At 68.5% G+C, this 55,924-nt stretch carries 53 protein-coding genes and 1 pseudogene (2 of these 54 cut by a window edge); 35 read left to right on the forward strand and 19 right to left on the reverse strand.

The window, feature by feature from the left end; all coding sequences use genetic code 11:
* Nucleotides 1-265, forward strand: partial view of a ribonuclease T gene (gene rnt, locus EKG36_RS02900; protein WP_126480862.1) — the final stretch only. It extends 401 nt beyond the left edge of the window; 265 of the gene's 666 nt are visible here — the last part of the coding sequence; its start codon lies off the left edge, out of view; its stop codon occupies nt 263-265.
* A 74-nt stretch (nt 266-339) separates the two neighbouring features.
* Here the strand turns inward: rnt and EKG36_RS02905 are convergent, their stop codons facing one another.
* Nucleotides 340-690 carry a Grx4 family monothiol glutaredoxin gene (locus tag EKG36_RS02905; protein ID WP_126480864.1) on the reverse strand — a complete coding sequence of 117 codons (351 nt, stop codon included), beginning with the start codon at nt 688-690 and terminating at the stop codon, nt 340-342.
* A 160-nt stretch (nt 691-850) separates the two neighbouring features.
* Between EKG36_RS02905 and argF the strand changes: the two genes are divergently transcribed.
* The 7 genes from argF to EKG36_RS02940 all read left to right on the forward strand — a co-directional run bounded on the left by argF (nt 851) and on the right by EKG36_RS02940 (nt 7,558).
* The gene (gene argF / locus EKG36_RS02910) at nt 851-1,771 is read left to right on the forward strand and encodes an ornithine carbamoyltransferase (RefSeq protein WP_126480866.1); all 921 of its coding nucleotides are present in this window, start codon (nt 851-853) and stop codon (nt 1,769-1,771) included.
* 158 nt (nt 1,772-1,929) lie between these two features.
* Complete coding sequence (locus tag EKG36_RS02915; RefSeq protein WP_126480868.1) at nt 1,930-2,238, forward strand: hypothetical protein; 309 nt, start codon at nt 1,930-1,932, stop codon at nt 2,236-2,238.
* Nucleotides 2,239-2,634: 396 nt separating this feature from the next.
* A complete protein-coding gene (locus tag EKG36_RS02920) occupies nt 2,635-3,543 on the forward strand; it encodes a beta-keto acid cleavage family enzyme (protein ID WP_126480870.1) in 909 nt (302 codons plus the stop codon).
* A complete protein-coding gene (locus EKG36_RS02925; protein WP_126480872.1) occupies nt 3,540-4,496 on the forward strand; it encodes an L-carnitine dehydrogenase in 957 nt (318 codons plus the stop codon). Before EKG36_RS02920 ends, EKG36_RS02925 begins: the two co-directional genes overlap by 4 nt.
* Nucleotides 4,496-4,960, forward strand: coding sequence for a thioesterase family protein (locus EKG36_RS02930; RefSeq protein WP_126480874.1), 465 nt, complete (start codon nt 4,496-4,498; stop codon nt 4,958-4,960). The genes EKG36_RS02925 and EKG36_RS02930 overlap by 1 nt, the downstream gene beginning before the upstream one ends.
* A 136-nt stretch (nt 4,961-5,096) precedes the next feature.
* Nucleotides 5,097-6,743: a BCCT family transporter gene (locus EKG36_RS02935; protein WP_185827463.1), complete on the forward strand. Its 1,647-nt coding sequence runs from the start codon at nt 5,097-5,099 to the stop codon at nt 6,741-6,743.
* Nucleotides 6,740-7,558: an alpha/beta hydrolase fold domain-containing protein gene (locus EKG36_RS02940; RefSeq protein ID WP_126480876.1), complete on the forward strand. Its 819-nt coding sequence runs from the start codon at nt 6,740-6,742 to the stop codon at nt 7,556-7,558. Before EKG36_RS02935 ends, EKG36_RS02940 begins: the two co-directional genes overlap by 4 nt.
* Nucleotides 7,559-7,668: 110 nt before the next feature.
* Here EKG36_RS02940 and EKG36_RS20430 read toward each other — a convergent pair whose 3' ends face one another.
* Nucleotides 7,669-8,745, reverse strand: a complete 1,077-nt coding sequence (locus tag EKG36_RS20430; protein WP_185827474.1) for a hypothetical protein — start codon at nt 8,743-8,745, stop codon at nt 7,669-7,671.
* A 152-nt stretch (nt 8,746-8,897) separates the two neighbouring features.
* On the opposite strand from EKG36_RS20430, the gene EKG36_RS02950 reads away from it, so the two are divergent.
* The gene (locus EKG36_RS02950; RefSeq protein WP_126480878.1) at nt 8,898-9,572 is read left to right on the forward strand and encodes a Fe2+-dependent dioxygenase; all 675 of its coding nucleotides are present in this window, start codon (nt 8,898-8,900) and stop codon (nt 9,570-9,572) included.
* A 150-nt stretch (nt 9,573-9,722) separates the two neighbouring features.
* On the opposite strand, the gene EKG36_RS02955 is transcribed toward EKG36_RS02950, so the two are convergent.
* Nucleotides 9,723-10,685 carry a GlxA family transcriptional regulator gene (locus EKG36_RS02955; RefSeq protein ID WP_126480880.1) on the reverse strand — a complete coding sequence of 321 codons (963 nt, stop codon included), beginning with the start codon at nt 10,683-10,685 and terminating at the stop codon, nt 9,723-9,725.
* Between the two features lie 74 nt (nt 10,686-10,759).
* Nucleotides 10,760-11,701, reverse strand: coding sequence for an ABC transporter substrate-binding protein (locus tag EKG36_RS02960; RefSeq protein WP_126480882.1), 942 nt, complete (start codon nt 11,699-11,701; stop codon nt 10,760-10,762).
* Nucleotides 11,702-11,872: 171 nt separating this feature from the next.
* Here EKG36_RS02960 and EKG36_RS02965 point away from each other — a divergent pair, with 171 nt between their 5' ends.
* Nucleotides 11,873-12,826: a GlxA family transcriptional regulator gene (locus EKG36_RS02965; RefSeq protein WP_126480884.1), complete on the forward strand. Its 954-nt coding sequence runs from the start codon at nt 11,873-11,875 to the stop codon at nt 12,824-12,826.
* On the opposite strand, the gene EKG36_RS02970 is transcribed toward EKG36_RS02965, so the two are convergent.
* The gene (locus EKG36_RS02970) at nt 12,795-13,799 is read right to left on the reverse strand and encodes a GlxA family transcriptional regulator (protein ID WP_126480886.1); all 1,005 of its coding nucleotides are present in this window, start codon (nt 13,797-13,799) and stop codon (nt 12,795-12,797) included. The genes EKG36_RS02965 and EKG36_RS02970 overlap by 32 nt on opposite strands.
* Nucleotides 13,800-13,881: 82 nt before the next feature.
* Between EKG36_RS02970 and EKG36_RS02975 the strand changes: the two genes are divergently transcribed.
* The 4 genes from EKG36_RS02975 to EKG36_RS02990 all read left to right on the forward strand — a co-directional run bounded on the left by EKG36_RS02975 (nt 13,882) and on the right by EKG36_RS02990 (nt 19,739).
* Nucleotides 13,882-16,362: a CoA transferase gene (locus EKG36_RS02975; RefSeq protein ID WP_126480888.1), complete on the forward strand. Its 2,481-nt coding sequence runs from the start codon at nt 13,882-13,884 to the stop codon at nt 16,360-16,362.
* A gap of 323 nt (nt 16,363-16,685) precedes the next feature.
* The gene (locus tag EKG36_RS02980) at nt 16,686-17,060 is read left to right on the forward strand and encodes a Rieske (2Fe-2S) protein (RefSeq protein WP_126480891.1); all 375 of its coding nucleotides are present in this window, start codon (nt 16,686-16,688) and stop codon (nt 17,058-17,060) included.
* Nucleotides 17,061-17,166: 106 nt separating this feature from the next.
* Nucleotides 17,167-18,393 carry a TauD/TfdA family dioxygenase gene (locus tag EKG36_RS02985; protein WP_126480893.1) on the forward strand — a complete coding sequence of 409 codons (1,227 nt, stop codon included), beginning with the start codon at nt 17,167-17,169 and terminating at the stop codon, nt 18,391-18,393.
* Nucleotides 18,394-18,416: 23 nt separating this feature from the next.
* Nucleotides 18,417-19,739, forward strand: coding sequence for an MFS transporter (locus EKG36_RS02990; RefSeq protein ID WP_185827464.1), 1,323 nt, complete (start codon nt 18,417-18,419; stop codon nt 19,737-19,739).
* A gap of 9 nt (nt 19,740-19,748) precedes the next feature.
* Here EKG36_RS02990 and EKG36_RS02995 read toward each other — a convergent pair whose 3' ends face one another.
* Entirely contained in the window at nt 19,749-20,753 is a 1,005-nt protein-coding gene (locus EKG36_RS02995) for a GlxA family transcriptional regulator (protein WP_126480895.1), read from the reverse strand.
* Nucleotides 20,754-20,891: 138 nt separating this feature from the next.
* Here EKG36_RS02995 and tmpA point away from each other — a divergent pair, with 138 nt between their 5' ends.
* From tmpA to EKG36_RS03045, 10 genes are all read left to right on the forward strand, one after another.
* Entirely contained in the window at nt 20,892-22,022 is a 1,131-nt protein-coding gene (gene tmpA, locus EKG36_RS03000; protein ID WP_126480897.1) for a 2-trimethylaminoethylphosphonate dioxygenase, read from the forward strand.
* Nucleotides 22,019-22,606 carry an HD domain-containing protein gene (locus EKG36_RS03005; protein WP_126480899.1) on the forward strand — a complete coding sequence of 196 codons (588 nt, stop codon included), beginning with the start codon at nt 22,019-22,021 and terminating at the stop codon, nt 22,604-22,606. The genes tmpA and EKG36_RS03005 overlap by 4 nt, the downstream gene beginning before the upstream one ends.
* Entirely contained in the window at nt 22,603-24,198 is a 1,596-nt protein-coding gene (locus tag EKG36_RS03010; protein WP_126480901.1) for a 5-guanidino-2-oxopentanoate decarboxylase, read from the forward strand. The genes EKG36_RS03005 and EKG36_RS03010 overlap by 4 nt, the downstream gene beginning before the upstream one ends.
* Before the next feature lie 93 nt (nt 24,199-24,291).
* Nucleotides 24,292-25,227, forward strand: coding sequence for a glycine betaine ABC transporter substrate-binding protein (locus tag EKG36_RS03015; RefSeq protein WP_126480903.1), 936 nt, complete (start codon nt 24,292-24,294; stop codon nt 25,225-25,227).
* A 107-nt stretch (nt 25,228-25,334) separates the two neighbouring features.
* Nucleotides 25,335-26,519, forward strand: a complete 1,185-nt coding sequence (locus EKG36_RS03020) for a pyridoxal phosphate-dependent aminotransferase (RefSeq protein WP_126480905.1) — start codon at nt 25,335-25,337, stop codon at nt 26,517-26,519.
* A gap of 7 nt (nt 26,520-26,526) precedes the next feature.
* On the forward strand, nt 26,527-27,330 hold the full coding sequence (locus EKG36_RS03025; RefSeq protein ID WP_126480907.1) for an ABC transporter ATP-binding protein: 804 nt from the start codon (nt 26,527-26,529) through the stop codon (nt 27,328-27,330).
* 49 nt (nt 27,331-27,379) lie between these two features.
* Nucleotides 27,380-28,147 carry a transporter substrate-binding domain-containing protein gene (locus EKG36_RS03030; RefSeq protein ID WP_126480909.1) on the forward strand — a complete coding sequence of 256 codons (768 nt, stop codon included), beginning with the start codon at nt 27,380-27,382 and terminating at the stop codon, nt 28,145-28,147.
* A gap of 79 nt (nt 28,148-28,226) precedes the next feature.
* Nucleotides 28,227-28,940, forward strand: coding sequence for an ABC transporter permease (locus EKG36_RS03035; RefSeq protein ID WP_126480911.1), 714 nt, complete (start codon nt 28,227-28,229; stop codon nt 28,938-28,940).
* A 1-nt stretch (nt 28,941) separates the two neighbouring features.
* On the forward strand, nt 28,942-29,694 hold the full coding sequence (locus tag EKG36_RS03040; RefSeq protein ID WP_126480913.1) for an ABC transporter permease: 753 nt from the start codon (nt 28,942-28,944) through the stop codon (nt 29,692-29,694).
* Nucleotides 29,682-31,124, forward strand: a complete 1,443-nt coding sequence (locus EKG36_RS03045; protein ID WP_126480915.1) for an aldehyde dehydrogenase family protein — start codon at nt 29,682-29,684, stop codon at nt 31,122-31,124. Before EKG36_RS03040 ends, EKG36_RS03045 begins: the two co-directional genes overlap by 13 nt.
* A gap of 42 nt (nt 31,125-31,166) precedes the next feature.
* Here EKG36_RS03045 and merR read toward each other — a convergent pair whose 3' ends face one another.
* Nucleotides 31,167-31,595 (reverse strand): mercury resistance transcriptional regulator MerR, encoded by a 429-nt coding sequence (merR, locus tag EKG36_RS03050; RefSeq protein ID WP_126480917.1) that lies wholly within the window; start codon nt 31,593-31,595, stop codon nt 31,167-31,169.
* A gap of 74 nt (nt 31,596-31,669) precedes the next feature.
* On the opposite strand from merR, the gene merT reads away from it, so the two are divergent.
* Genes merT through EKG36_RS03085 form a run of 7 tightly spaced genes read left to right on the forward strand, consistent with a single transcriptional unit; the run spans nt 31,670 to nt 36,179 of the window.
* Nucleotides 31,670-32,020 carry a mercuric ion transporter MerT gene (gene merT, locus EKG36_RS03055; protein ID WP_126480919.1) on the forward strand — a complete coding sequence of 117 codons (351 nt, stop codon included), beginning with the start codon at nt 31,670-31,672 and terminating at the stop codon, nt 32,018-32,020.
* Nucleotides 32,021-32,034: 14 nt separating this feature from the next.
* Nucleotides 32,035-32,313, forward strand: coding sequence for a mercury resistance system periplasmic binding protein MerP (merP, locus tag EKG36_RS03060; protein ID WP_126480921.1), 279 nt, complete (start codon nt 32,035-32,037; stop codon nt 32,311-32,313).
* Between the two features lie 2 nt (nt 32,314-32,315).
* Nucleotides 32,316-32,543 carry a mercury resistance system transport protein MerF gene (gene merF / locus EKG36_RS03065; protein ID WP_126480923.1) on the forward strand — a complete coding sequence of 76 codons (228 nt, stop codon included), beginning with the start codon at nt 32,316-32,318 and terminating at the stop codon, nt 32,541-32,543.
* Between the two features lie 4 nt (nt 32,544-32,547).
* Nucleotides 32,548-33,951, forward strand: coding sequence for a mercury(II) reductase (gene merA / locus EKG36_RS03070; protein WP_126480925.1), 1,404 nt, complete (start codon nt 32,548-32,550; stop codon nt 33,949-33,951).
* A 33-nt stretch (nt 33,952-33,984) separates the two neighbouring features.
* Nucleotides 33,985-34,296 carry a heavy-metal-associated domain-containing protein gene (locus EKG36_RS03075; RefSeq protein WP_221766034.1) on the forward strand — a complete coding sequence of 104 codons (312 nt, stop codon included), beginning with the start codon at nt 33,985-33,987 and terminating at the stop codon, nt 34,294-34,296.
* A 12-nt stretch (nt 34,297-34,308) separates the two neighbouring features.
* Nucleotides 34,309-35,193, forward strand: a complete 885-nt coding sequence (locus EKG36_RS03080) for a transporter (RefSeq protein WP_126480927.1) — start codon at nt 34,309-34,311, stop codon at nt 35,191-35,193.
* An 11-nt stretch (nt 35,194-35,204) separates the two neighbouring features.
* Nucleotides 35,205-36,179 carry an NHL repeat-containing protein gene (locus tag EKG36_RS03085; RefSeq protein ID WP_126480929.1) on the forward strand — a complete coding sequence of 325 codons (975 nt, stop codon included), beginning with the start codon at nt 35,205-35,207 and terminating at the stop codon, nt 36,177-36,179.
* A gap of 11 nt (nt 36,180-36,190) precedes the next feature.
* On the opposite strand, the gene EKG36_RS03090 is transcribed toward EKG36_RS03085, so the two are convergent.
* The 6 genes and pseudogenes from EKG36_RS03090 to EKG36_RS03110 all read right to left on the reverse strand — a co-directional run bounded on the left by EKG36_RS03090 (nt 36,191) and on the right by EKG36_RS03110 (nt 42,360).
* Entirely contained in the window at nt 36,191-36,553 is a 363-nt protein-coding gene (locus tag EKG36_RS03090) for a cupin domain-containing protein (protein ID WP_126480931.1), read from the reverse strand.
* 285 nt (nt 36,554-36,838) lie between these two features.
* On the reverse strand, nt 36,839-38,158 hold the full coding sequence (locus tag EKG36_RS03095; RefSeq protein ID WP_246007417.1) for an NAD(P)/FAD-dependent oxidoreductase: 1,320 nt from the start codon (nt 38,156-38,158) through the stop codon (nt 36,839-36,841).
* A 101-nt stretch (nt 38,159-38,259) separates the two neighbouring features.
* Complete coding sequence (locus EKG36_RS03100) at nt 38,260-39,522, reverse strand: FAD-dependent oxidoreductase (RefSeq protein ID WP_246007426.1); 1,263 nt, start codon at nt 39,520-39,522, stop codon at nt 38,260-38,262.
* Nucleotides 39,511-39,672 (reverse strand): annotated as a pseudogene (locus EKG36_RS20675) (rubredoxin); the annotation flags it as partial. The gene EKG36_RS03100 and the pseudogene EKG36_RS20675, both read right to left, overlap by 12 nt.
* An 11-nt stretch (nt 39,673-39,683) precedes the next feature.
* Entirely contained in the window at nt 39,684-41,126 is a 1,443-nt protein-coding gene (locus EKG36_RS03105; RefSeq protein ID WP_126480935.1) for an aldehyde dehydrogenase family protein, read from the reverse strand.
* 43 nt (nt 41,127-41,169) lie between these two features.
* Nucleotides 41,170-42,360, reverse strand: coding sequence for an aromatic ring-hydroxylating oxygenase subunit alpha (locus tag EKG36_RS03110; protein WP_126480937.1), 1,191 nt, complete (start codon nt 42,358-42,360; stop codon nt 41,170-41,172).
* Between the two features lie 355 nt (nt 42,361-42,715).
* Here EKG36_RS03110 and EKG36_RS03115 point away from each other — a divergent pair, with 355 nt between their 5' ends.
* Both EKG36_RS03115 and EKG36_RS03120 read left to right on the forward strand, forming a co-directional pair.
* Nucleotides 42,716-44,407 (forward strand): BCCT family transporter, encoded by a 1,692-nt coding sequence (locus tag EKG36_RS03115; RefSeq protein ID WP_126480939.1) that lies wholly within the window; start codon nt 42,716-42,718, stop codon nt 44,405-44,407.
* A gap of 157 nt (nt 44,408-44,564) precedes the next feature.
* Nucleotides 44,565-45,209, forward strand: a complete 645-nt coding sequence (locus EKG36_RS03120) for a TetR/AcrR family transcriptional regulator (RefSeq protein ID WP_126480941.1) — start codon at nt 44,565-44,567, stop codon at nt 45,207-45,209.
* 60 nt (nt 45,210-45,269) lie between these two features.
* Here the strand turns inward: EKG36_RS03120 and EKG36_RS03125 are convergent, their stop codons facing one another.
* Nucleotides 45,270-46,061, reverse strand: coding sequence for a pyrroline-5-carboxylate reductase family protein (locus EKG36_RS03125; protein ID WP_126480942.1), 792 nt, complete (start codon nt 46,059-46,061; stop codon nt 45,270-45,272).
* A gap of 144 nt (nt 46,062-46,205) precedes the next feature.
* Between EKG36_RS03125 and EKG36_RS03130 the strand changes: the two genes are divergently transcribed.
* A complete protein-coding gene (locus tag EKG36_RS03130) occupies nt 46,206-48,242 on the forward strand; it encodes an NADH:flavin oxidoreductase (RefSeq protein WP_126480944.1) in 2,037 nt (678 codons plus the stop codon).
* A gap of 129 nt (nt 48,243-48,371) precedes the next feature.
* Here EKG36_RS03130 and EKG36_RS03135 read toward each other — a convergent pair whose 3' ends face one another.
* From EKG36_RS03135 to EKG36_RS03155, 5 genes are all read right to left on the reverse strand, one after another.
* Nucleotides 48,372-49,298: a LysR substrate-binding domain-containing protein gene (locus EKG36_RS03135; protein ID WP_126480946.1), complete on the reverse strand. Its 927-nt coding sequence runs from the start codon at nt 49,296-49,298 to the stop codon at nt 48,372-48,374.
* Between the two features lie 254 nt (nt 49,299-49,552).
* A complete protein-coding gene (locus EKG36_RS03140; protein WP_126480948.1) occupies nt 49,553-51,985 on the reverse strand; it encodes a sensor domain-containing diguanylate cyclase in 2,433 nt (810 codons plus the stop codon).
* 417 nt (nt 51,986-52,402) lie between these two features.
* Nucleotides 52,403-53,386 carry an acrylyl-CoA reductase (NADPH) gene (acuI, locus tag EKG36_RS03145; protein WP_126480949.1) on the reverse strand — a complete coding sequence of 328 codons (984 nt, stop codon included), beginning with the start codon at nt 53,384-53,386 and terminating at the stop codon, nt 52,403-52,405.
* Between the two features lie 54 nt (nt 53,387-53,440).
* Nucleotides 53,441-54,073 carry an acrylate utilization transcriptional regulator AcuR gene (acuR, locus tag EKG36_RS03150; RefSeq protein WP_126480951.1) on the reverse strand — a complete coding sequence of 211 codons (633 nt, stop codon included), beginning with the start codon at nt 54,071-54,073 and terminating at the stop codon, nt 53,441-53,443.
* Between the two features lie 245 nt (nt 54,074-54,318).
* Nucleotides 54,319-55,236, reverse strand: coding sequence for a LysR family transcriptional regulator (locus EKG36_RS03155; protein WP_126480953.1), 918 nt, complete (start codon nt 55,234-55,236; stop codon nt 54,319-54,321).
* Nucleotides 55,237-55,392: 156 nt separating this feature from the next.
* Here EKG36_RS03155 and EKG36_RS03160 point away from each other — a divergent pair, with 156 nt between their 5' ends.
* On the forward strand, nt 55,393-55,924 hold the 5' portion of the coding sequence (locus EKG36_RS03160; protein ID WP_126480955.1) for a type 1 glutamine amidotransferase domain-containing protein. The gene runs 155 nt beyond the window's last position; the window shows 532 of its 687 coding nt (coding positions 1-532); the start codon lies at nt 55,393-55,395; its stop codon lies beyond the right edge, outside the window.

The raw sequence follows: 55,924 nt of genomic DNA on the forward strand, positions 1-55,924 counted from the left end.
GGTGGAACGCTGCGGCATCAAGCGCAACCCCTTCCATCCCTTCTCGAGCTTCGACACCGCCTCGCTCGCCGGCCTGGTCTACGGCCAGACCGTGCTGGCCCGGGCCTGCCGGGCCGCAGGCATCGAGTTCGACAACACCGCGGCCCACTCGGCCCGCTACGACACCGAGCGCACCGCCGAGCTGTTCTGTGCCATGGTCAACCGCTACAAGGACCTGGGCGGCTGGCGACTGGCACAGCACGAGCAGGGCCTGGAAGAGGACTGAGCTCTCCTACCCTCCTCGCAACGACAACGCCCGCGACACAGGTCGCGGGCGTTGTCGTCAGGGCGGTCGAGGCCTCAGGCGTCGCCGTCACCCTCGCTGGCCTGGGCGCGGGCGGCGGCATCCTTGATCAGCGGCTCCAGCTCGCCGCTCTGGTACATCTCGACGACGATGTCGCAGCCACCGACCAGCTCGCCCTCGACCCACAGCTGCGGGAAGGTCGGCCAGTTGGCCACCTTGGGCAGCTCGGCGCGGATGTCCGGGTTGTCCAGCACGTTGACGAAGGCGAAGCGCTCGCCGCAGGCCATCAGGGCCTGCACGGTCTGGGCGGAGAAGCCGCACTGGGGCAGCTGCGGGGTGCCCTTCATGTAGATCAGGATCGGGTTCTCGCTGATCTGGCGCTGGATGTTCTCGACGGTGGTACTCATGTGCACTCCCTCTGGATCGCGGTGGTGACCAGGGCGCGGCCGGGCAATACCCGAGTGCGTTGGTCGGCCTTGATGATAGGCCCATTGTACGGATGCCGGGCGCATTGCGCATCCCCCGACAGCTGGCTAGGATGGTCGTTTTTTCCCGTGGAGTGACGCCATGGCGACCCGCCATTTCTTGACCCTGCTCGACCTGAGTCCGGAAGAACTGCGCTACCTGATCCAGCGCGGCATCTCGATCAAGAACGGCCTGAAGACCCACGGCCCGACCTACACGCCGTTCGCCAACCGCACCCTGGCGATGATCTTCGAGAAATCCTCGACGCGCACCCGAGTCTCCTTCGAGACCGCCATGGCACAATTCGGCGGCCATGCGCTCTTCCTGTCGCCCCGCGACACCCAGCTCGGCCGCGGCGAGCCCATCGGCGACACCGCCCGGGTGCTCGCCGAGATGGTCGACGCGGTGATGATCCGCACCTTCTCCCACCAGGGCCTGGAGACCTATGCAGCCGCCAGTGAGGTGCCGGTGATCAACGCCCTCACCGACGACTACCACCCCTGCCAGCTGCTCGCCGACGTCATGACCTGGACCGAGCTGCGCGGCAGCGTACGCGACCGGACCGCGGTGTGGATCGGCGACGGCAACAACATGTGCCACTCCTGGATCAACGCCGCCCGCCAGTTCGACTTCCAGCTGCGGGTCTGCTGCCCGGAGGGCTACGAGCCGCGCCAGGACATCCTCGACGCCGCCGGCGATCGGGTGAGCCTGCTGCATGATCCCCGGGAGGCCGTCGTCGGCGCGGACCTGGTCACCACCGATGTCTGGGCCTCCATGGGCCAGGAGGAGGAGCAGGCCCGGCGCGAAGCCGACTTCGCCGGCTTCCAGGTCACCGAGGCGATGCTCGACCGCGCCGCCGACGACGTGCTCTTCCTGCATTGCCTGCCGGCCCACCGCGGCGAGGAGATCAGCGAGACCCTGCTCGACGACCCGCGCGCCGTGGTCTGGCAGGAGGCCGGCAACCGCCTGCATGCCCAGAAGGCACTGCTGGAGTTCCTGCTGCTGGGCCGCGTGGACAGCTGAGCCGTTCGCCGTTAGCCGTTCGAGCCGACGCCCCGACCCGCATGGCCGGGGCGTCTTGCTGTCAGAACTCCGCGCCACAGCGGTTAGACCTTGGTCTAAACCCTCCTGACCGGTATAATGCGCTGCAACATTGGCGACCGCGAGGAGGGCGACAGCCCATGAACACGACTCCTTCCCCCAGGTCCACCCCACAGCGCAGCCTGCGACAGTGCCTCTGCGACATGGCCGCCCTGCTCTACCGCGAGGGCCATGTGCTGGAAACCGTCTCGATTCCCGACCGTGGCCTCGACGCCCGCGCGCTCCGACGCCTGAGTGCCGCCGACCGGGACTGGTCCCGCTACCAGCGCACCCTGGAAGGCAGTGGCGCCGCCACCTACAACGACCAGCAACGCCTGGTGCTGACCGACCTCGGCCGCGAGCTGCTCTTCAGCATGTTTGGCGCCGGCGCGGCCGATAGCTGCGCCTGAGACGTTTCATCTCATCGCGCGGGCAGCGGTCTCACACCCCCCGTCAGCCTCGCGGCCTTCCCTCACCGGCAGCGTATCCTCCGGCTGGCTTCTCCCAGGCTGCCGCCTCGAACGGCTTGTCCACTGGCATGCCGATAGGTTCAGTCCTCATCACCTTCCGAGAGATGCCGAGGACGATCTCCAGTTCCTGCCCATGGCCATCGCCTGCCCATGGGCAGCAGCCTCTCGACCGATTCCGGATCGCGGCCCCCTCGCCCCGCATGCCCGCTCGGCCGCCGGCCGACGCCGCCGTGCTGCGCACACCTGACGCCTTATGCCAACTTTGTGTCGGCTTAGGCACGATTCGAGGATGCCGGATCATGGACACTCCTTGCAGGCTTGAAAAAGGAGATCCCCATGAACCGCAACGTGATTCTCACCTGTGCCATCACCGGCGCCGGCGACACCGCCGACAAGAACCCCAACGTCCCGGTCACGCCCCGGCAGATCGCCGACGACTGCATCGCCGCCGCCAAGGCCGGTGCCAGCGTCGCCCACATCCACGTGCGTGACCCGGAGACCGGCGGGATCAGCCACTCCGTCGAGCACTTCCGCGAGGTGATGGAGCGGGTCCGCGAGGCGGATACCGATATCGTCATGAACATTACCGCCGGCGGCGGCGGCGACTGGATACCGGACGTCGAGGACCCGACCCGCGGCGGCCCGGGCACCGACATCCAGACTCCGGCCCAGCGTCACGCGCCGGTCGGCGAGCTGCTGCCCGAGCTGTGCACCCTGGACTGCGGGAGCCTCAACTTCGGCGACATGGTCTACGTCAACACCGCCGACTGGCTGCGCGAGCATGCCCGCCTGGTGCAGGCCGCCGGCGTCAAGCCCGAGCTCGAGTGCTTCGACCTGGGCCATGTCTGGTTCGCCCGCCAGTTGCAGCAGGAAGGCCTGCTCGACGGCGACCCGCTGTTCCAGCTGTGCCTGGGCATCCCCTGGGGCGCCGAGGCCGACCCCGAGACCATGCTGGCCATGCGCAACAAGCTGCCGGAGAACGCCAACTGGGCGGCCTTCGGCATCGGCCGCCAGCAGATGCCCATGGTCGCCCAGGCGATGCTGCTCGGCGGCCACGCCCGCGTCGGCCTGGAGGACAACCTCTATCTCAGCAAGGGCGTGATGGCGACCAACGCCCAGCTGGTCGAGAAGGCCGGCGGTATCATCGAGCATCTCGGCGGCCGCGTCATGACCCCGGCCGAGACCCGCGCCCACCTCGCCCTGCGCGACCCGAACACCGGTCGGATCGCCGGAGGTGAGGCATGAGCCACCAACTCTCCGTCATCGGCACCGGCGTCATCGGCAACGGCTGGATCGCCCGGGCCCTGGCCCGCGGCTGGGACGTGGTCGCCTTCGACCCGTCGCCGGAGGCTCCCGCCCGCACCCGCACCTTCATCGACAATGCCTGGCCCTCGCTGGAAAAGCTGGGGCTCGCCGAGGGTGCCGATCCCGCGCGATTGACCTTCGTGGGCAGCCTCGAGGAGGCGGTGGCAGGCGCCGACCTGATCCAGGAGAACGTGCCCGAGCGCCTCGAGCTCAAGCGCGAGATCCTCGCCGCCATCGATGCCGCGGCCGCCCCCGGCGCGATCATCGGCTCCTCCACTTCGGGCTTCAAGCCCAGCGACCTGCAGCGCGACTGCCGCTGGGTTCCGGGCCGGGTGATCGTCGCCCACCCCTTCAACCCGGTCTACCTGCTGCCGCTGGTCGAGCTGGTCGGGGGCGAAGCCACCGAGGCCGGCCATATCGCCCGCGCCCAGACGCTCTACCAGGAGCTGGCCATGCGCCCCCTGGTGGTGCGCCGCGAGATCGAGGGCCATATCGCCGACCGGCTGATGGAGGCGCTGTGGCGCGAGGCCCTGCACCTGGTCAACGACGGCGTCGCCACCACCGAGGAGGTGGACGCGGCGGTGGTCTACGGCTGCGGGCTGCGCTGGTCGCTGATGGGCACCTTCCTGACCTTCCACCTGGCCGGCGGCGAGCAGGGCATGCGCCATATGCTCGAGCAGTTCGGCCCGGCGCTGAAGCTGCCCTGGACCAAGCTCGAGGCCCCGGAGCTGACCGATGAGCTCATCGACCGCGTGGTCGAGGGCTGCGAGTTCCAGGCCGCCGACCGACCGGTGGCCGAGCTGGACCGCCGTCGCGATGATTTCCTGGTCGAGCTGCTCGACCTGGTGCAGAAGTACTGGCCCGAGGCCGAGGGCCTGGAGGGGCGCATCTGATGGCACTGCTCGAGACCCGCGTCGCCCCCGAGTGGGTCGACTACAACGGCCACATGAACGACGCCGAATACGCCCGGGTGTTCTCCCTGGGCGTGGAAGCCCTGATGAATGCCATCGGCCTCGACGAGGCCGGCCGGCGCCACCACGGCTACACCATCTTCACCCTCGAGACCCACCTCTGCTATCGCCGCGAGGCCCATGAGGGCCAGCCGCTGGCGGTCGAGGTGACGGTACTGGACCGTGATGCCAAGCGCCTGCATGTCTTCTTCGCGATGTGCGATATCGAGGGCAGCCTGCTGGCCACCAGCGAGCAGATGCTGATGGGCATCGACAGCGAGGCCGGTCGCCCGGCGCCCTTCCCCGAAGAGGTCAGCCAGGCCATCGCCGCGCTGCCGGCGGCCACCACCGATGCCTGGCCGGAGCTGGCCGGGCGATGTATCGGCCTGCCGCCCGCCAGGCGCTGATCCGACATCCGCAACCATCCCCGCCCGGTGCCTCGTCACCGGGCGGGTCGGGGATCGTCGGCCCCTCGTCCGACCCCAGGAGGACCCTTCCTATCGTTACCGCAGTCCCCTTTCTCCATCTGCAAAGGAAGCTTCCATGACAAGTCCAACGACCTCGCCCGAAGGCGAAAGCTATCCCGACCCCACGCTGGCTCAGACCGGCCTCTTCCGTCATGTGCACAAGGGCATGACCCTCACCGCCGCCGGCCTGGTGCTGGCCTTCGTGCTGTTCACCGGCCTCGCCCCGGAGCTGGCCGGCAGCGTCTTCGGTGCAGCACGCGGCTGGATCGAGAGCACCTTCAGCGGCTACTACCTGGTCACCGTGATGCTGCTGCTCGCCGTCTGTGCGGTCATCGTGCTGAGCCGCTTCGGTGGCGTGCGCCTGGGGGCCGACGACAGTCGCCCCGAGTTCAGCAACTTCGCCTGGTTCTCGATGCTGTTCTCCGCCGGTATCGGTATCGGCATCCTCTTCTTCGGCGTCGCCGAGCCCATCTTCTACCTCGACGATACCGGCGCCTTCGGCTACCCGAACAACCCGCATGCCGACATGGCCGGCGCGACCACCATCGGTCACGAGCGAGCCATCGATGCCCTGCGGGTCTCGGTCTTCCACTGGGGCCTGCACGGCTGGGCCGTCTACGTGATCGTCGGGATGTCGCTGGCCTACTTCGCCTACCGCAAGGGATTGCCGCTGGCGCTGCGCTCCGCGCTGTACCCCTTCATCGGCGAACGCATCTACGGGCCCATCGGCCACACCGTGGACATCCTCGGCGTGCTGGGCTGCGTCTTCGGCGTCGCCACCTCGCTGGGGCTGGGCGTCAGCCAGATGGCCGTGGGCCTGGAACGCCTGGTCGGCCTGAGCGCCGGTCTGGACACGCAGCTGACGCTGATCGCGGTGATCTCGGCGATCTCCATCCTCTCGGTGGTCTCCGGTGTGCAGCGGGGCATCAAGCTGATCTCCGAACTCAACATCTGGGTCTCGGTGCTGGTGGTCGGCGCCTTCCTGCTGGGAGGCCCGACGCTGTGGCTGGTACAGGCCTTCGGCGAAACCCTGGTCGACTACGCCGCCAACTTCATTCCCATGGGCCTGTGGTTCGCCGAGACGCCGGAACGGGTCGAGTGGCAGCAGGGCTGGACCATCTTCTACTGGGGCTGGTGGCTGGCCTGGGCGCCCTTCGTGGGGCTGTTCATCGCCCGCATCTCCAAGGGCCGCACCCTGCGCGAGTTCGTGCTCGGCGTGCTGCTGGTGCCGACCCTGATCATCTTCGTCTGGCTGATCATCTTCGGCGGCAACGCCCTGCACCAGGAACTCACCGCCGCCGATGGGCCCGGCACGGCGGGCATCATCGAGTTGGTCAACGCCTGGAACCTGCCCGCCGCGCTGTTCGCCAGTGCCGACGGCATCGCCGGCACCGGCGCCATCGGCTGGACGCTCTCGGCGCTGATGGTCTTCTTGCTGATGAGCTGGTTCGTCACCTCTTCGGACTCCGGCACCCTGGTGCTGACCACCATCCTCTCGCTGGGCAACGACCATCCGCCGCAGCGCTTCCGGGTCTTCTGGGGCGTGGTGATCGGGCTGGTGGCGGCGGTGCTGCTGGTGGCCGGCGGGCTCAAGGCGCTGCAGACCGCCCTGATCGCTGCCGCCCTGCCGCTGAGTGGCGTCATCCTGGTAATGACCGCCGGCATCCTGGTCTCGCTTGTTCGCGAGTCGCGCCAGCCCCGCCCGGCGATGCAGCGGCGATGACGCCGGAGGCCTTCCGCGACGCCTTCGCGCTGGGGCTGGAAGGACTGGCCGGGCTGCCCCTCGGGGTGGCCCGGCCACGCTACGACCGGCTCTGCCAGGCCTTTGCGCCGCCGCTGCCAGCGGGCATGATCGTCGAGGACGGCACCATAGGCGGGGTGGCCGTACGTCGCCTTCGCCCGCCCGGGGCCCGGCCCGGCGAGGTCGCCTACGTGCACGGGGGCGGCTGGACGCTGGGCTCGGTGACGAGCCACCAGGGCATCGCGGCAAGCCTCGCCGCACACCTGAAGCGCGAGGTGGTCAGCGTCGACTATCGTCTCGCGCCGGAGGCGAGCTATGCAGATGCCTTGGCGGATTGCCGGTCGGTAATTAGGGCTCTGGCGCCCCGCGCCGCGGTAGGTGACAGCGCCGGCGGGCGCCTGGTGATGGACGTCAGTCACACGCTGGGAGCCCCCGGCGTGCTGGGGCTGATCTATCCGCTGGTGGGCCGCCCCGATCCCGCGAGCCTTGGCCCCGATGCCCCCCTGCTCTCTCGGGCGGAGGTGCTCACTCTCTGGGCGGAGGTGGCAGAGACCATGCCGAGCGTGCCCGAGGCCGCACCCCCTGGCCGGCAACTCGAGGTGCTCGCGGTCGCGCAAGACCCGCTCACCGCTCCCCTCGAGCGGGCCCTTGGCCGGTGGCGGCGGTTCGGTTGTGACATCGGCTATCGCTGCGTGCCGGGCCTATGGCATGGCGCCTTGCATGCCCATGCCCGCCTCCCCGCCATGCAAGAGGCCTGGCAGGTATTCTGCGCGGCCTTGACCGATCGGCTGGCCTGACGACGCCACTGTGGCAACAACAAGCAGGCCCGACCCGGAGGGCATCCGGGTCGGGCCTGTTGACGAGGGTGATGCCCTGCTAGGCGCCGCTCGACGACGGCGCCTATGGCTCAGTAGCGGCCGAGCAGCGATTCCAGCTTGAAGGTGCTGGACGACAGCTCACCGTAGCTCATCACCGGGGTCTGGGGCGCCTCGGCGGAGGGCCAGGCCGCCATCGCCTGGTCATAGGCCGCCATCAGCTCCTCGTAGGCCGCCTCGTCGCTGGCCTGGAAGAGATCCGCCCGGGCTTCGAGGAGGGACTTGGCAGTCAGCATGAAGCCGCGGCCGTCCTGGTACTCCGGGACGTTGACGAACTGGCCGTCGTCCACGGCTTCCTCGTACTCATGCACCGCCTGGCGCAGCAGGGCCAGCTGGACACGACTCTGGAAGGCCACGTCGTCGCGCAGCTCGCTATCCACGTCCTGCATGGCGGCGTCGATGGCATCGATGGCAGCGGTGTAGGCATCGGCATGCTCGCCCCACTCGCCGCCCTCGCGAACCTCTTCGACCAGCGCCTCGAGGATAGCCTCGAAGTCCTCGACGTCGCGTGCCTCGAAGGCGGGCTCCAGGGGCTCGTAGTGCTCTTGGAGGGGATGACCGAAATGCGGCTGGGCGGCGGTCTGCTCGCCATCCTGATAGAGCTCGCGGGCGACGGCCAGGTGGCCCTTCATCATGGCCAGGTTGGTGTAGTAGACACCGGGATTGCTGGCGTCGAGGGAAGAGCCGGCTTCGCCACCTTCACCGCCTTCACCGCCTTCACCGCCTTCACCGCCTTCACCGCCTTCACCGCCTTCACCGCCTTCACCACCTTCGCCGCCTTCACCACCTTCGCCGCCGGCGGAAGCGTTCAGGTAGGCGAAGACCGCGAAGGGATCGGAGGAGGCGCTGCCTTCACCGCCTTCGCCACCTTCGCCGCCTTCACCGCCTTCACCGCCTTCACCACCTTCGCCGCCTTCGTGGTGGTGGCCGGCTTCGCCGCCCTCGGCGCCTTCGCCACCTTCACCACCATGATCGGCGTGGGCCAGCAGCAGGTTGTCGGGCCCTTGGGTGTAGTCGGCGGGGGCCTCGGCCCAGCTGGCCGCGCTGGTGCCGAGCAGAACGGAGGCGCCGACACCGACCCAGAGCTTGGTGCGGATGTTATTAGACATGCGGTCTTCCTTATGATGTATGGGGTTGCCAGGGCGCTCGGCCGTGCTGGCCGAATCGATCAACGGCATAGATTGCCGACTGCGAAAGTTTAATGCAAACCATTCACAGCCGTTTATAATTGGCAGTCGTTTTCTCGACTGGAGCGCCTACCGTGATCCTTTGTATCGACCAGGTCATTTCGCCGGAGCTGCTCGGGCGGGTACAGGCCACTCTGGCTGACAGCGCCTTCCGGGACGGCCGGGAAACCGCCGGCTGGCATGCCCGCACCGTCAAGCAGAACGAGCAGGCAGATGGCCGCCAGCCCGAGGTGGTCGCCCTGCGTGAGGAACTGGCTTCGGCTCTGCAGCGTCACCCGCTGTTCCAGATGGCTGCCCGTCCGCGACGCATGAAGCCGCTGATGTTCAGCCGCTACCAGGAGGGCATGAGCTACGGCAACCATGTTGATGATGCGATCATGGCCACGCCCCAGGGCGCCATGCGCACCGACCTGTCCTTCACCCTCTTCCTCAACGACCCCGACAGCTACGAGGGTGGCGAGCTGTTGATCGACTCCACCGCCGGGGAGCAGACCTACAAGCTCCCCGCGGGCGCCTTGATCCTCTACCCTTCCTCGACCCTCCACCGCGTCGAGCCCGTCACGCGAGGCGAACGTCTCGCCGCCGTGGGCTGGGCACAGAGCCAGGTGCGCGACCCGCAGCAGCGCGAGATCCTCTTCGACCTGGATACCACCCGCCGACAGGAATTCGAGGCCAACGGCAAGACCCGCACCTTCGACATGCTGTCGAAGAGCCTGGCCAACCTGCTGCGCATGTGGGCGGAAGTCTAGGCCTGGTCTGAACAGTCGACGAGCGACGGCGAGGCCAGGACAACATTGGTGAAAAGGCGGGGTTTACAGGGAGTAAATAAGCACTTTGAGCCGATGTCTAACGCCGTCTATCCCAGCGCAGGCACTGTTCGGACATTGCCCATGAGTCGCTCAGCGACGCCGCGCCTCCCGCGGGGAGTGGCCATAGCGGGCGCGGAAGGCCCGTGCGAAGCTGGAACCGGAAGTGAAGCCACAGGCCAGTCCCACTGCCAGGATATCCAGGTCGGTCTCATCCAGCAGGTGGCGAGCCCGCTCCAGACGCAGTCCCAGGTACCAGTCCCGCGGCGACTGGCCCAGCTCCTGGCCGAACAGGCGCTGCAGGTGGCGGGAGGAGACCCCGCTGCGCCTGGCCACCTCGGCGAGCGGCAGGGGCGTCTCCAGATGCTGCTCCATCAGGTCCACGGCATCCACCAGGCGACGGCGATGGGTGCCCAGCCGTCGGGCCAGGCTCATGCGCTGCTGGTCCCGGCGGGTGCGGATGCGCTCGTGCACCAGCTGCTCGGACACGTCGATGGCCAGCTGGTGGCCGTGGCGGCGGGCGATCACGTCCAGCGCCATGTCCATGGCGGCCGCCCCGCCGGCACAGGAGAAGCGACGCCGGCCCAGCTCGAAGAGCTCGTCGGAGGTGGCAATCGCGGGAAAGCGCTCCTGGAAGGCCGGCAGGCTCTCCCAGTGCAGGGTGACCCGCTCGCCCTCCAGCAGGCCCGCCGCCGCGAGCAGGAAGCACCCGGTGTCGAGACCGCCCAGCACGCAGCCGGCCTCGTCCAGGCGATGCAGCCAACGCATCAGCGCCCGACTCAGGTGGCGTTCCGGATCGAAGCCGCTGCACACTGCCAGAGACGGGAGATGGTGCACTCCCTCGATCGCTTGATCAGCGAGCAGCGTCATGCCGTTGGAGGCCGTCACCGGCCCGCCGTCCTCGCTGATCAACATCCAGTCGAACAAGGGGCGACCACTGATGCGGTTGGCGATGCGCAGGGGTTCCACGGCCGAGAAGAAGGCCATCATCGAGAAACGGGGCAGCAGCAAAAAGCCGATGGGTTCGGGCGTGGGTCCGGTATAGTCGAGGCGCATGACGGGGCCGGCTGACGGGAGCGGGGCCGGTCATGATGACCGCCCCCAGGCATTACGGCAAGGCGTCATGGTGTTCAGCCGAAGTGGGCCTTCACCGCTTCCATGCCAGGCCGTCCATCCTTGGCCTCGACACCCTCGAGCCAGGCTTCGACGGTGTCGTAGTGCTCGCGGATCCATTCGCTGGCCACCTCATCGGCTGGCCGCTCCTCGTAGCTGTAGGCATGGACCCAGTCGTTCTGGTCTGCGGTGTCGACCACGTACTGGCTCATGAAGCGATAGAGGTCCGGGTCTTCGGCCTCCAGGGAAGCCGGCACCACTGTCCAGACGGTACTCTCGATGTCGGCGACGCCGGCCTCATCGGCATCGTCGAGGTAGACCAGATCGAAGCTGACGTTCATCCAGTGGGGTTCCCAGCCGACGAAGGTCACCCACTCACCATCTCGCATCTTCTGCTCCGCCTGGGCGAGCATGGCCGCAGTGGAGCTCTCGCGCAGGGTCCAGTCGCCGAGACCGGCAAGGTCCTCGTCAATGGCCCCCAGGATGGCGGTGTTGATGCCGGTACCGGCCTCGATGCCCTGGATGGTGCCATCGAAGCGATCGCGATGGGCCTCGAGATCGGCCACCGAGGTGATGCCGGCCTCATGGACATAGCGCGGCACCACCAAGCCGGACGTGGCTCCCTGGATGTTGGCGGCGGCCTTGGCCACCTTGCCCTTGGCCACCAGCGGTTCGACCATGTCGGTCTGCACCGGGTACCAGCCCCCCAGGTACACCTCCAGGTCGCCTTGAGCCAGGCCATTGAGGATGACGCTGACCGCCAGGTCGCTCTGCCGGGTCTCGTAGCCCAGGGCCTCCAGCAGTTGGGCGGCGACCTCCGACTTGACGGTCACGCCCGGCCAGGGCGGCACGCCGAAGCGCACTTCCTCGACCTCGGCCTGGGCCGGCAGGCTCGCCAGGCCGGCGAGGGAGAGCGCGGCGGCGGCCAGCAGGGAGCGGGACGGGCGCAGATGGGCCATGGAAGTCTCCTCGTTCGATGATGATGCCCCCATTCTGACGTCACTCTCCCGGCCGACACCGCGAAAGGCGACATCCAATCGCCACAAGACGACATGGCGACGGGCATTGCAACGCCCCGCCCAACCCCTACAATCGTTTGGCCACCCCCCCTCGCCGCCGACCCGAGGCCCATGAGACTTGATCCTCCCGTCCCCGCCCCGGAGCGGATCGGTTTCCTGCTGCTGCCGCGCTTCGCCATGGTCGCCTTCTTCTCGGCCATCGAGCCGCTGCGCATCGCCAACCGCATTCGCGGGAAAACCCTCTTCGCGTGGGACGTCATCAGCCGCGACGGAGAACCGGTTACCGCCTCCAACGGCATGACGCTCGCCGCCGGCTGCGCCATGGCCGAGGCGCCGGCGGTGCCCAGCCTGGCGGTCTGCGCCAGCTTCGAGCCGGAGGCCTGCCTCGACGAGGCACTGCTCGACTGGCTGCGCGAGCGCGCCACCTCGGGCTGCGTGCTGGGCGGCATGGACACCGGCTGCTTCGCGCTGGCCGCCGCCGGACTGCTCGACGACCAGACGGTGACCCTGCACTGGGAGTGCCTGCCCGAGTTCCGTGCCCGCTTTCCCAGGGTCGATGCCGTGGAGTCGCTCTACGAGGTCACGCCGGAGGGCTTCTCCTGCGCCGGGGGCAGCGCGGCCATCGACATGAGCCTCGACCTGATCCGGCGTCGCCACGGCGACGAGCTGGCCCAGCGCGTCCGCGACCAACTGATCCATGACCAGGGCCGCTTGCCGGCCAGCCGCCAACGCGACCCGGCCGCCCCGCCGGACCCGGCGCTGCAGCGGGCCATCGCCCTGATGGAGGCCAACCTGGAGTCGCCGCTGGGCATCCGCGAGCTCGCCGCCGAGCTCGACCTCTCCTGGCGCCGCCTGGACCGACTCTTCGCCCGCCACCTGGGCACCTCCCCACAGCGGGCCTACCTGGCCCGGCGCCTGGACCATGCCCATCGGCTGCTGCGCGAGACCCGCCACAGCGTGATGGACATCGCCCTGGCCTGCGGCTTCGCCTCCGCCTCCAGCTTCACTCGGGCCTTCCGCCGCCGACACGGCGTCAGCCCCAGCGAATGGCGCCAGCGGCCCTGAGCCGGCGGTTCAATGTTTCATCTCTATGATGGTCGCGCAGTCTACGTCCATAGGCCCTGGAATAGGCTCGTGAAAGAGCCGAACCACAGGATAACCCACAACGCAGCGCAATTTGGTCCAGCGACAACTGGGTCTGGGCGGCGAGGTCTCGCGCCTGAGTCAGGCGCATGTGCTGGTAATAGCGACCTGGCGTCATACCCATTTCCGCTTCGAACAACCGGGCCATGCTGCGAAGAGTGATGTCAGCGGCACTCGCCAGCTGCGGCAGCGTCAAGGGGGACTCGATGTGGGCAGCCATGAGGTTCACGATCTTCCGCACCTTGGGGTGACCATGTGGCAGCAGATCGCCGAAAGGCGGCGTAGCGGTCTGGTCACGTGACGTATCGTTGAGGAACATCGCCGCGGCATCGAACCTCGCCGCGGGGCCGAATCGTGAGGCAATCTCTTCCAGCATCAGCTCCAGTGCAGTGGCCGCGCTGCCACAGGTGAGCCAGCGCCCATCACGCACGTACCGATCAGAAAGGGTCGTCACATCAGGAAATGTCTCAGCAAATTCAGCCAACAACTGCCAATGTAGCGTGACCTGGCGACCGCTCAGGTATCCCAAGGTTGCCAGTAGCCAGGGTCCGGTATCGGCGGCGATCACCGATTCCGCATTTCGGGTAAGACGCAAGCTTCGGCGCAACCCTGGGTCATCGGCATCGATGCGGAAGTGATCCCCGCCAATCATCAGCAAAAGATGACAGGGCTGAGCCTGGGCCACTGGCCGATCCGGAGCGATGGACAGACCGCTGGAGGACCTGAGCGGTTCGTCGCCATGGGTCAGGATCGTCCATTCGATATCGAAGCTGGCCTCGTCGCGGACCACACGTAGAGGCTCCAGGAGACAGGCCAGCAGCATATTCGAGAAGGTGTCGAACAACAGGATATTGACGGACAGCGGTGGCGGAGGAGATGGCAGAATCGGTTTCATAAATGGCAGCTTATGTCATCTGCATGGCCGGGGCCACGGTTAAGCTCTTCCCAGATATACATACGTCCAGGAGTTCACCGCCATGACCGACCGACCGCTTGCCCACCTACGTGTACTCGACTTCGGCCATTACCTGGCCGGCCCGCTAGTTGGCATGATGCTGGCCGACCTGGGGGCGGAGGTAATCCGCATCGACCCGCCGGGCGGCCCCCGGTGGCGAGACCCAGCCTTCGACATGCTGTCGCGAGGCAAGCGCTCTCTGGTGCTGGACCTCAAGACTGATGCCGGCAAGCAAACCGCTCTCGACCTGGCCGCCCGCTCGGACGTGGTCATCGAGAATTTCCGCCCCGGCGTCATGGACCGGCTCGGCCTTGGCCCGGAGGCCCTGAGGGCCGTCAACCCAGCGCTGATCTCGCTGTCACTGCCCGGCTTTGCCTCGACCGATCCGGAACTGGCAAGCGTTGCCGCCTGGGAAGCCGTGATTGCGGCGCGCACCGGACAGTTCACCGACATGGGGCTGAACCGGCAGCTCATGGGCATCAACCCGTCATTCACGCCGCTGGGCCTCGCCTCGGCCTATGGCGCAGCCTTCGGAGCGTTATCCGTCCTATTTGCGTTGGGAGCCCGTGGTCGCAACGGCGGAGAGCACATCGAGGTTCCTCTGGCCTCGGCGCTGTTCGAGGGGCTGGCCTATAACAGCGAGCAGATCGAGAGCTATCCGACACGTTACCAGTGCCCGCGCGAGACGGAACTGAACCGGCGTCGTGCTGCCGGCTTGCCGTTGAACCTGAGCTATGCCGAGCTCGATGCCTTCCTCGACCCCTTCTATCGCACCTACCGTTGTGCGGATGGGCGGGGGTTCTATGTCGTCGCCTGCTCCATCGTCACTCACCCGCACCGAGTGCTGCATGTTCTGGGCCTGGATGAGCTGGCTGCCACCCTGCCGGATTTCGACGCCTGGCAGGATCAGACGGACTGGCCGGATGAATGGGCGCTGCGCAACTACCCGGTCGGAGATCGCGACCGAGGCCGGATAACGCGGGCGATGCAGGCGGCATTCCTGACCCGTCCCTCCTGGGAATGGGAAGCCCTGTTCGGTGACGGCAAGGCCCCTGCCACGGCACAGCGCAGCAGCCGCGAATGGCTGACTGATCCCCATGCGCTGGCCTCGGGACTGGTACAGACAGTGGAAGATCCACGACATGGCCAGATGCGACAGATGGGCAAGCTGGCCTGGCTCGAGGATGATGCCGGGGCCCTAGACTGCCCCACCGCTCCCGAAGTCGACGAACTGCGGCCTGACCTGGCACGACTGTTGACCGAAGCGCCGCGTACGGCGTCCGCCCCCACCGGCAACAGCGGTTGGCTCGACGGTCTCAAGGTTGTCGACCTGACCAATGTCATCGCCGGCCCTACGATTGGCGCGACGCTGGCGCGGTTCGGCGCAGACGTGACCTCGGTTCAACCGGTAAGCCCCTCCGTCGATCCCTGGAACGCCGTGGTCTTCGGACTGCAGGCCCATCGCGGCAAGGAGAGTGTGCTGTTGAACCTCGCCAGTGCCGAGGGACGCGCGGCGCTCGAGCGACTCATCGCCGAGGCGGATGTGGTGACGATGAATGGCACCGATCAACAGCGGGACACGATGGGGCTTTCCCCAGAGCGACTGGAAGAGCTGAATCCCGGTGCGATTCTTGTCCAGCTCGACGCCTGGGGCGGACCGCGCCGGGGGCCGAAGTCCGATCACCTCGGCTATGACGACCTGGCGCAGGCCGCAACCGGCGTCATGGTGCGTTTCGGCGGCGGCCCGGCGACGCCCGAGGAACACGCCCACTTCGGTACCATCGATGCGCTGACGGGATATACCGCCTGCGTGGCGCTGGGTGCCGCACTAGAGCGTAAGAGGGTAACCGGCAAGGGAGGCGTAGCACGCTCGGCGCTGGCCGCTTGCGGTGCCATGATTCAAGCCCAGTTCATGTATGACTTCGATGGACGCCCGCCATTCGACGAGCCCGCGGGGCGCGAAGCTCGCGGCTGGGGCCCCTTCTACCATTGTTACCGCGCGGCCGATGGCTGGATGTTCTTCGCCGCTCCGATCGATCGCGGCGCGGCGCTGGCCCGGGTGCCGGAGCTGGCCGACTTGTCCAGGGTACCCGAAGACGATCTGGCACCATCTCTGGCCGAACGTTTTGCCCGCGAAAGCATCGCCTACTGGTCGGAACGGTTGCCGGACGGCTCGGTGACGGTGGTACCGCTCGGCTCGCTCGCCGTCAATCGCGAAGCCAGTCTCCAGGTGGAAAGCACCGGCGACATCGATCTCACCGAGGCGACTTATCGAGCGATCCGTCACGACCAACATCCCATGGGCCGTTGGGTCGACCTGGTCGCCCCGAACGCCGTGCGCCCCGCAAGCGCTGCCATCACCCTGCCCAGCGCGGCACCCAAGCCCGGCACCCACACCCGCACGGTGCTTGCGCGCACGGGCTTTTCCGAGGCCGAGATCGACGCCATGATCGCCAAGGGTCTGGCCGGCGAACGCTGGTCCCCGAACTATCTGCCGGAGTGACTCCCTGAGCCGATGAACCCGGCAAGTAGTCGTGCTGGGGGTAACACGGTATGCGAAGGTGCCCCGCCGGCCCTCAAGCCGGGGCGAGCCGGCGGATTCCCGCATCTGCGCCGGCATGGTGCCGGCGAGGATCAAATGGGTCAGGATGACCTGTTGGATTGCCAGGCTACTGGCAGGCCCCACAGCCGACACGGGCCGATCACGAGATCCAGCCCTGGGCGAGGGCCGGCCCGGCTTTCCCGTCCTGCGGCCTGCCATTGACAGCCTCGTCGGCAACTGGTTTCGTTTGAAACCGAATTCCCGATCGTTGCTATGGAGCCCTGATGCCTCTGGCCTGGAAACAATACCGCAGCGCCCCCTCCCCGGGCACCCGCGTGCTGGAAGCCGACGCCCTGCCCGTGGGAGAGCATCGCAGCCTGACCCTGGAAAGCCCGCACGGCCGCTTCCCGCTGCTCGTGATACGTCTCGACGACGGCCAACTGCTGGCCTATGTCAACGCCTGCCCGCACCAGTACCTGCCCCTCGATCAGCGGGGGAGCCGAATCCTGAGCCAGGACGGCGAGCAGCTGCGTTGCACCAACCACGACGCGACCTTCTCGGCCCGCACCGGGGAAGGTCTCGGCGGCCTGGGCCTTGGCTGTGCCCTGGATCCCGTCCCGGTGCGGTGGGAGGACGGCTGGCTGGTCATCGGCGACTAAGCGGTCGAGCTGTCGAATCGTGCATAGCCGGTGTCGAATCGTGTCGCATCCCCCCTTGGAGCGCCTGGCATCCTGAGCCCCGTTATCACGACGTTCAGGAGATTCCATGTCCCTCACCGAGTTGCCGCTCACGCCCGATTATGACGCCTGGCCGATCGACGTCGAGCTCGAGGCCGTGTCCTTTACGCCGCGCCTGGTGAGGGTGCGCTGGAGCGACGGCCGGGTCAGCCGCTTCCACGGCATCTGGCTGCGCGAGAACGCCGCCGACGACACCACCGTCAACCCGGCCACCCGGGAGCGTATCCTGGACCTGTCCACTCTGCCCGCCTGGCCGGAGATCGAAGGTGCCGAGATCGACGCCGCCGGCGCCCTGTGCGTGGACTTCGCCCCCGAGGACCGCCGTCTGCGCTTCCATCCCGGCTGGCTGCGGGCCCACGACTACGACAACGCCGCCGATCCCGAGGCGCCGCTGGTGCCGGTCACCACCTGGCAGGGCGGCCCGGAGGCCAGCCCCGACACCCTCGACGCCGCGGGCCTGCTCGACACCGCTCCTGACGGCGAGGCCGAGGAGGCGATCCTCGCCCCGGCGCTGGAGAGCGTACTGGGCAAGGGACTGGTGCGCCTGCGCAACCTGCCCACCGAACCCGGCTCGCTGGAGGCCATCGCCCGGCGCATCGGCCCGGTGCGGCCCACCAACTTCGGCCAGCTGTTCGACGTCAAGGCCAAGCCGGACCCCGACTCCAACGCCTACACCTCTATCGCCCTGCCGCCCCATGTGGACCTGCCGACCCGGGAGTACCACCCGGGCCTGCAGATGCTGCACTGCCTGGAGAACAGCGTGGAAGGCGGCCAGGCGGTGATGCTCGACGGCTTCGCCGTGGCCGAGGCCCTGCGCGACCGCCATCCCGAGGCCTGGACGACCCTGACCCGGGTGCGCTGGTGCTACGCCAATACCGCCAAGACCACCGACTACGTCTGGTTCGAGCCGATGATCCGGCTCGACGCCCGAGGCGCGCTGCTCGAGGTACGTATCGCCGATTTCCTGCGCGGCCCGCTGCAGACCGCCTTCGAGGACGTCGAGCCGGCCTATGAGGCACTCATGACCCTGCAGCGCCTGCTGCACGACCCAGCCTTCGCCATCCGCTTCACCTACCGACCCGGCGATCTGGTGATCTTCGACAACCGTCGACTGCTGCATGCCCGGGATGCCTTCGAGGGCAGCAGCGGCCATCGCTGGCTGCAGGGCTGCTACATGGAGCGTGACGAGATCCGCTCGCGCTACCGGATGATCCGGCGCGCCCGGCGCCGGCGCCGACTCGCCGCCGAGGCCTGAGTCACCGTCCACAGGAGACTGCCATGAGCGCCACTCCCCAGGCCCCCGCCACCACCGTCTCCGCGGCCTGGAGCCTCTGGGCCCTGCTGCTCGGCGTCGGCCTGCTGATGCTGGGCAACGGCCTGCAGGGTAGCCTGCTTGGCGTGCGTGCCGCCGAGGAGGCCTTCGGCAACACCGTCACCGGCCTGGTCATGTCGGCCTATTTTGTCGGCTTTCTGGCCGGCTCGACCCTGACGCCGCGCAAACTGCGCCAGGTCGGCCATATCCGGGTCTTCGCGGCCCTGGCCTCGATTACCTCGGTGGCCATCCTGGTGCACGTGCTGTTCATCGACCCCTGGGTCTGGGCCGCCATGCGTCTGGTCACGGGCTTCGCCTATGCCGGCCTCTACGTGGTCACCGAGAGCTGGCTCAACGGCCATGCCGGCAATCACCTGCGCGGCCGACTGCTGGCCTTCTACATGGTGATCAGCTACCTGGGGATGGGCGGCGGCCAGCTGCTGCTCAACGTTGCCGACCCCAGCGGGGTCGTGCTCTTCCTGATCGTCTCGATCCTGATGTCCGTGGCACTGGTGCCCATCCTGCTCAGCTACACGCCGCAGCCGGACATCAGCGAGCCGGAGGCCATGAACCTGCGGCGACTGTACCGGCTGTCACCACTCGGCACCCTGGGCTGCCTGCTGACCGGCGTCGCCAACGGCAGCGTCTTCGGCATGGGGGCGGTCTTTGCGACCGGCAGCGGCCTGGCCGTGGATCAGGTCGCCGCCTTCATGGGCGCCTTCATCCTCGGTGGCGCCCTGCTGCAATGGCCGCTGGGCAAGCTATCGGACAAGACCGACCGCCAGGCGGTGATCGTGGTGGTCGCCGCGCTGGCCACGGCGCTGTCCCTGGCCGGCCTGCTGCTCGGTGGCGAGGCCCGCTCCCTGACCCTGCTCGGCGTGCTGCTGGGCGGCACGACCCTGACGCTGTACTCGCTGTTCCTGGCCTGCGCCAATGATGTCCTCACCCCACAGCAGACCCTGGCGGCAAGCAGCAGCCTGGTCCTGGCACTGGGCGTGGGCGCCATCCTCGGGCCGCTGACCACCGGCCTGCTGATGGACGCCCTGGGACCCGACGGCTTCCTCTGGGACCTGGCGCTGATTCATGCGGCCATCGTCGCCTTCGGTGGCTACTGCCTGATCCGTCACCCCGCAAGCGACAGCGGGGAACATGGCCACTACGTGGCAGTGCCCGCGGGCACTGCCCCACTGGGCGCCACCTGGGTCGAGGAAGCCGCCAACGAACCCGCCCAGCTGGAACTCGCCCTGGTGGAGACGCCTGTCGAGGCAACGGGCGAACCGGTCGGCTGAGCGCCCAGCTCAGCCCGACCCTCTCGCCGCCGTCTCGCTGGGCGCCTCGTCGAAACGCGCCCGATAGGCCCGGGAGAAGTGCGCCAGGTACGTGAAGCCGGTGGCCGTCGCCGCCTCGGTCACCCGGCAGTGGCTGCCGGCAAGCAGCCGCTGGGCGCGATCCAGGCGCATGCCCAGATAACAGTGCTTGGGCGTCTCGCCGAAATGCGCCAGGAATAACCGCGTGAGCTGGCGCTGGGACTGGCCCGCCAACCGGCAGATCTCGGGAATCGGCAGCGCCTGGGCAAGATTGGCCTCCATCACCGCCAGGCTCTTGACCACGCTGCGCGGCAGTCCTGCGAAGTGCTCCTGGTGCTCGTCCCGGGGCGGCGCGTCGTGGCGATGGTGGACCAGCTGGCGACCCACCGCATCGGCCAGTGCCGGGCCATAGTCACGCTCGATGCGCTCCAGCATCATGTCGATGCCGGTGGTGCCGCCGGCCCCGGTTTGACGGCAGCCATCGGAGGCAAATCGCTCGCGACTGACCCGCAGATGGGGGAACTCGCGGCGGAAGGCCGGCACGCTCTCCCAGTGCAGCGCAACCTGGTGCCCCTCCAGGACGCCCGCCCGCGCCAGGATGAAGGGCGCGGTGTCCAGTCCGCCGAGCCAGCCCCCGTAAGCCGCCACGCGCCGCAACACCGCCCGGTCCTGGGCCGTCACTGTCGCCTCCGCCTCATAGGACGACACCACCATCAGGTGGGCGTCGTCGGGCACCGAGGCCAGGTCGCCATCGACCTCCAGGCGCACCCCGTTGCTGGCCACCACACCGTTGCCATCCGCCGAGCGCAGCCGCCAGGCGAACAGGTCGCGACCGAAGCGGTTGGCCACGCGCAGCGGCTCCAGCATGCAGAACAGGGTCAGCATCGAGAACTTGGGCACCAGCCAGACATCCAGGGTGTGCTCGGCCTGCTCGGGCGACAGCAGCGGGGGGGAATCCGGGCGCGGATAGGGCCAGGCGTCGGGGTAGGCATCCATAATGGCTAGAAATATCAAACCTATGGCGAATTTATGCAAATTCTAGCGATGAGGTGACGTTAGGGTAAAGCCGGTCACGTCATCGGCGCCGCTGACCACGACTGCTCACAACGCCCCTGCATCCGGAGAATTATCGCCATGACCGCAAGCGGCAAGGTAAGGCTGTCCCCCGACGGGCAGCGCCTGACCCTCGATCTCGACACCGGCCCCCGCGAGTTCGCGGCCCTATGGCTGCGCGAGCGGACGCCCGACGCCGAGACCCTGGACCCGCGTACCGGACAACGCCTGATCGAGGCCGCCGAACTACCCCTCGACCTCGCGGTGGAGCATGCCGAGCTCGACGGCGAGACGCTGGCGCTTTGCTTCAGCGACGGCCAGGCCGCGCGCTTCCCGCTGGCCGAGCTGCGTGCCGAAGACCGCCCACGCGAGACGATCGCCCCGGGCCGAACCCTGTGGGACGCCGGGCTTTCCGAGCCGCCCCGCGCCGACTTCGCGACCGCCCTCGCCGATGACACCGCCCTGCTCGGGATGCTCGAGGGCCTGCACCGTTATGGCTTCGTGCTGGTGTCCGGCGTACCTATTGACGAGGACGGCATGCAGGCGCTGATCGACCGCATCGGGCCGTTGCGCCGGACCAACTGGGGCGGCATCGCCGACGTCAAGTCGGTGGCCGACGCCTACGACCTGACCATGACCCAGCGCGGCCTGGAACCGCACACCGACAACCCCTATCGCGATCCGATCCCCGGCTACATCTGGCTGCACTGCCTGACCAACGCCGCCGACGGCGGCGACAATACCCTGGTGGACGGTTACCGGGCCGCCCAGGTGCTTGCCGAACGCGGTCCGGCGGCCTTCGACTGCCTCACCCGGGTCACGCCGGGCTTCCGCTACCGCGACGAGACCACTTGGCTGGAGAGCGAGGGGCCGCTGATCGAGCTCGACGGCCAGGGTCGGGTGATCCGGGTGCGCTATTCCAACCGCACCGAGCGGGTCGCGGCACTGCCCACCGAGGAGCTTGCCCGCTACTACGCCGCCCGACGGGCCTTCTATGAGCTGATCACCTCCGACGAGCTCACCGTGCACCTCAAGCTCGATCCGGGCCAGATGCTGATCATGGACAACTACCGCCTACTGCACGGCCGGCGTGCCTACGAGCTGGCCGGTGGCGTGCGCCACCTGCGCCAGGGGTACGTGGATCGCGACAGCACTGCCAGCCGCCGCCTGGTGCTGCGCCAGCGGCTGGCCGAGACCGGGGAGGTCGCATGAACCAGGCCCGCTTCCGACACTTCGGCGAGGCACAGCGCGACGAGTGGGCGCTGATCGACGATCGCTTTCGCGACTACGTGGCCGACGCCCCGCAGCGCGTGCTCGTGCACCTCGATCGCCTCGCCGGCGACACCCATGGCTATCCGGTGGACCGCTACACCCACAGCCTGCAGACCGCCACCCGGGCGCTGCGCGACGGCGCCGACGAGGAGATGGTGGTCTGCGCTCTGCTCCACGACATCGGCGACGACCTGGCCCCGGCCAACCATGCCGAGATCGCCGCGGCCATCCTCGAGCCCTTCGTCGATCCGCTCAATGCCTGGATGATCCGCCACCACGAGCTCTTCCAGGGGTATCATTACCGCCATTTCTTCGGCCTGGATCGCCACGTCCGGGAGCGGTTCCGCGACCACCCGGCCTATGCCCGCACAGTGCGCTTCTGCGACGACTGGGACCAGGCGAGCTTCGATCCCGACTACGACACCCTGCCGCTCGAGCACTTCGTGCCGATGGTGGAGCGCGTCCTGGGACGCGCGCCCTTCGGCGGCCTGCCGGCGATTCTCGAGGAGACCGAATCCCCATGACCTGCGCCCAGCGACTGATCCGCCTGCTCGAGGCCCATGGCGTCGACACCGCCTTCGGCATCCCCGGGGTACACACCATCGAGCTGTATCGCGGCCTGGGCGACAGCGGGCTGGCCCACGTCACCCCACGCCACGAGCAGGGCGCTGGCTTCATGGCCGACGGCTACGCCCGGGCCAGCGGCAAGCCCGCCGCCTGCTTCATCATCAGCGGTCCCGGCATGACCAACATCGCCACCGCCATGGGCCAGGCGCTGGCCGACTCGGTGCCGATGCTGGTGATCTCCAGCGTCAACCAGCGCGCCAGCCTGGGCCGCGGCCAGGGCCGGTTGCACGAGATGCCCCACCAGGGCGAGACGTTGGCCGGCGTCAGCGTGTTCAGCCACACCCTGCACGATCCGGCGGCACTGCCCGAGGTGCTGGCCCGCGCCTTCGCGGTGTTCGCCTCCGCCCGCCCGGGGCCAGTGCATCTCGAGATTCCCCTCGACGTGATGGCGGCGCCGGCGCCGGACGACATGCCCACGCCGGCCCGGGTCTTCCCGCCGGCCCCCGCCCCCGAGGCCCTGGCAGTCGCCGGCGACTGGCTCGCCGCCGCCGAGCGCCCGCTGGTGCTGCTCGGCGGCGGGACCACTAGCGCCCCGGAGGCGGCCCGGGCGCTGGTCGAGCGCCTCGACGCCCCGGCCTTCACCACCATCAACGCCAAGGGCGTGCTGGGGCGCGATCACCCGCTCGATCTCGGCGCCACCCTGAGCCTGCCCGCCGCACGCCGCCTGGCCGCCGAGGCCGACGTGGTGCTGGCGCTCGGCACCGAGCTCGGCGAGACCGACTACGACCTGGTCTTCGACGAGGGCTTCCGGCTCGACGGTCGGCTGATCCGCGTCGACATCGACCCCCAGCAACTGGGCCGCAACCAGGCCGCGGACCTGGCCCTGCTCGCCGAGGCCGGCCAGACCATGTGTGGCCTGCTCGAGCGCCTGCCGGCATCGGTCGAGCGGGACGGCGCCGGGCGCGCCGCCGACGTGCGAAGTAGACTGGCGCTGGCCGCCGACCCGGAACTCGCCCCCTATGTGCCGCTCTACGCCACCCTGCGCGAGGCGCTGCCCGAGGCCATCGTGGTGGGCGACTCCACCGGCCCGGTCTATGCCGGCAACTTCCTGGCGGCGATGCCGGCCCCACGGTGCTGGTTCAACGCCGCCACCGGCTTCGGCACCCTCGGCTACGGGCTGCCCGCCGCCCTGGGCGCCGCCCTGGCCCGGCCGGACCTGCCGGTGGTCGCCCTGGTCGGCGACGGCGGCCTGCAGTTCGTGCTCGGCGAACTCGGCACCGCCCGGGATCTGGGCCGGCCGGTGGCGCTGGTGATCTGGAACAACCAGGGCTACGACGAGATCCGCCGCTACATGTCGATGAGCGAGGTGCCTCACCTGGGCGTGGACCTGGCGGCGCCGGACTTCCGCGCCCTGGCCGAGGCCTACGCCTGCCGCCACCTGGACGCGGTCGACCCGGCGAGCCTGCACGACGCCCTGGGCCGACTCGGCGAGGCCCATAGCCCCCTGATCATCGAGGTCGATGCGGCTGCCTGGGCCGCCTCCCAGTGACGGCCCTGGCACCGCGACCGACTCAGTATGAGGCAGGAGCGTGAGGGGCAAGGCAATGGCCTCCACTTTCCCCTGACAAGGAGACGTCTATCCATGAAGACGCACCACAAGACCCTGACCCTGGTCGCCGGCCTGGCCCTGGCCGGCCCCGCCCAGGCCGCCGACCGCGACGACCGGCTGCGCCTGGTGGTGCCGCCCTGGCCGGGGGTGACCGTCAAGAGCGAGATCCTGTCCCAGCTCATTGCGCCGCTGGGTTACACCGCCAGCCAGCAGCAGTTGAGCTCCACGGTGGGCTACAGCACCCTGCAGAACGGCGACAGCGACGCCTTCCTGGCCGGCTGGCTCCCTGCCCAGCAGGAGAGCTACGACGCCGCCATGCAAGCCGGCGCCATCGTCGACCTGGGCAATAACGTCACCGACGCCCGCATGGGCTTCGCGGTGCCGGGCTACGTGGTCGAGGCCGGCATCACCAACGCCGAGCAGCTCGCCGGCCCCGAGGTCGCCGAGCGCTTCGGCCATGCCGTCTACAGCATCGAGAGCGGCTCCACGGTCACCGACATGCTGGAGGGCGCCATCGAGGCCGACACCTACGGGCTCGCGGACTGGGAGGCCATGCCCTCTTCCACGCCGGGCATGCTCGCCGAGGTGGAGGCCGCCGTCGAGGAGGGCCGCTGGATCGCCTTCTACGGCTGGACGCCGCACTGGATGGTGCCGGAGTACGATACCCGCATCCTCGACGATCCGGAGGGCGTCTACGGCCCCGACAACGGCCGCAGCGACGTCAAGACCATCGTCGCCGAGGGCTATGCCGAGGCCAACCCCAATCTGGTGCGCCTGCTCGACCAGTTCGTGTTCTCCGCCAACGAGCAGAGCGAGTTCATCCGCGCCTACAGCCTGGAGGAGCGCGAGCTCGAGGCCGTGGCCCACGACTGGCTGGCCGACCACCCCGAGCGCGTGGCCGCCTTCCTCGAGGGGGTGACCTCCCGCAGCGGCGAGGACGGCCTGAGCGCGGTGAAGGCCAGCCTGTGAGCGACGCTGCCCAAGAGACGCGGTTCGCGAGGCGCTGGCCGCCCCGGACCTGGACGAGCGGGCGCGCCTTGCCGCCCCCGAGATTCCCTGACGAAAACGAGAACGAGATGCGCTATTCCCGACTGACCAACCGAATCGCCGGCGAGGGCGCCGCGGCCTGGGACATCCACAACCGGGCCCTGGCCCGCCGAGCCGCCGGCGAGGACATCACCGTGCTGTCCGTGGGCGACCCGGACTTCGACACCCCGGCACCGATCGTCGAGGGCGCGGTGGCCAGTCTACGCGCCGGCGCCACCCACTATCCCGACGTCCAGGGCAAACGGGGCCTGCGCGAGGCCATCGCCGAGCGTTACCGGGCCCGGGGCGTGGACATCACGCCGGACAACCTCATCGTCATGGCCGGCGCCCAGTGCGGCCTCTACGCCGCTGCCCAGTGCCTGCTCGACCCGGGTGACGAGGTGCTCGTCCCCGAGCCGAGCTACGTCACCTACGAGGCCGTGCTGCAATCCACCGGGGCGAGCATGGTGCACATTCCGCTGCGTGGCGATGCCGGCTTCCGCCTGGATCCGGCCGACCTCGAGGCGGCGATCACCCCCCGGACCCGGGCGATCCTGCTCAACAGCCCCCACAACCCCACCGGCCAGCTGATCGACACCGAGGCCTGGGCGGCCATCGCTGCGCTGTGCCGGCGACACGATCTCTGGCTGATCTCCGACGAGGTCTACGCCGAGCTGATCTTCGAGGGCGAGCACGTCTGCGCCGCCGGCCTGCCCGGCATGGCCGGCCGTACCGTGGTCGTCGACAGCCTCTCCAAGTCCCATGCCATGACCGGCTGGCGGCTGGGCTGGGTGCTGGGGCCCGAGGCGCTGGTCGGCCACCTGAGCAACCTGGCGCTGTGCATGCTCTATGGCTGCCCGGACTTCATCCAGGACGCCGCCCGCGACGCCCTCCAGCAGCGCCTGCCCGAGCTCGATGCCATGCGCGAGACCTACCGGGCGCGCCGCGACGCCGTGGTCGCCGCGCTCGCCGACTGCCCGGCGGTGGAGGTCGTCCCCCCCGCGGCCGGCATGTTCCTGATGATCGACGTGCGCGCCACCGGGCTGACCTCCCAGGCCTTCGCCGACCGCCTGCTCGACGAGCAGGGCGTCTCGGTGCTCTCCGGCGAGGCCTTCGGCCCGTCCGCCGCCGGCTTCGTGCGGCTGAGCCTGACCGTCGAGGAGGCGCGGCTCGCCACAGCCTGCCGGCGCCTGGCCCGCGTCGCCGAGGCCGCCACCCTGTCCACCATCGAATGAGTCGCCCATGACATCATCGACCCAAGCCCCCTCCCCCGTCGCCTCCCCCCGCCTGGCGGTGGAGGCCCGCCACCTCGTCAAGCGCTACGGCGACCTCGAGGTGCTGCGCGACGTCTCCCTCGAGGTCCCCGAGGGCAGCGTCACCTCGATCATCGGCGCCAGCGGCTCGGGCAAGAGCACCCTGCTGCGCTGCCTGAACCTGCTGGAGCGCCCCGATCAGGGCGACCTGGCGATTGCGGATGAGGCGATCCGCTTCGACCGCAATCCCCAGGGCGACATCGTCGGCCTGGACCGGCGCCAGCTGCAGCGGCTGCGCGCCAAGGTCAGCATGGTCTTCCAGCAGTTCAACCTCTGGCCCCACTTCACGGTGCTGGGCAACGTCACCGAGGCGCCGATGCGCGTCCAGGGTCTGTCCCGGCGCCGCGCCATCGAGCGCGCCGAGCACTATCTGGAGCGCGTCGGCCTGGCCGACAAACGCGACGGCTACCCGGCCTACCTGTCCGGCGGGCAGCAGCAGCGGGTGGCCATCGCCCGGGCGCTGGCCATGGAGCCACGCCTGCTGCTCTTCGACGAGCCCACCTCGGCACTGGACCCGGAGCGGGTCAGCGAGGTGCTCGGCGTGATCCGCGACCTCGCCGCCGAGGGCCGCACCATGGTGCTGGTCACCCACGAGATGGCCTTCGCCCGCGAGGTTTCCGACCAGGTGGTGTTCCTCGATCGCGGCTTCGTCGGCGAGGCCGGCTCGCCGCGCCAGGTCTTCGAGGAGAGCCAGGATCCGCGCTGCCGGCGCTTCGTGGCTCCGGCGGCCTGATTCGTCTCTCCCTTTCCCTGCACGACACGACAATAGCAAGGAGAACTGCATGAACCGTCCCCTGACCACCCTGACCGCCGTAGCCGCACTCGGCCTGTCCGCCACCGCCCAGGCCGCCGAGCCGCTCAAGATCGGCATCTCCGCCGAGCCCTACCCGCCGTTCACCTATACCTCTTCCGAGGGTGAGTGGACCGGCTTCGAGGTCGAGCTGGGTATGGCCATCTGCGAGGCCATGGAGGCCCGCTGCGAGATCACCCCCACCGGCTGGAGCGGCATCATCCCCTCGCTGAAGGCCGGGCGGATCGACATGATCATGAATTCCATGTCGATCACCGAGGCGCGCCAGCGGGTCATCGACTTCAGCGACCCCTACTACTTCACCCCGGGCGCCTTCGTGGCCGCCGACGACCTGGAGCTGGGCGGCCCCGAGGACCTGGCCGGGCAGGTCATCGGCGTACAGGCCGCCACCACCAACGCCACCTACGCGCGTAGCGCCCTGCGCGATACCGTCGGCGACATCCGCCTCTATGACCAGGCCGAGCAGGTCAACCGCGACCTGCTGGCCGGCCGGTTGGACGTGATCCTCGCCGACGAGATCGCCATGACCGAGTTCCTCGAGCGCGACGAAGCCGAGGGCTATGAGATCAAGGCCACCGCGCCACGCCATGCGGCCTACGGCGAGGGCGTGGGCATCGGCATCCGCCAGGACGCCGACGCCCTGCAAGCCGACCTCAACGCCGCCATCACCGAGGTCCGCGAGGATGGCACCTGCAGCGTGCTTTCCGAGGAATACTTCGGTACCGACATCTGCACCTGAGCCCGGTCCTCGACGACGCTCGTCCGGCGGCCATCCCCGCCGCCGGTCACGCCCTGTCTCATCAAGGACGCGATACCCCATGAACAAGGTTTCCCAAGAGGGCCTGCTCGACTGGGCCGGCCCCATCCTCCAGGGGGCGCTGACAACCCTGGAGATCGCCGTGCTGGCCTATGCCATCGGCCTGCTGCTGGGGCTGGTCGGCGCCAGTGCGCGCCTCAGCCCCTGGGGGCCGCTGCGCGGCCTGGCTACGGTCTACTCCACCGCGGTGCGGGCGGTCCCCGAACTGCTGCTGATCATCCTGCTCTACTATGCCGGCTCCCAGGCCCTCACCGCCCTGACCAATGCCCTGGGACTGCCCGGCCAGGTCGCCATCAACGGCTTCGTCACCGCCGTGGGCGTGCTGGCCTTCGTCCAGGGCGCCTACATGACCGAGGTGTTGCGCGGCGCCATCCTGGCCATCCCCAGGGGCCAGCTCGAGGCCGCCGACGCCTTCGGCTTTTCCGCCTGGACACGCTTCCACCGCATCGTCATCCCGGCCATGCTGCCCAATGCCCTGCCCGGCATGTCCAACCTGTGGCTGATCCTGATCAAGGACACCGCCCTGATCAGCGTGATCGGCTTCAGTGAACTGTTCTTCACCGTCCAGCAGGCCGCCGCCAGCACCCGCGCCCACTTCCTGTTCTACGCCGCCGCCGGCGTCATCTACCTGGCCATGACCCTGACATCCACCGCGCTGTTCACGCGCCTGGAGCGCCGCGTGCGGCGCGGCCAGCCACTGCGCGAGGAGGTCTGAGATGGACTTTTCCTGGCTCCAGGACCCTTTCTATCAGGAGTACCTGATCGAAGGACTGATCAACACCCTCGGGCTGCTCGCGGTCTCCGCCGTCGGAGGCCTGCTGCTCGCCGTGGCGGTCGCCATGGCGCGCCTCAAGGGGCCACGTCCGCTGGCCATGCTGGCCAAGGGCTTCACCACCGTGATCCGCGGCACCCCGCTGCTGGTGCAGCTGTTCTTCTTCTACTACGGGGTCGGCCGACTGCTCGAGGGCATCCCCGGCGTGCAGGACAGCGTGATCTGGCCGCTGCTGCGCGATCCCTTCTTCTATGGTGCCTTGACCTTCATCTTGAGCGTCGGGGCCTACTCCGGCGAAGTCCTGCGCGGGGCGCTGATGAGCGTGCCCCCCGGGGAACGTGAGGCCGGCCGCGCCTTCGGGATGACGCCCTTCCAGGTCTTCGCCCGGCTGTGGCTGCCGCGGGCCGTCCAGCTGTGCCTGCCGACCCTGACCGGCGAGATGATCCTGCTGCTCAAGTCGGTGCCGCTGGTCTCCACCATCGCCATGATGGACCTGCTTCAGGCCGCCAACATCATTCGCGACGAGACCTTCCTGGTCTACGAGCCGCTGATGCTGATCGCCGGCCTCTACCTGGCCCTGACGGTGGTGCTGACCCTGGTGCTGCGCCAGGTGGAGCGCCACTTTCCCGGCATGCAGCCGACGCGTCGCCGCTGGCGGCCCCTTCGTCGAGTCGAGACCGCGACATGCAAGCACTGATGCATCAGTTTATCGACAACCAGTGGGTGGCGAGCCGCGGCGAGCGCCGCCTGGCGGTCATCGATCCCTACCGCGAGGCCGTGATCGCCGAGGTCACTGCCGGCGCCGCCGAGGACGTGGACGCCGCCGTGAATGCCGCCCGCCGCGCCCTGCCGGCCTGGCGGGCGCTGGGCGGCGCGGCCCGCGGCGCCTATCTGGATGCCCTGGCCGACGCCCTCGAAACGCGCCGCAGCGAGCTCGCCATGCTGTCCAGCCGCAACAACGGCAAGCCACGGGCCGAGGCCGAGCAGGACCTCAGCGATGCCATCGCCTGCTACCGGCACTACGCCGGCGAGGCCCGGGCGCTGGACGCGCGTCAGGGCGAGGCCGTGGCGACCGGCGAGACGGGGCTGCTCTCGCGGCGCTACCAGGATCCGGTGGGCGTGGCCGGGCTGATCACCCCCTGGAACTTCCCGCTGGTCAGCAGCGCCTGGAAGCTCGCGCCGGCGCTGGCTGCTGGCTGCACGGTGGTCTTCAAGCCCTCGGAGGTCACCCCACTGCCCGAACAGGCGCTGGCCGAGATTGCCCTGGCGATCGGCCTGCCGCCGGGCGTCGTCAATCTGGTGCACGGCGACGGTGAACAGGTGGGTGCTCCGCTCACCGCCCATCCCGGCGTCGACAAGCTCTCCTTCACCGGCAGCACCCCGGTGGGCGAGGCGGTGATGGCAGCCGCCGCCCGGGGCATCCGCAACGTCTCCCTGGAGCTCGGCGGCAAGTCGCCGATACTGGTCACCGAGGATGCCGACCTCGACCTGGCGGCGGAGCTGGTGCTGGCCGGCTTCTGCTACAACGCCGGGCAGATGTGCTCGGCCACCTCGCGGCTGCTGGTCCACGAGGCGGTCGCCGAGGCCCTGCATGCCCGGCTGGACGCGGCCGTCGCCGAACTGGTGGCCGGCGACCCGCTGGACGCGGCCACCACCCTGGGCCCGCTGGTCAACGCCGCCCAGCGCGACCGGGTGGCCGGCTTCCTGGCGACGGCCGAGGCCGAGGGACTCGCGCCCACCACGGAAGTCCGGATCGCGCTGCCCCATCACGGCCACTTCGTCGCCCCGCGGGTGTTCCGCGACGTGCCCGTCGACAGCCGGCTGTGGCGGGAGGAGATCTTCGGCCCGGTGCTTTGCTCGCGTTCCTTCCGGGACGACGAGGCGGCGGTGGCGATGGCCAACGACAGCGACTTCGGCCTCGCCGCCAGCGTGGTGGCCGGCGACCCGGCACGCGCCGAGGCCCTGGCCGGGCGGCTCACCGCCGGCAACGTCTGGTGCAACACCCACCAGGTGGCCCCGCCGGGGCTCGGCTGGGGCGGCATGAAGGGCAGCGGCATCGGCCGCGAGCTCGGTCGCGCGGGCCTTGAGGCCTACCTTGAGGCCCGCTACGTCACTCGCCCGTCTTGAGTGCCTGCTGCCCGGGGTCACTCGGTCGGCGGGCCAGTGGCGTCACTCGCGCCTTTGCCCTATCCCCTCACCGTGGAGTGACGCGATCAAGGGGCAATCGGGGTTGTCCTCCCGGGCCCGGCAGGCCCGCACCCGCTCGGCCAGGACCCGCTCGATCCGTCTCAGGTCGGCGATCCTCTCCCGCACTTCCGCGAGCTTCCGCTCGGCCAGGGCACTGGCCTCGTCGCAGTGAAGGCCATCGTCCAGGTGCAACAGCTCGGCGACCTCGTCCAGGCTGAAGCCCAGACGCTGCGCGGCCCTCACGAAGCCCAGGCGCTCCAGGTCCCGCCGGCCATAACGCCGGATGCCGCCCACCGGGCGCTCCGGCACCCTCAGCAATCCCCGCCGCTGGTAGTAGCGGATGGTCTCGACATGGACGCCAGCGGCCTTGGCCAGGCCCCCGATGGTCAGGGTCTTGCGGTTCTCGCGCATCAGGCTTGCTTCCGTACTCGACTACGGACTTAACCTTAGTCTATCAATGACCGGCCCGAGGAGGAGCGATCGCCATGCCGGACAAGACGCGGGGGCGGGGCGCCCTGGCCACGGGCGGCCTGGCTGCCATCCTTGCCTCCGGCTGTTGCCTGGGCCCCCTGGTGCTGGTCGGCCTGGGCGTCTCCGGGGCCTGGATCGGCAACCTGACCCGCCTCGAGCCCTACCGCCCCCTCTTTCTCGGCGTGGCGCTGGTGGCGCTGTGCTTCGCCTGGCGAGGGCTCTATCGCCCGGCGCCGGCCTGCGGGGGCGACGTCCCCTGCGCCCTGCCGCGCGTCCGACGAGCCTACCGGGGGCTGTTCTGGCTGGTCGCGGCGCTGGTGGTCGTGGCCCTGGTCTTCCCCTATGCCCTGGCCCTCCTCTACTGATGCGGAGATCCCTGATGAGACGACTCGCCATCCTGTTGCTCGCCGGTGCCACCCTGACCCCGCTGGCCTGGGCGGCCCCCCGAACCGTGACGCTCGACGTGCCCGGCATGACCTGCGCCGCCTGCCCGATCACGGTGAAGACGGCCCTCTCCCGGGTCGAGGGCGTGACCAGGGTTGAGGCCAGCTTCGAGGACCGCGAGGCGGTGGTGACCTATGACGACGAGCTCACCGGCCTCGAGGCCCTGCTCCAGGCCGCGGCCGGCGCGGGCTATCCGGCCTCGCCCCAGGAGTGACCGTGAAGCGTCCCGACAAGCTGCTGCGCCTGGGGGTGATCGGCACCCTGGTGGTGGCGCTGTGCTGCTTCACCCCGGCCCTCGTCGTCCTGCTCGGCGCGGTGGGCCTGGCGGCGCTGACCGGCTACCTCGACCTGGTCCTGCTGCCGGCGCTGGCCGGCTTCATCACCCTGACCCTCTATGCCCTGCGGCGCCGACCCCAGTCGGCCCGCCGGCCACCACCGGAGTAGCGCCATGACGGAAGTGAAACGGCATATCGCCATCATCGGCAGCGGCGGCGCCGCCATGGCCGCGGCCCTGAAGGCCGCCGAGCGCGGCGCCCGGGTCACCCTGATCGAGCGCGGCACCCTCGGTGGCACCTGTGTCAACGTCGGTTGCGTGCCCTCCAAGATCCTGATCCGCGCTGCCCATATCGCCCGACTGCGCCGGGCGAGCCCCTTCGACGACGCCGTGACGGCCGCCGATCCGGCGATCGATGCCGCTCGCCTGCACGCCCGGCAGCAGGGCCGGGTCGAGGCCCTGCGCCACGCCAAGTACGCCGGCATCCTCGCCGACACCCCGACCATCCGGGTACTGCACGGCGAGGCGAGCCTCGTCGATACCCATACCCTGAGCGTGCGCCGGGACGACGGCGACGCACGACTCGTGACTTTCGACCGAGCCCTGATCGCCAGCGGCGCTCGCCCCGCCATCCCGCCACTGCCGGGACTCGCCGAGACGCCCTACTGGACCTCTACCACCGCCCTGGCCAGCGCCACGATCCCGTCACGGCTGGTGGTGATCGGCGCCTCGGTGGTGGCGGTGGAGCTGGCCCAGGCCTTCGCCCGGCTGGGCAGCCGGGTGACGATCCTGGCCCGCAGCCGGCTGCTCTCCCGGGAGGACCCGGCGGTGGGCGAGGCCCTCGAGGCCACCTTCCAAGGCGAGGGCATCGAGATCCGGCGGGACACCCAGGCCCACCGGGTCGACCATGATGAGGGGAAGTTCGTGCTCGACACCGACGCTGGAGCCCTCCGCGTCGACCAGGTGTTGATCGCCACCGGTCGCACCCCCAACACCGAGGGGCTGAACCTGGGAGCCATCGGCGTGGAGACGCGACGCGGCGCCATCATCGTGGACGACCGGCTGCGCACCAGCGTGCCCGGCCTCTACGCCGCCGGCGACTGCACCGACCAGCCGCAATTCGTCTATGTCGCCGCCGCCGGGGGAAGCCGCGCGGCCGTCAACATGACCGGCGGCGAGATGCGGCTGGACCTGTCCGCCGTGCCCGAGGTGATCTTCACCGCCCCCCAGGTCGCCACCGTCGGCCTGACGGAAGACGCGGCCAGGCAGCGCGGCCTGGTCACGGACAGTCGCACCCTGACGCTGGATGCCGTGCCCCGCGGCCTGGTCAATTTCGACGACCGGGGCCTCATCAAGCTGGTCGCCGAACGCGACAGCGGGCGTCTGCTCGGCGTGCAGGCCGTCTGCGGGGAAGCCGGAGAGCTGATCCAGACGGCGGTGATGGCCCTGCGCGCGCGGATGACCGTGCAGGAGATCGCCGACGAGCTCTTCCCCTACCTGACCATGGTGGAAGGGCTCAAGCTCTGCGCCCAGACGTTCCGCCAGGATGTCTCACGGCTATCCTGCTGTGCAGGGTGACGCGGCTAGGGGATCACGCCCCGGGGAGGACACATGCACCAACGCTTCCGTCGGCCGATGCTGGTCGTCAGCATCATGCTTCTTGCGGCATCGGCATACGCCGCCGGCCCCCGCTACCGCCTCGAGGTCGACGGCCTGGCCTGCCCCTTCTGCGCCTACGGCATCGAGAAGCGGATCCTGGCGCTCGACGGGGTGGCAGGGGTCGAGATCGATATCGCCGAAGGCGCGGTGATTGTCACCATGGACGACGGCCGCACGCTCGCGGCGCCTCAGGCGGCCATGGCGGTGGACCGGGCCGGCTTCACCCTGGGTGACTTCACGGCGCTGGACGCCGGCACCCCCTGAGGAGGCCCCGCCATGTCCCCCCTCGCATCCGCTCAGCCGGTGGCCTGGCTGGTGTCCCTGGCCCTCCTGCTCCCCGCCGTGGCCCAGGGCGGCGCCCAGACCTTCGGCACCGCCCTGCCGGTGGCGGAGGGCAATGGCGTGCTGCGCCAGCAGTTCCTCCACCGCGAGGCCGGCGGCAACGGCCGCGACCTGGAGGTCAGCGGCGCGGTCACCCTGCTCGGCTACGGCGCCAGCCGCGACCTGACCCTCTTCGGCGCCCTGCCCTACCTGGACAAGCGCCTCACGGCCGACGGCATCCAGCGCGGCAGCGACGGCCTCGGGGACCTGAGGCTGTGGGCGCGCTATACCCTCTATCGCCACGACGCCCCCGGCCGGACCCTGCGCATCGCCCCCTACCTGGGCCTCGAGACGCCCACGGGCCGGGACGACGACCGGGATGCCCTGGGGCAGCTGCCGCGCCCCCTGCAACCGGGCTCCGGCGCCTGGGACCCCTTCGCCGGTCTGGTCGTCACCTACCAGACCCTGGACCTCGAGCTCGACGCCCAGGTCGCCTACCAGGCCAACACCGAGGCCGACGGCTTCGCCTTCGGCGACATGGCCCGCCTGGATGGCGCCGCCCAGTACCGCCTCTGGCCCCGGGCGCTGACCGGCGGCGTGCCCGGCTTCCTCTACGGCGTCCTGGAGGCGAACCTGATCCACCGAGATCCCGATGAGCTCCAGGGGAAGGCGACCCCCGATTCGGGAGGCACCCGGCTGTTCCTTTCCCCGGGACTGCAATACGTCACCCGACGCTGGGTGATCGAGGGCATCGTCCAACTGCCCATCGTGCAGGACCTCGACGGCTCGGCGCCGGAGGACGACGCCATCCTGCGCGCCGGTGTTCGTGTCAACTTCTAGGGAGATCGTTCATGGCCCGCTCGCTGATCCTCGTCGCCCTGGGCCTCGCGCTGCTGGTGCTGCTGTTCTTCGCCGCCTTCGTACCCTCGGCCCAGGAGCCGGGCCACGAGTTCGTCACGGCCTGGGGAAGCCCGGGCGACGGCCCCGGCGAGTTCGACGATCCCACCGGCATCGCCGTGACCGCGGAGGAAGTGTTCGTCGCCGACGCCCGCAACGGGCGCATCCAGGTCTTCGATCATGCGGGCCGCTTCCGGCGCGAGTTCGGCACCTCCGGCGCGGCGCCCGGCGAGCTCGGCCGCCCCATGAACCTGAGCCTGCACGCCGACGAACTCTACGTGGCCGACTACTTCAACGACCGCGTCCAGGTCTTTTCCCTCGACGGCACCCCGCGGCGCACCCTTGGCGCGGCCGGCGACGGGCCGGGACGCTTCGATGCCCCGGGGGGCGTCGACGTGACGGCCGACGGCGATGTGATCGTCGTGGACTTCTACAACCACCGCGTCCAACGCCTCGCCCCGGACGGCTCCTTCGTGCGCCAGTGGGGTAACACGGGAGAGAGCGGCAGCGCGGCCGGCGAGTTCGGCTATCCCACCGATGTGGCCGTCGCCGACGACGGCAGCCTCTACGTGGCCGACGGCTACAACGACCGGGTCCAGGCCTTCGGCCCCGACGGCGACCTCCTGACCAAGTGGGGCGGCCCCTTCGCCAGGAACATCCACGGCCCCTTCAACGGCTGGTTCGCCACCGTCACCGGCATCGCCGTGGGGCCGGCGGGCCGGGTCTTCGTGGCCGATTTCTACAATCACCGCATCCAGGTCTTCTCGCCGGAAGGGGACTTCCTGAGCGCCTTCGGCGAGACCGGCCGAGAGCCCGGCCGCTTCCGCCACCCGATCGCCATCGACGTGGCCCCGGACGGCAGCGTCTTCGTCGCCGACTTCGGCAACGAGCGCATCCAGAAGTGGCGTCCGGCCGGCCCGGGCCCCTGAGGTGGCCGGGGCTATGCCAGCCCGTGCAGGGCCTTCCAGTTCCCCGGATAGAGGGCATAGCCGAACAGCGCCTGGCCGCCGTAGACCAGCTCGGTGCCCTCGGGGATCCACAGCATCTGGCCGGGAGTCACGCGATGGGTCTCGCCGGCAGCGGTGACCTCGAGCTCGCCCTCGATGACGAAGATCACCTCGTCGTAGAGCAGCGTCCAGGCCACCTCGGCCCCCTCCCAGCGGGCGAAGCCGGCGCCCATGGTCTCGCTGAGGCTGGTGTCCACGGTGCGGCCGATCTCGGCGTGGCCGGGCGGCCCGCCGCGATGGCGGAACTGGGTGTCGCGATGGTCGAACTTGATGGCGCGGATGGGGGTATCGCTCATGCCAATTGGTGTCCTTGATCAATGAAAACGGCGACGAGTGACCAGCAACAAGCCACCGTCATTCCGTGTGAGGACTGAAACGTCGTCGAGCGAAGGCAAGACAAGGCAAAAATCGGCGACAAATCGGCAGGACCGCCGATTTGGTCAGCTCCGCTGCTCGAAGAGCGAGCGACATGGATGTCGCGAGTCAAAAGCGGAGTCTACGAGCCGTAAATGAGCAGCTTGACCGGGCTCGCGCACGAACCGATTTTTAACGCCGTATTGCCGAGCGCAAACCGTTTCAGCTTAGAGTTCGCTGCGACTGGCCCACGCCGCCTGCCTCATGCGCGTCTTCACGCCGAGGCTCAGGAAGGGCTCCGGCGGATTGAGCGCCGGTTTGCCGGAGACCGCCAGCATGTCGGCCAGCTGGCCGGAGTCCTGGTCGGTGGCCAGCTCGGCCAGCAGCTTGCCTGAGATGGTGCCCCGGGCCGCGCCGACGCTCTGGTGGACACCGGACATCCAGGCATTGTCGCCGACCTTGCCGAAGAAGGCGGTGTAGTTGCGCGACAGCCCGCAGGCCCCACCCCAGGTGGCGGTGAAGGGCACCTGGGCGAGTTCCGGGTAGCGCGCCTCGAAAGAGTCCCGGTGCCCCTGGCGGATCCGGGTCCGTTCGGCCAGGTCGTCGTGGTAGCGCGGCACGAAGCGGTACTGGTTGCGGATGATCAGCCGCCGGTCCGGGGTCAGCCGGACCGTGGTGCCGGCATGGTCGGCCGGCGTCAGGCCGAAGTGATGGGGCGCGGCGGAGAACAGCGCCATCTCCTCATCGGTCAGTTCCCGGGTCATGCTGGCGAAGGTCATCACCGGCAGCATCCGGTGCTTGAGGAAGCCGAACTCCTGGGCATAGATGTTGGAGCCCAGCAGCAACTTGGTGGCGCGCACCTCGCCTTCCGGCGTGGTGGCACACCACTGGCCGCTCGAGCGGGTCAGGTTGACCACCGGGGTGTGCTCGTAGAGCTCGGCATTGTCCGGCAGGGTCTCGCCGAGACCACGCACCAGGGCGGCGGGCTGCATCAGAGCGGTATTGGCCGTGTAGATGGCCGCGGCGTAGTGGCGAGTACCGAGGATCGGCGCCAGCTCGTCGCGCTCCAGGCGCCGATAGGGATAGTCGAAGTCCTTCAGCAGGGTCTCGAAATGGTCGAGGTACTTGAGGCCCCGCTCGCCCACCGCGCCCTGGTACTTGCCGGCCCGGGACCAGCCGCAGTCGATGTCGTGGCGCTGGACCAGGGTCTCCAGGTCGTCGACCGCGGCACGGTTGAGCGACAGCAGCTTCTGCTTGCGCGCCAGGTCGTCGCCCTCGAGATCGCGCTTGTGGGGCAGGTCGATGACGAAGCCGGTGTTGCGCCCGGAGGCGCCCTGGCCCACCCGCAGGGCCTCGAGCAGCACCACACGATCAAAGGGCCGCAGCTCGGCGACGCGCCGGGCCGCGGCCAGGCCAGTGAAGCCGGCACCGATCACCAGCCAGTCGGCGGTCTCGCGAGCATTGAGACGACGCGCCGGGGCCGGGGCGTCGAGCAGCTGGTACCAGCCGTTGCACTTGTCGTCACGGGGAAGGGTTGCTTGTGACATCCTGGACCTCCGCCGCGCCGGGGCGCGACGTCATCGCCGGCCAGGCCGGCGGTTCGGAAGAAGGCGGCGCCCGACGGGCGCCGCGTGTCGTGTCGGCGGTATCAGGCGGCCTGCGATTGACCGCATGCCTTCACCCAGTCGCTGCGCCGGGCCATGGCCGCCTCGCCCACCAGGGCGAAGCCCAGCAGCCGGCCGCTGGGATCGTAGGCGCCGGCCTCGATGCCATCACCGGTGGCATCGACCCGCCAGTTCACCTGGACCTCGGCCGGGGGTACCACCACGCAGACCGGGGCCGCCGGGGTCTTGACCATCACCGGCATCAGCGGATAGCCGACTGCCGTTGGCGTGCCCGTCAGCGTCGCCGCCAGGGCCCGCAGGCCGGCATTGATCGGCGCCAGGTAGGGCAGCAGCTGGCCGTCGATCTCCACGGCGTCGCCCAGGGCATAGACATCCGGCAATGAGGTGGCCAGATGATCGTCCACCCGGATGCCGCGCCCGCAGTCGACGCCGGCCGCCTGGGCCAGCTCGACGTTGGGGGCAAGGCCCACCGCGCTGATCACCAGGTCGGCCGCGAGTTCGCTGCCGTCGGTCAGGGTCAGCCGGTAGCCATCGCCCTCCTCGGCGACGCTGGCCACCGAGCGGGACAGATACCAGCCCACGCCCAACGCCGAGAGCGCCTCGTGCAGCACCTCGCTGCCCGCCTCGGGCAGCAGCCGCGGCAGCGGCCGGTCGGCCAGGCCCACGACCTCGACCCGATGGCCGGCCTGGGCCAGGTCATTGGCAAACTCGCAGCCGATCAGGCCGTCGCCGATGATCACCACCCGCGCCTGCCGTCCCAGGGCGTCGAGGCGACGGCGCATCTCGCGATAGTCGCCGCGATCGTTGACCGAGAGCAGCGCGCCCGCCTCGCCCGCCACCGGGATGCGGATCGGGCTCGCCCCGGTAGCCAGCACCAGCTGGCCGTAGTCGAGCTCGCCGAGGCGGGTATGCAGGCGCCGGGCCTCGGCGTCGAGGCGCTGCACCGGGCAGAAGGCATGCACCCGGATGTTCAGGCGACGCTCGATGGCCAGCGCCGACTCGTCGAGCAGGGCCTCGGCGTCCTTGCCCAGGGCCAGGGCGTTGGACAGCGCCGGCTTGGCGTAGAGGCCGCCGTCGTCGGCGGTGACCACGTGGATCTCCCGCTCGCTATCCCGGGCACGCACCGCCTCGGCCAGCCCATAGCCGGCATGGCCGCTGCCGATGATCACCAGCGGGCCCGCCGGGGTCGCGGCCGGTGCAGATCCCGGGGCGGCCACGGCATCGGCCAGGGGCGTCGGGTTCACCGGCGCCGCTGCAGCCGGCGCGTCATCGGTGATCTCGATCATCTCGAAATCCGCCTTGCCCACGCCGCAGTCGGGGCACAGCCAGTCCTCGGGCACATCCTCCCAGCGGGTGCCGGGGGCGATGCCGTCGCTCGGCCAGCCTTCCGCCTCGTCGTAGATCAGGCCGCAGATGATGCAGAGCCACTTCTTCATCGGGACCTCCTTCACGCGCCCTTGAGGCGGACGGCGATGTTGCGGGTCTGGACGTAGCTGTAGAGCGCTTCCTGGCCCTTCTCGCGGCCAAAGCCGGAGAGGCCCACGCCGCCGAAGGGCGTCTCCACGCCGCCGGCGAACCACTCGTTGATGAACACCTGGCCGCCGCGCAGGCGCCGCGCGGTACGCAGGGCCCGGTCGAGCTGGCCGTCGAAGACGCCGGCCACCAGGCCGAACTCGGTGCCGTTGGCGAGCTCGACGGCCTCGTCCTCGGTGTCGAAGGGATGGATCACCAGCACCGGGCCGAAGACCTCGTCCTGGAAGATCTCGCTATCCACGGCCACATCGGTGAACAGGGTCGGCTGCATGAAGTAACCAGGAGTGCCGGAAACGCGCTCGCCGCCGGTCACGCAGGTCGCCCCGGCCTCGATGGCCCGGCGACACATGGCCTCGACCTGGTCGAGCTGGTCACGGGACACCAGCGGAGTCAGGTCCGGGTTGTCCACGCCGGGCCCGAGGGACAGGCCCTCGGCCAGCTCGCGGACCCGCTCGACCACCTCGTCGTAACGCGAGCGGTGTACCAGCAGGCGTGACATGGCCGAGCAGACCTGGCCGGCGTTGAAGAAGATGCCCGCCTGGACGCTGTCGACGACCTGCTCGATATCGGCATCGGCATGCACGATGGCCGCGGACTTGCCGCCCAGCTCCATCACGCTGGGGGTGGCGCGCTCGGCGGCATCGTGCAGGATGCGCTGGCCGGTGGGCACCGAGCCGGTGAAAACGATCTGGTTGGCGTCGCGGTGCTTGACCAGGTGGGCGCCGACCACCGAGCCCTTGCCGCACAGCAGGTTGACCGCGCCCTGGGGCAGGCCGGCACGCTCGCAGGCGGTCATCAGGAAGGTCATCGCCAGCGGCGAGATCTCCGGCGACTTGATGACCACGGCGTTGCCGGCGGCCAGCGCCGGGGCCAGGGAACGGGCGCAGATCGACGGCGGGAAGTTCCAGGGCACGATCTGCACCGACACCCCCATGGGCTCATAGCTGGTGAAGTCGACGTAGTCGTCGCCCAGCGGGATCGAGGTGCCCTCGATCTTGTCGGCCATGCCGGCGTAGTACTCGAAGTAGCGGGCGGCCTCCTCGAACTCGCCGCGGGCCACGTCCAGGGACTTGCCGTTCTCGCGGCACAGCACCAGGGCCGCCTCGTCGGTCAGCGCCTTGATTTCCTCGGCGATCGCCAGCAGCCAGGTGACCCGCTGGGCCGGCCGCACCGAGGTCAACGCACCCGAGTCCACGCAGCGGCGGGCCGCGGCCATGGCCGCGTCGGCATCCTCGAGGCCCGCCTCGGCGATCTCGGCGTAGGCCTCGTCGGTGGCCGGATCGGCGACCACCAGCCAGGTGTCGGCGCCCGTCCAGGCGCCGTCGATGTAGTTGTAGTAGCGGTCAAGCGTGCTCATCAGGGGGAACTCCAGAAGCGATGTTTCGGGCAAGACCCGGGGATCAGGCGGCCTCGGCATCGCCGCGCACGCGACGTGCCACCCACTGGTGGAAGAAGTGCGTCGGGTGATCCAGCACCGGCGAGAAGACGCCGCCCTGGAAGCCCGGGGACTGACGGCCGCGCTGCATGCCCTCGACGGCACCGATGTCCTCGCCGAACACCACCCGCCAGGACTCCAGGGTGGAGGTGCGGCAGGCCGCATAGGCGTCCTGGGTGGCCTCGTCGCCCACGTAGTAGACGCGCAGGTGCTCCACGGTCTGCCCGGCGGAGACCGGCTCGAGCATCATCGCGAAGGCATGATCGGCCTGGATGCCAAGCAGCACGTTGGGGAAGAAGGACACGTACTCGGCGTGTTCCATCTTGTCCTTCGGCCAGGAGGGGAACTTGGGCAGGCGGGTGCCGGCCACGTCGGAGAGGCGATAGGCCAGGCTGCCCTGTCCGGAGAAGTGCTCGCCGAACTGGATGTTGTAGTGGTCCTCGAGGCGCGAGTAGGTGTTCAGGCTGGGGTGGACCCAGGGCAGGTGGTAGCTCTCGCAGTAGTTCTCCACCGCCAGCTTCCAGTTGCAGTTGACGGTGATCTCGAGGTTGCCGCCCATATTGACGCGACGCAGCAGCTCAAAGCCCTCGGCGCCGACGAAGTCGCGCCAGCGGTTCTCCAGCGGGGCCACATGCTCGGCGAACTCGGGAGCCTGACCATCGAGGTTGACGAACACCATGTCCATCCAGACGGCACTGCGGATCGGCTTGAGGCCATGCTTCTCGCACTTGAAGCTGTCGACCTTGTGCTGGCCGACGCCGCCGATGTGCGGCGTGCCACGCAGGTTGCCGTTCAGGTCATAGGTCCAGGAGTGGTAGGGGCAGCGGATCACGCCCTGCACTTCGCCCTCTTCGGCCACCAGCTGCATGCCGCGATGGCTGCAGACGTTATGGAAGACCTGGGTCTCGCCATCCTTGTTGCGCATCATCAGAAGCGGCAGGCCCATGAAGTCGACCGGCTTGACGTAGCCATTCTTGACCAGGTCGCTGGCGAAGCCGACGCAGGCCCAGGTGCTGGCCATCAGGCGGTCGCGCTCGGCGGCGAAGAAGGCCTCGCTGACATAGGCCGCGTTGGGCATGCCGGTGGCCTCCTCGATGGGGGCGAGCACGTCGTCGAGCTGGCGGGCGGGAATCAGGGATTGGGTCAGGTCGGTCATGTTGGCCTCCTCACGGGAAACGGGCGGTTTCTGATCTGTTGTGGCCCTACCGGGAGTCCCGGCTGGTGGAGGCGAGTCTGGGAGCGGCGCGCAGTGGCGACAATCGATGATTCGGCATCAACCGATGATTAAAGCTCATCTATTAGACGAATGGAGAATCCGAGAAAGCTGCGTTATCCTTGGCGGCCCGTCATGAAAATGCGGTGTTATCGATTCTTTATGGAGTGAGAAAAACTCATGAATCGATGACAAAAAATACGTTGCTTACTCCCCCCCTTCCTTTCAGGCTGCGCATCGGATCCGCGTGGTCCCTTCCCCGACGCCTTCATGATCAATAACAACCGAGAGTGACGCCATGCGCTCAGACAGTGGCCTGTTCAAGGGCCTCAACCCCACGGTGACCATCGCCTCCAAGGTGCTGGTCATCGGCTTCGTGATCTTCTGCGCCGTGTTGGCCGAGAAGGCCGGCGCGATCTTCCAGGACGTGTCGACGACCGTCCTCGACAACGCCAAGTGGTTCTACCTCAGCCTGGTCAGCGCCGTGCTGGCCTTCCTGCTCTATCTGATGGTCAGCCGCTTCGGGCATATCCGCCTGGGCCAGGACGGCGAGCGCCCCGAGTTCAGCTTCCTGTCCTGGGTCAGCATGCTGTTCTCGGGTGGCATGGGCATCGGCCTGATCTTCTGGTCGGTAGCCGAACCCATGTGGCACTACGCCGACAACCCCTTCACCGAGGGCATGAGTGATGCGGCCGCCGGCATGGCCATGCGCCTGACCTTCTTCCACTGGGGCCTGCACCCTTGGGCGATGTTCATCATCGTGGCCCTGGCACTGGCCTACTTCTCCTACCGCAAGGGCCTGCCGCTGACGCTGCGCTCGATCCTCTATCCGTTCATCGGCGAGCGCATCTACGGTCCCATCGGCCACACGGTGGACATCCTCACCGTGGCGATCACTGCCTTCGGCGTCTCCCAGTCGCTGGGCCTGGGGGTGATCCAGATGAACAGCGGCCTCAATAACGTCTTCGGGGTGAGCAACGGCATCGGTGTCCAACTCGCCATGATCGCGGTGATCACCCTGTTCGCCATCGCCTCGGTGATGTCCGGCGTCGGCCGCGGCATTCGCCGACTGTCCGAGTGGAACATGCTGCTGTCGGTGGTCATCGTGGCCATCGTGCTGGCCATCGGGCCGACCCGCTACATCCTCAACACCCTGCTGCAGAGCACCGGCGACTATGCCGACAACCTGATCGGCATGAGCCTGTGGAGCGATGCCAATGCCGACAGTGGCTGGCAGAACTGGTGGACCGCCTTCTACTGGCCCTGGTGGATGACCTGGGCGCCCTTCGTCGGCATGTTCATCGCCCGCATTTCCCGGGGCCGCACCATTCGCGAACTGATCGGCGGCGCGCTGCTGGTACCGACCCTGGTGACCTTCGTGTGGATGGCGGTATTCGGCGGCAGTGCCCTGTTCGAAGAGCAGCAGGCGCGCCAGGCCCATGAGCAGGCCGTGGCCGAGGGCGCGGTGGCAGCCGATGCCGAATTCGCTGGCGGGGCCGTGCTCCAGGCCACCCAGGAGGACACCACCCTGGCATTGTTCACCCTGTTCGATGCCCTGGACCCGGGCACCCTGGGCAGCCTGCTGTCGATCCTGGCGGTGCTGCTGCTGGCGACCTACTTCATCACCTCGGCCGACTCCGGCACCCTGGTACTGTGCACCCTGGACAGCGTCGGCAGTCCCGAACCGCCCCAGCCGATCCGCGTGATCTGGGGCCTGGTGATCGGCTGCATCGCCGGGGCCCTGCTCTATGCCGGCGGCCTCAAGACGATCCAGACTGCCTCGATCATCGCCGGGCTGCCGATTGCCGTCTTCATCCTGGTGATGACGCTGAGCCTCTACCGCACCCTGCGTCGCGAACCCATGGCGGCGGCCATGCTGCCGCCCCAGGCCCGCCCGGCGGACGCCGACCTGGACCACCACAGTGGCCAGGATCTGAACACCTCGGCCGGGGACAGCCGCGACACGCGTGAGCCGGTGCTCGAGGCCTGACCCCCGCAGCCTGCCTTGCAAAGGACCAGGGCCCGGCACACGCCGGGCCCTGGCACATTCAACCGGCTGGATGTACATAAACTCGACACTGATGTACTCTCCGCTTCTGGTCAGCGCCACCCCGGCCGCGCTGCTTCCCGGGACCGGAGCCCCCTCGATGCCCCCCGCCGAGACCCACGACAGCAAATGGAAAGGTTCCCGTGAGGCCTGGCTCGACGCAGCCTTCGCGCTGCTGCTCGAGTCCGGTGTGGACAGCGTGCGAATCCTGCCGCTGGCCAAGCGGCTCAACGTCTCACGCACCAGCTTCTACTGGTTCTTCAAGGACCGCGAGGCGCTGCTGGACGCCCTGATCGACCGCTGGCGCCAGAAGAATACACCTGGCCTGGTGCAGCAGACCGAGGCCTATGCCGAGAGCATCGTGGAAGCGACTCTCAACGTCTTCGACTGCTGGATGGACCCCGAGCTGTTCGACTCGCAGCTGGAATTCGCGATACGCAGCTGGGCCCTGCAGTCGCACGAGGTGGCAAGCCAGATCGACGCCGCCGACGAGGCCCGCCTCGAGGCACTGACACGCATGTTCGTGCGACACGGCTTTGAGGCGCTGGCCGCCAATGTGCGGGGGCGCACCATCTACCTGACCCAGATCGGCTATATCTCGATGAACACCCAGGAACCCCTCGAGGTTCGCATGCGGCGCATGCCCACCTATGTCGAGATCTTCACCGGCCAGGCGCCGCAAGCACACGAACTGCGACGCTTCCACGCCCGGCATGGTTACCTGGCGCAGACGGATGTCCCCTAGGAGGGCCGGCATTCACCAGCGGAGGGGAAGCGGCGGCAGAAGATCACCCTCTCCGCTGCCCTAGCGTGAGTCACTGGCCACCCGGTGGGCCGCCTCGAGCCCCTGGTGAACCACCTGGCACAGGCCCCCGTCGATCATCGCGCGAAGCCCCTCGGCCGTGGTGCCGTCATAGGCGATCAATCGCTCCACCATCTCACCGGGGTCGCCATCCCGCTTCTCCAGCAGCAGGCTGCCACCCACCAGGGTCTGCATGACGGCCTCGCGGGCGATATCGTCGTCGAGGCCCATCCGCCGGGCATGCTCCAGCATGGACTGGGCAAGCAGGGCGGGATAGGCCGGCCCGGCACCGCTGAGGGCCGTCAGGTAGTCGAGATCCCGCTCCGCTGTCAGCTCCCGTGCCGTGCCACAACTCTCCAGCAATGCCTGAACCAGTCGCCGGTCGGCATCGCTCACCTGGGGTGAGGCATACCACGGGAAATAGGCCCGACGGATTTCCGCCGCGGCGTTGGGCATGGCCCTCACGACCCGGTGACTGCCCACCCGGCTGGCGACTTCCTGGCAGGAGGTCATCGCCAGCAGGGAGATGACCAACTTGCCCTGGACCTCGGCATCGACGCCGCCGAGGTCCTGCGGGCGCACGGACAGCACGATGACATCCGCCAGCTCGGCCAGCGCACGATTGTCCTGAACGCTACGGACCCGGGGCCAGTCGCGGTAAGCGTTGCCGCCGGAGCGCGAGGAGATCACCAGCCGCTCGGGCGTTAGCAGCCCCTGCTCAAGCCAGGCCAGCCCCAGCGAGCGGCCCATCCAGCCCTGCCCCCCGATGAGCCCCACCACGGCGTCTTCATGCATCGCGTGCTCCTCCTCTCGAGCCGGCGGCCAAACCGGCCTGACGGCAGTATTGCGACATTAATGTACACCTATGTACATACAGTCAACGACTCTGTACATTCGCCGTGAACGCTGTCAAGCGAACAACAAGAGAGAGGCCCGACCATGGCTACCGACCCGCTGCTGACGCCCTTTCGACTCAAGCACCTTGCCTTGAAAAACAGACTCATGATGACGGCCCACGAGCCCGCCTATCCGGAGGAGGGGATGCCCAAGGCGCTCTACCGCGCCTATCACGTCGAGCGCGCCAAGGCCGGCATTGGCCTGACCATGACGGCCGGGTCGGCGGCGGTGGCCAGAGACAGTCCCCCCGTGTTCAACAATATCCTGGCCTACAAGGACGAAGTGGTGCCCTGGATGCGCGACTTGGCCGAGGCCTGTCATGAGCACGGCACCGCCGTGATGATCCAGTTGACCCACCTGGGCCGGCGCACCCGCTGGGACAAGGGCGACTGGCTGCCCACGGTGTCGCCCTCCCACCGCCGCGAAGCCTCCCATCGGGCCTTTCCCAAGCAGGTCGAGGACTGGGATATCGAACGGTTGATCCGCGACTACGCCGATGCCGCCGAACGCATGCACGCGGCCGGTCTCGATGGCATCGAGCTGCAGGCCTATGGCCACCTGATGGACCAGTTCTGGTCACCGCTGACCAATACCCTCGAGGGCCCTTATGGGGGCGATCTCGACAACCGGCTGCGATTCACCTTCGAGGTACTGCGCGCCATCCGCCAGCGGGTCGGCGAGGCCTTCATCGTCGGCGTGCGCTACACCGGCGACGAGATGCTGACGGGCGGGATCACGGCCAGCGACGGGATGGAGATCTCGCGGCGCCTGAAGGACAGCGGCCTGGTCGACTTCCTCAACGTGGTTCGCGGTCATATCGACACCGACCCGGGGCTCACCGACGTGATTCCCATCCAGGGGATGCCCAGCGCCCCGCACCTCGATTTTGCGGGCGAGATCCGTCGCGAGATCGACTTTCCCACCTTCCACGGCGCCAAGATCCAGGATGTCGCCACCGCCCGCCATGCCATCGCCTCGGGCAAGGTCGACATGGTCGGCATGACCCGGGCGCACATGGCCGACCCGCACATCGTTCGCAAACTCATGGAGGGACGCGAGGAACAGATCCGTCCCTGCGTCGGCGCCAACTACTGCCTCGACCGCATCTACCAGGGCGGCGCCGCCTACTGCATCCACAACGCCGCCACCGGGCGGGAAACCACCATGCCCCACACCATCCCGGCGACCTCGCAGGAGCGTCGCACCGTGATCATCGGCGCCGGCCCGGCGGGCCTGGAGGCCGCCCGGGTTGCCGGCGAGCGGGGCCATGCGGTGGTCGTGCTGGAGGCCGCCAGCGATGCCGGCGGGCAGGTGCGCCTCACGGCTCAGAGCGAGCGCCGCCGCGAGATGATGGGCATCATCGATTGGCGCCTGGCACGCTGCGAGGCCCTCGGCGTCGAGATTCGCTATAACGTCTGGGCCGAGCTCGAGGACGTGCTCGCCGAGGAGCCGGATGTGGTGATCGTGGCCACCGGCGGCTACCCCCTGGACGACCAGCCCGAGGTCGGGCACGACCTGGTGGTCAACACCTGGGACATCCTGTCCGGGCACGTCGTCCCGGGAAACCGGGTGCTGCTGTTCGATGATGCCGGCGATCATGCCGCCATGCAGGCCGCCGAGATCATCGCCGCCACCGGCGCCGAACTCGAGATCATGACCCCGGATCGCACCGTCTCGGCGGAGATCATGGCCATGAACCTGGTGCCCTACATGCGCGCCCTGCAGCGGCCCAATGTCACCTTCACGCCCACCTACCGACTGAAGTCCGTGCAGCGTGAGGACAGCGAGCTGCTTGCCAGGATCACCAGTGACTACCTGGACCTGGATCATGAGCGGCGTATCGACCAGGTGGTGGTCAATTACGGCATCACCCCGATGGTCGACCTCTATTTCGACCTGAAGCCGCATGCCAGTAACGAGGGCGAGGTGGACTACGACGCTCTGATCGTCGGCCGCCCCCAGGCCGTGATTCGCAACCCGGCGGGGAGCTTCCAGCTCTTCCGGATCGGGGATGCCGTCGAGTCCCGGAACACCCACGCGGCCATCTACGATGCCCTGCGCCTGGTCAAGGATCTGTGAGGCACGAAGCCAACGAAAAACGCAGGGGATGACGGTCCCCGAGGGAAGCATCGAAATCGCGCCTAGGGAGACACCCTGGCTGGGCCGTCGCGTGGTCACATGCGATGGGGGAGCGACAGCGCCCGGAGATCAGGTCAGCCCCAGGTCGCCCACCTCCCGGGGCACGGTGGCCATCAGCCATTCACGGAAAGCGCGCACGCCGCGGCGCTTCGAACGCGTCTCGCCGGGCTCGAGCAGGCAGAAGCGAGCCTGGGTCCGCAGCACCGTCTCTACCGGCCGCACCAGCTGGCCACGTTCCAGATAGTCGTCGACCAGCTGGCTCCAGCCCAGCGCCACGCCCTGGTCCATCATCGCCGCCTGCACCAGCATCGAATAGCTGTTGATGTTGAGCCGCCGCCGCGGCAGCCGGGAAACTACGCCCACCTCGGTGAACCACTGTTTCCAGCTCATCCAGTCCTGGTCGGCATCCTCCAGCGACAGCAGGGTGCAATCGAGCAGGGCCTCGGGTCCCGGGAAGGGCCCGAACCGCTCCAGATAGCGGGGGCTGCAGACCGGGAAGACCTCCTCGTGGAAGAGCGTCGTCGCCTGCATCGCGGCGGGTGGGGTCCGACAATAGAAGAGGGCAACGTCCGACTCCACCCGGGAGAGGTCGCGGATCTGTTCGGTGGCCACGATGCGCAGCTCGACATTCTCGTGCTCACGCTGGAACTCGGCGATCTTGGGCAGCAGCCACAGGGAGGCCATGGCGCTGGTGGTGGCCACGGTGATCTGGTACGTGCCCTGCCAGCTGCGCACCTCCTCGGTGATGGACGAGATGTCGGTGAGCGCATGATGGATCGCCTGAGCATAGCGCTGTCCCATGGGGGTCAGCTTGACGCTGCGGTTGGCCCGCTCGAAGAGCGGCTTGCCCAGATAGTCCTCGAGGCTACGCACCTGGCGACTGATCGCCCCCTGGGTGACGTGGAGCTCCTCGGCCGCCTGGGTGAAGCTGAGGTGCCGCGCCGCCGACTCGAAGGCCACGAGACTGTTGAGGGGAGGCAAAGGGCTGATCTTCATGGCACCGGGGCATCGATCGAGGACAGGGGCAACGAGTTTACGCTTTACGAAGACCTGGCGTCACGGGCCGTGCTCGGCGTCAGGAGGGAATATTCATGGCTTGTTGCCGCCGGTGCCAGACTGCCCCGCCATCACCGGGTTCACTACGATCTTGATGGCAGGCCGTCTCAAGGCGAGTCAGGCTCGACTCGACACCTCCCCATGACGACCCGTCTCTTTTGACATGTCGGGCGTGATGTCTCGATGGCGGACCATCATCGACATCGCCACTGGTTACGGCCTTCATGCTTGGCCGCATAGAGGGCCCCATCGGCACGCTCGAGCACACGCTCCGGCGTATCGGCGCCAGAAGTGGTGGTCAGTCCCAGGCTAATGGTGACGGCAATCATGGTCTCGCCGTGGTCGATACGCAGAGCCTCGATGGCCACCCGAAGGCGCTCGGCAAAACGTGCCGCACCATCGACATCGGCCTCCGGCAACATCACGGCGAACTCCTCGCCACCCAGTCGCCCCAGCAGGTCCTGGGCACGCAACAGGGACTGAGCGGTACTCACGAGCCGCTTGAGCACCGCGTCACCGGCGGCGTGCCCCCAGCGATCATTGACGCGCTTGAAGTGATCGATATCGAACATGACCACCGACATCGCCTGGCCATGCCGTGCCTGACGCTGCAGCTCGGCGTAGAGGCGCTCGAGAAAGTGCCGCCGGTTGGGCGCACCAGTCAAGGCATCGGTGGTGGAGAGCCGCTCGAGTTCCGCCTTGGCGCGCCGACGCTCGGTGACATCCCGCGACAGGGTCTGCAAGGCAATGACGGTGCCGTCATGACTGGTCACCGGAATGATGGACGTCTGCAGCCAGACATAGTGCCCGTCGCGATGCCGGAAGCGGTATTCGACTTCAGCCTCGGCCTCTCCCCGCAAGGCGCCTTGGTGAGAGAGCTGGTCAACACGATCGATATCCTCGGGGTGGAGGAAGTCGTAGGGCGAGCGACCGAGCAGCTCTTCCTGCCGGTAGCCGAGCAGGCGTGTGACGGAAGGACTGACGAATCGATAGGCGGCCTTCTGGTTGGCGGCATGCAGGCAGAGCAGGTCGCTGATATTCTCGGTGATACGCCGGTAGCGCCGCTCGCTGGCCTCGAGCTTGAGCTGGGCCTGCTTGTGCACGGTGATGTCGGCGATGAAACCGTGCCAGAGGATGGCGCCATTGGACAGGCACTCAGGGGTCGCCAGGCCGGACACCCAGAGCTCGTGCCCGCGGGGATGGGATACCCGGTACTCGCATTGCCAATGGGACAGCGACTCGGCCGAGGCCTGAATCGAAGCGACGACCCGGTCGAGATCGTTTGGATGGATGACCTCGAGGGCCGGACCATCACTGTCGCGCAGGACGTCCGGCGACGCCCCATAGATGTCCCGACTGTGCGGGCTGGCATAGGGAAACCAACCATGACCATCGGGCCCGAGTTGGTACTGGTAGACGAATCCCGGCAGCTGCTCGCTGAGCTTCTCCAGACGACGAGTGGCTTCGTGAACTTCATTGATATCCAGCAACGCCCCCACGACCTCTCGGGCGCGTCCCTCGTCATCGGTCAGCAGGCGCATCTCGCTCTGTATCCAGCGATAGTCTCCGCCCTGGTGACGCACCCTAGAACGCAACTGGATGCTGCCGCCATTCACCAGCATGTGCTTCACGCGCGGGTGTGATGCATCACGATCCTCAGGATGCACCAGAAGGTTCCGCCAGTGCGCCCGCCCCAGCAGCTCGTCACGACGGTACCCCAGCAGGCGATGGAGTCCCGGACTGATATAGGTCGGGGTCAGCGCCTCGGTGGCCTCGCAGGTGAAGATCACGACCGGGCTAGTCAGCAACAAGCGGTCGAGGTGATCCCGTGAGGCCCTGAGCCGGCGCTCGGCATCCCGCAAGGTGGAAATGTCGCGCCCGATCCCCACCAGCTCCTCGAAGCAGCCATCACGTCCCTGGATCGGTACCAGAAGCACCTGCCAATCGTGCCCGCCACCCTCATGCGCCAGGCGTTCCTCATACTGGGTCGTTTGCCCCGAGGCGGCGCAGGCACGGCAGTGGCGCACCATTTCGTCGGCCTGGACCGGTGCGAGCACCTCGTGGGGTGTGTGGTGCAACACCTCGGCGAGCGATAGCCCCGTCGCCGCCTGGTAGGCCGGGTTGGTCTCCAGAAAACGGAATTCGCCATCGTCATCATGCACCAGACGGAAGATCGCATCGCTCGAGCCGCGCACGGCACGGCGGTACAGGGCGAGCTCATCATCGCGACGTCGTCGCTCCTCCTCCTCGGCGGTGACGTCCTTGACAATCCCGGCAAGGCGCCGGGCACGCCCAGCGCCATCTCGCATCACCTTCACCGAGTCATGCAGCCAGACCACCCGACCGTCGGCGTGGAGGATGCGATAGCGACGCTCGACCTGGCCAAGCAGCAACAGGGTGTCCTGGCTGCTCGCCACTGCACCATGATCTTCGGGATGCACCATCGCGAGCCAGAGCCCCGGGTCGGCGTGAAAGTCATCGACTGGGCGACCGAAGAGCGACTCGGCCCTGGGGGAGAGATATTCCAGGGAGGAATCCCGGGCATCCACCGACCAGAGGACGAAGCCCATCTGCTCGGCTATCTGGGGAAAGAGGTCCGGCGGTGGCGAGGAGGTCTGTTCAGACATGAGGCGCTAAACGGTCTCGGTAGAGAGCATCAGCGCATGCTACTGGAAATGCCGCCCTCGTTCGCCATTGAATCCATAAAAACGCCGGCTCGCCATATTGACTCGGAGCATCCTCCCCGCCAGTCGTGTGCCAACGCAGGATGCGCGGTGCGAGGGTTGCTCATGGCTCACTCTCCTGCACCCAGAACGCGCGGTGAGGCATCACGACACCACCGACATCGCCTTCCCGGGGAATGACAGAGCTGGCTGATAAGGACTACCAAAAGGGGACGTGGATTGAAGCGCTGCCCCCTCGCCGGGGGGACGAGGCCACTGCCAGCGTAACCAAGGACGCAGCACCGGCCGGAGGACATCGGCAGGAGGCTCGCCAAGGCACGAGGCGGCCATGCCCTGGCGAGGCGGCCGGGCTGCACCGTGTCAGCGGGCCATGTCGACGACGACACGTCCGCGGACTCGACCTGCCAGCAGCTCGCCGGCCGTGTCGATGGCCTCCTCCAGCGAGATCGTGCGGGTGATGGCGTCGAGCTGTTCGGGAGCCAGCAGCTCCCCGAGCCGGCGCCAGGCCTCGACGCGATCCGCATAGGGCCGCATCACGCTGTCGATCCCCGCCAGGGTCACGCCCCGGAGGATGAAGGGGGCGACGCTGGATGGCAGGTCCATGCCCTGGGCCAGGCCACAGGCCGCGACGGTGCCGCCATAGCGGGTCCCGGCCAGGACGTTGGCCAGGGTGTGGCTGCCCACCGAGTCGATGGCAGCGGCCCAGCGCTCCTTGGCCAGGGGGCGGCCCGGCTCGGACAGCTCCGCCCGATCGATCACCTCCTGGGCCCCGAGTCCCTTGAGGTAATCCGCTTCCTCCAGACGACCGGTGGAAGCCACGACCCGGTAGCCCAGCCGCGAGAGCAGCGCGATGGCATAGCTGCCCACGCCCCCGTTGGCACCGGTCACCAGCACCTCGCCCTGTTCCGGGGTGACGCCCTGGCGTTCCAGCGCCATGACCGAGAGCATGGCGGTATACCCGGCCGTGCCAATGGCCATGGCCTGCCGGGCCGTGAAGGCCGCCGGCTGGGGAATCAGCCAGCGGCTGTCCAGCCGAGCCTTCTCGGCGAGGCCGCCCCAGTGTTTCTCCCCGACGCCCCAGCCATTGAGCAGCACGGCATCGCCCGGCTGGTAGGCCTCCGCGGTCGAACTCTCGACCGTCCCCGCCAGGTCGATGCCCGGCACCATGGGGAACTGGCGCACCACTGGCCCCTTGCCGGTGATGGCCAGGGCATCCTTGTAGTTGAGCGTGCTGCAGTCGACCCGCACGGTGACGTCGCCGTCCGGCAGGCGCGACTCGTCCAGCGTCTGGACACTCACCTGCTGGCCGTCGTCGTTCTTGTCAATCAGAATGGCCTTGAACATCGTGCACCTCTTTATAGACCGGTTGTCTATGAATTGTCATGAAGAAGGCCCCGCTTAGCGGGGCAGCCCCTCCATGTACGTCGTGAGGAACGTCTCCAGCGGACGCGCCCCGCCCTCGAGCCTGGCGCGCATCACGGCGCCTTCCCAGCCGATCCAGAAGGCCTCGGCGAGCCTGTCGCAATCGGCGGCCTGTCCAAGCTCGCCGGCCGCCTGTGCCTCGCGCAGGCAGCCGGCGACGCGCCGCTGCCAGTCGACAAGGGTCGCCCGCAGCCATTGTCGATACTCCTCCGGCAGGCCGCCGACCTCCTGGCCGAGATTGCCCACCAGGCAACCGCGACGGAAGTCGTGACGGGCCATGCCCGCCTTGGCATCGGCGACGAAGGCCTCCAGACGAGCCAGGGGCGGAAGCGTTGCGTCCTGAAGGTGGCGATCGAGCTTGCGGGCAAAGTAGGCCCCATAGTGGTCCATCACCGCCCGCCCGAAGGCCTCCTTGCTGTCGAAATAGTAGTAGAAGGAGCCCTTGGGCACCCCCACCCGCTTGAGAATGCTCTCGATGCCGGAGACGGCGAAACCCTGCTCGGTCAGGACCTCGACACCGCTGTGGATCAGCGCCGCCCGGGTATCGGGGTCGTCACGGGGCACCTTGGGGGGCCGGCCGCGACGCGGCTTGGAAGTCGCTTGAGTCATGACCCCAATATAGACCGCCCGTCTATAAAATCAAGCTCGCCTTCATCATCCGTCGCCCTTGGTATCCCCGTCTCACTAGCGATGATGCGGCCCAGCGCGGGTCGGGCGGAGTCACGATGGTCAGCAGCCCGCCCCGAGAAGCCGAACAGATTCTGCGACGGCTGGACGGCAAGCGGGTCACCCGACGCCAGTGCGATGTCGGCTTCGAGTTGCAGGTCGGCGAAAGCACCTGAGGCGCCCCGAGGTCACTCGCCGTCGGACGCCAGCAGTGCCTGGATCCGCGCACGCAGCCAAGCCCGCAGCCGGTCGTCGTGGGTCCGCTGGTGCCAGGCCTGGATGACTGCAACCCGGCCAAGCGACAGCGGACACTCGTGGATCACCAGGCCGGGATGGCTCCTCACCGCCTGTTCGGCGACGCTTCTCAGGCAGGTCAACAGCAGATCGCTCTGGGCGACCAGCAGCGGCGGCACGGTGAAGCTGGAGAGCCCCGCCACGATCCGCCGTGCCTGACCCTGCTCGCGCAGCCGCTTGTCGACCCGGCCGTCCAGGTCGCCGGTCAGGGTGGTCACCAGATGCTCGCCGGCCAGGTAGGTCGCCAGGTCGAGCCGCTCGCCGATCCGCGGATGGTCCCGTGCCGCCAGTACCACGAACCCCTCCTCGTGGATGCGCTGCTGGAAGTAGCTGCCCGGGAGGTCCTCGTAGAAGCCGGCGATGGCGATGTCGCACTCCCCCGTCTCCAGCTCGGACCGCGGCAGCCGCCCTCGGGTGTTGTGAGTCACCAGCTGCAGGTTCGGGGCTTCCCGTCGCGTCACCTCCAGCAGCCGGGGCAGCAGCAGTTGCTCCATGTAGTCGGTGGTGAAGAGGTGGACCCGGTCGTCACGCGACAGGAAGTCACTCCCCTCGCAGAACTCGAAGAAGCCGTCGATGCCGGCCACCAGCCGCTGGACATGGGGGGCCAGCTCATGGGCCCGGGGCGTGGGGGTGAGGCCGCGGGGCGCACGCACGAATAGCGCGTCGCCGAAGGCCTCGCGCAGCTTGGCGAGCTTGTGGCTCAGCGCCGGCTGACTCAGTGCCAGGCGGGTGGCCGCCCCCGAGACGCTGCGCTCCTGATAGAGCATGTGGAAGAGCAGCAGCAGGTTGAGGTCCTTGCCCACGAGATTCACTTTCTGAATACCTGTTATTGAAAATGATCAATTCTCGAATAATAGCCATCCACCTAGGATGGAACCACTCGATTCGCCCGGTGCCTGACCATCGGGATCACCCCATTGTTGCCGGGGCCGCATGACCCGACGCCCCGACCCAGGAGGAGAACACCGATGAACAAACGTATCCTGATCGTGCTGACCTCGCACGACCGTCTCGGCGACACCGGCGAGAAGACCGGCTTCTGGCTGGAGGAGTTCGCCGCGCCCTACTACGCCCTCAAGGATGCCGGCGCCGCGATCACCCTGGCCTCTCCCCGGGGCGGCCAGCCGCCGCTGGACCCCAAGAGTGACGACGAAGACAGCCAGACCGAGGCGACGCGGCGCTTCAAGCAGGACCCGGAGGCCCAGGCGCAGCTCGCCGCCACCCATCGGCTGGCCGAGATGCAGGCCGACGACTTCGACGCGATCTTCTACCCCGGCGGGCATGGTCCCCTCTGGGACCTGGTCGACGACCGCGACTCGATCCGCCTGATCGAGGCCTTCTGGGCTCAGGGCAAGCCGGTTTCGGCGGTCTGCCACGCGCCCATCGTGCTGGTGAACGCCAGGGACGCCTCGGGTAAGCCCATCGTCGAGGGACGCGAGGTCACCGGCTTCACCAACGGCGAGGAGGCGGCGGTCGGCCTGACCGAGATCGTTCCCCAGC

The sequence above is a fragment of the Halomonas nitroreducens genome (assembly GCF_003966155.1).
In the GTDB taxonomy this organism is placed as follows: Bacteria; Pseudomonadota; Gammaproteobacteria; order Pseudomonadales; family Halomonadaceae; genus Halomonas; species Halomonas nitroreducens.

Coding starts and splice junctions, on each gene's coding strand:
- EKG36_RS02905 (WP_126480864.1), bottom strand. CDS start 690: ATGAGTACCACCGTCGAGAACATCCAGCGCCAGATCAGCGAGAACCCG.
- argF (WP_126480866.1), top strand. CDS start 851: ATGGCGACCCGCCATTTCTTGACCCTGCTCGACCTGAGTCCGGAAGAA.
- EKG36_RS02915 (WP_126480868.1), top strand. CDS start 1,930: ATGAACACGACTCCTTCCCCCAGGTCCACCCCACAGCGCAGCCTGCGA.
- EKG36_RS02920 (WP_126480870.1), top strand. CDS start 2,635: ATGAACCGCAACGTGATTCTCACCTGTGCCATCACCGGCGCCGGCGAC.
- EKG36_RS02925 (WP_126480872.1), top strand. CDS start 3,540: ATGAGCCACCAACTCTCCGTCATCGGCACCGGCGTCATCGGCAACGGC.
- EKG36_RS02930 (WP_126480874.1), top strand. CDS start 4,496: ATGGCACTGCTCGAGACCCGCGTCGCCCCCGAGTGGGTCGACTACAAC.
- EKG36_RS02935 (WP_185827463.1), top strand. CDS start 5,097: ATGACAAGTCCAACGACCTCGCCCGAAGGCGAAAGCTATCCCGACCCC.
- EKG36_RS02940 (WP_126480876.1), top strand. CDS start 6,740: ATGACGCCGGAGGCCTTCCGCGACGCCTTCGCGCTGGGGCTGGAAGGA.
- EKG36_RS20430 (WP_185827474.1), bottom strand. CDS start 8,745: ATGTCTAATAACATCCGCACCAAGCTCTGGGTCGGTGTCGGCGCCTCC.
- EKG36_RS02955 (WP_126480880.1), bottom strand. CDS start 10,685: ATGCGCCTCGACTATACCGGACCCACGCCCGAACCCATCGGCTTTTTG.
- EKG36_RS02960 (WP_126480882.1), bottom strand. CDS start 11,701: ATGGCCCATCTGCGCCCGTCCCGCTCCCTGCTGGCCGCCGCCGCGCTC.
- EKG36_RS02965 (WP_126480884.1), top strand. CDS start 11,873: ATGAGACTTGATCCTCCCGTCCCCGCCCCGGAGCGGATCGGTTTCCTG.
- EKG36_RS02970 (WP_126480886.1), bottom strand. CDS start 13,799: ATGAAACCGATTCTGCCATCTCCTCCGCCACCGCTGTCCGTCAATATC.
- EKG36_RS02975 (WP_126480888.1), top strand. CDS start 13,882: ATGACCGACCGACCGCTTGCCCACCTACGTGTACTCGACTTCGGCCAT.
- EKG36_RS02980 (WP_126480891.1), top strand. CDS start 16,686: ATGCCTCTGGCCTGGAAACAATACCGCAGCGCCCCCTCCCCGGGCACC.
- EKG36_RS02985 (WP_126480893.1), top strand. CDS start 17,167: ATGTCCCTCACCGAGTTGCCGCTCACGCCCGATTATGACGCCTGGCCG.
- EKG36_RS02990 (WP_185827464.1), top strand. CDS start 18,417: ATGAGCGCCACTCCCCAGGCCCCCGCCACCACCGTCTCCGCGGCCTGG.
- EKG36_RS02995 (WP_126480895.1), bottom strand. CDS start 20,753: ATGGATGCCTACCCCGACGCCTGGCCCTATCCGCGCCCGGATTCCCCC.
- tmpA (WP_126480897.1), top strand. CDS start 20,892: ATGACCGCAAGCGGCAAGGTAAGGCTGTCCCCCGACGGGCAGCGCCTG.
- EKG36_RS03005 (WP_126480899.1), top strand. CDS start 22,019: ATGAACCAGGCCCGCTTCCGACACTTCGGCGAGGCACAGCGCGACGAG.
- EKG36_RS03010 (WP_126480901.1), top strand. CDS start 22,603: ATGACCTGCGCCCAGCGACTGATCCGCCTGCTCGAGGCCCATGGCGTC.
- EKG36_RS03015 (WP_126480903.1), top strand. CDS start 24,292: ATGAAGACGCACCACAAGACCCTGACCCTGGTCGCCGGCCTGGCCCTG.
- EKG36_RS03020 (WP_126480905.1), top strand. CDS start 25,335: ATGCGCTATTCCCGACTGACCAACCGAATCGCCGGCGAGGGCGCCGCG.
- EKG36_RS03025 (WP_126480907.1), top strand. CDS start 26,527: ATGACATCATCGACCCAAGCCCCCTCCCCCGTCGCCTCCCCCCGCCTG.
- EKG36_RS03030 (WP_126480909.1), top strand. CDS start 27,380: ATGAACCGTCCCCTGACCACCCTGACCGCCGTAGCCGCACTCGGCCTG.
- EKG36_RS03035 (WP_126480911.1), top strand. CDS start 28,227: ATGAACAAGGTTTCCCAAGAGGGCCTGCTCGACTGGGCCGGCCCCATC.
- EKG36_RS03040 (WP_126480913.1), top strand. CDS start 28,942: ATGGACTTTTCCTGGCTCCAGGACCCTTTCTATCAGGAGTACCTGATC.
- EKG36_RS03045 (WP_126480915.1), top strand. CDS start 29,682: ATGCAAGCACTGATGCATCAGTTTATCGACAACCAGTGGGTGGCGAGC.
- merR (WP_126480917.1), bottom strand. CDS start 31,595: ATGCGCGAGAACCGCAAGACCCTGACCATCGGGGGCCTGGCCAAGGCC.
- merT (WP_126480919.1), top strand. CDS start 31,670: ATGCCGGACAAGACGCGGGGGCGGGGCGCCCTGGCCACGGGCGGCCTG.
- merP (WP_126480921.1), top strand. CDS start 32,035: ATGAGACGACTCGCCATCCTGTTGCTCGCCGGTGCCACCCTGACCCCG.
- merA (WP_126480925.1), top strand. CDS start 32,548: ATGACGGAAGTGAAACGGCATATCGCCATCATCGGCAGCGGCGGCGCC.
- EKG36_RS03075 (WP_221766034.1), top strand. CDS start 33,985: ATGCACCAACGCTTCCGTCGGCCGATGCTGGTCGTCAGCATCATGCTT.
- EKG36_RS03080 (WP_126480927.1), top strand. CDS start 34,309: ATGTCCCCCCTCGCATCCGCTCAGCCGGTGGCCTGGCTGGTGTCCCTG.
- EKG36_RS03085 (WP_126480929.1), top strand. CDS start 35,205: ATGGCCCGCTCGCTGATCCTCGTCGCCCTGGGCCTCGCGCTGCTGGTG.
- EKG36_RS03090 (WP_126480931.1), bottom strand. CDS start 36,553: ATGAGCGATACCCCCATCCGCGCCATCAAGTTCGACCATCGCGACACC.
- EKG36_RS03095 (WP_246007417.1), bottom strand. CDS start 38,158: ATGTCACAAGCAACCCTTCCCCGTGACGACAAGTGCAACGGCTGGTAC.
- EKG36_RS03100 (WP_246007426.1), bottom strand. CDS start 39,522: ATGATCGAGATCACCGATGACGCGCCGGCTGCAGCGGCGCCGGTGAAC.
- EKG36_RS03105 (WP_126480935.1), bottom strand. CDS start 41,126: ATGAGCACGCTTGACCGCTACTACAACTACATCGACGGCGCCTGGACG.
- EKG36_RS03110 (WP_126480937.1), bottom strand. CDS start 42,360: ATGACCGACCTGACCCAATCCCTGATTCCCGCCCGCCAGCTCGACGAC.
- EKG36_RS03115 (WP_126480939.1), top strand. CDS start 42,716: ATGCGCTCAGACAGTGGCCTGTTCAAGGGCCTCAACCCCACGGTGACC.
- EKG36_RS03120 (WP_126480941.1), top strand. CDS start 44,565: ATGCCCCCCGCCGAGACCCACGACAGCAAATGGAAAGGTTCCCGTGAG.
- EKG36_RS03125 (WP_126480942.1), bottom strand. CDS start 46,061: ATGCATGAAGACGCCGTGGTGGGGCTCATCGGGGGGCAGGGCTGGATG.
- EKG36_RS03130 (WP_126480944.1), top strand. CDS start 46,206: ATGGCTACCGACCCGCTGCTGACGCCCTTTCGACTCAAGCACCTTGCC.
- EKG36_RS03135 (WP_126480946.1), bottom strand. CDS start 49,298: ATGAAGATCAGCCCTTTGCCTCCCCTCAACAGTCTCGTGGCCTTCGAG.
- EKG36_RS03140 (WP_126480948.1), bottom strand. CDS start 51,985: ATGTCTGAACAGACCTCCTCGCCACCGCCGGACCTCTTTCCCCAGATA.
- acuI (WP_126480949.1), bottom strand. CDS start 53,386: ATGTTCAAGGCCATTCTGATTGACAAGAACGACGACGGCCAGCAGGTG.
- acuR (WP_126480951.1), bottom strand. CDS start 54,073: ATGACTCAAGCGACTTCCAAGCCGCGTCGCGGCCGGCCCCCCAAGGTG.